The organism is Pseudomonas taiwanensis DSM 21245 (genome assembly GCF_000425785.1).
GTDB lineage: Bacteria > Pseudomonadota > Gammaproteobacteria > Pseudomonadales > Pseudomonadaceae > Aquipseudomonas > Aquipseudomonas taiwanensis.
Map to the genome: position 1 here is coordinate 1 of NZ_KE384453.1, position 55,438 is coordinate 55,438.

50 protein-coding genes and 2 tRNA genes are annotated in these 55,438 nt (G+C 62.3%); 33 read left to right on the forward strand and 19 right to left on the reverse strand.

Annotated features, from left to right (window positions below):
* Positions 1 to 2,226: type I secretion C-terminal target domain-containing protein (locus H620_RS26150; RefSeq protein ID WP_155950819.1), on the forward strand; the 2,226-nt coding region annotated here is incomplete at its 5' end.
* A gap of 194 nt (positions 2,227 to 2,420) precedes the next feature.
* Here H620_RS26150 and H620_RS0124655 read toward each other — a convergent pair.
* Together H620_RS0124655 and H620_RS0124660 are read right to left on the reverse strand one after the other, a co-directional pair.
* Positions 2,421 to 2,786 carry a YbaN family protein gene (locus tag H620_RS0124655; protein ID WP_023381634.1) on the reverse strand — a complete coding sequence of 122 codons (366 nt, stop codon included), beginning with the start codon at positions 2,784 to 2,786 and terminating at the stop codon, positions 2,421 to 2,423.
* Positions 2,787 to 2,793: 7 nt separating this feature from the next.
* Positions 2,794 to 3,381, reverse strand: a complete 588-nt coding sequence (locus H620_RS0124660; RefSeq protein WP_023381633.1) for a YecA/YgfB family protein — start codon at positions 3,379 to 3,381, stop codon at positions 2,794 to 2,796.
* Between the two features lie 246 nt (positions 3,382 to 3,627).
* On the opposite strand from H620_RS0124660, the gene recQ reads away from it, so the two are divergent.
* Together recQ and H620_RS0124670 are read left to right on the forward strand one after the other, a co-directional pair.
* Entirely contained in the window at positions 3,628 to 5,772 is a 2,145-nt protein-coding gene (recQ, locus tag H620_RS0124665; protein ID WP_027908213.1) for a DNA helicase RecQ, read from the forward strand.
* Positions 5,773 to 5,910: 138 nt separating this feature from the next.
* Positions 5,911 to 6,348, forward strand: a complete 438-nt coding sequence (locus tag H620_RS0124670; protein ID WP_023381631.1) for a MarR family transcriptional regulator — start codon at positions 5,911 to 5,913, stop codon at positions 6,346 to 6,348.
* Positions 6,349 to 6,409: 61 nt separating this feature from the next.
* Here the strand turns inward: H620_RS0124670 and H620_RS0124675 are convergent, their stop codons facing one another.
* A complete protein-coding gene (locus H620_RS0124675) occupies positions 6,410 to 8,596 on the reverse strand; it encodes a patatin-like phospholipase family protein (protein WP_023381630.1) in 2,187 nt (728 codons plus the stop codon).
* A gap of 67 nt (positions 8,597 to 8,663) precedes the next feature.
* Between H620_RS0124675 and H620_RS0124680 the strand changes: the two genes are divergently transcribed.
* Entirely contained in the window at positions 8,664 to 8,945 is a 282-nt protein-coding gene (locus tag H620_RS0124680; RefSeq protein WP_023381629.1) for an Rdx family protein, read from the forward strand.
* Here H620_RS0124680 and H620_RS0124685 read toward each other — a convergent pair whose 3' ends face one another.
* Together H620_RS0124685 and H620_RS0124690 are read right to left on the reverse strand one after the other, a co-directional pair.
* Positions 8,946 to 9,836, reverse strand: a complete 891-nt coding sequence (locus H620_RS0124685; protein ID WP_023381628.1) for a DMT family transporter — start codon at positions 9,834 to 9,836, stop codon at positions 8,946 to 8,948.
* A gap of 143 nt (positions 9,837 to 9,979) precedes the next feature.
* Positions 9,980 to 10,747 (reverse strand): helix-turn-helix transcriptional regulator, encoded by a 768-nt coding sequence (locus tag H620_RS0124690; protein ID WP_027908214.1) that lies wholly within the window; start codon positions 10,745 to 10,747, stop codon positions 9,980 to 9,982.
* 127 nt (positions 10,748 to 10,874) lie between these two features.
* Here H620_RS0124690 and H620_RS0124695 point away from each other — a divergent pair, with 127 nt between their 5' ends.
* Positions 10,875 to 11,681, forward strand: coding sequence for a UDP-2,3-diacylglucosamine diphosphatase (locus H620_RS0124695; protein ID WP_023381626.1), 807 nt, complete (start codon positions 10,875 to 10,877; stop codon positions 11,679 to 11,681).
* 60 nt (positions 11,682 to 11,741) lie between these two features.
* Here the strand turns inward: H620_RS0124695 and H620_RS0124700 are convergent, their stop codons facing one another.
* Positions 11,742 to 12,053 (reverse strand): Mpo1-like protein, encoded by a 312-nt coding sequence (locus tag H620_RS0124700; RefSeq protein WP_023381625.1) that lies wholly within the window; start codon positions 12,051 to 12,053, stop codon positions 11,742 to 11,744.
* A gap of 155 nt (positions 12,054 to 12,208) precedes the next feature.
* On the opposite strand from H620_RS0124700, the gene H620_RS0124705 reads away from it, so the two are divergent.
* Positions 12,209 to 13,270, forward strand: coding sequence for an AraC family transcriptional regulator (locus H620_RS0124705; RefSeq protein ID WP_023381624.1), 1,062 nt, complete (start codon positions 12,209 to 12,211; stop codon positions 13,268 to 13,270).
* On the opposite strand, the gene H620_RS0124710 is transcribed toward H620_RS0124705, so the two are convergent.
* Complete coding sequence (locus tag H620_RS0124710; protein WP_023381623.1) at positions 13,227 to 14,681, reverse strand: TrkH family potassium uptake protein; 1,455 nt, start codon at positions 14,679 to 14,681, stop codon at positions 13,227 to 13,229. The two genes, H620_RS0124705 and H620_RS0124710, sit on opposite strands and share 44 nt — an antisense overlap.
* A gap of 102 nt (positions 14,682 to 14,783) precedes the next feature.
* On the opposite strand from H620_RS0124710, the gene H620_RS0124715 reads away from it, so the two are divergent.
* Positions 14,784 to 15,341, forward strand: a complete 558-nt coding sequence (locus H620_RS0124715) for an NAD(P)H nitroreductase (RefSeq protein WP_023381622.1) — start codon at positions 14,784 to 14,786, stop codon at positions 15,339 to 15,341.
* An 85-nt stretch (positions 15,342 to 15,426) separates the two neighbouring features.
* Here the strand turns inward: H620_RS0124715 and H620_RS0124720 are convergent, their stop codons facing one another.
* The 6 genes from H620_RS0124720 to H620_RS0124745 all read right to left on the reverse strand — a co-directional run bounded on the left by H620_RS0124720 (position 15,427) and on the right by H620_RS0124745 (position 19,549).
* Positions 15,427 to 16,767 (reverse strand): sensor histidine kinase, encoded by a 1,341-nt coding sequence (locus tag H620_RS0124720; protein ID WP_027908215.1) that lies wholly within the window; start codon positions 16,765 to 16,767, stop codon positions 15,427 to 15,429.
* Between the two features lie 60 nt (positions 16,768 to 16,827).
* Positions 16,828 to 17,244 (reverse strand): Spy/CpxP family protein refolding chaperone, encoded by a 417-nt coding sequence (locus tag H620_RS0124725; protein WP_023381620.1) that lies wholly within the window; start codon positions 17,242 to 17,244, stop codon positions 16,828 to 16,830.
* Positions 17,245 to 17,406: 162 nt separating this feature from the next.
* Positions 17,407 to 18,084 (reverse strand): response regulator transcription factor, encoded by a 678-nt coding sequence (locus H620_RS0124730; protein ID WP_023381619.1) that lies wholly within the window; start codon positions 18,082 to 18,084, stop codon positions 17,407 to 17,409.
* Positions 18,085 to 18,091: 7 nt separating this feature from the next.
* The gene (locus H620_RS0124735; RefSeq protein WP_023381618.1) at positions 18,092 to 18,478 is read right to left on the reverse strand and encodes an SH3 domain-containing protein; all 387 of its coding nucleotides are present in this window, start codon (positions 18,476 to 18,478) and stop codon (positions 18,092 to 18,094) included.
* Between the two features lie 176 nt (positions 18,479 to 18,654).
* Entirely contained in the window at positions 18,655 to 18,954 is a 300-nt protein-coding gene (locus H620_RS0124740; RefSeq protein ID WP_023381617.1) for a YciI family protein, read from the reverse strand.
* Position 18,955: 1 nt separating this feature from the next.
* On the reverse strand, positions 18,956 to 19,549 hold the full coding sequence (locus tag H620_RS0124745; RefSeq protein ID WP_023381616.1) for a septation protein A: 594 nt from the start codon (positions 19,547 to 19,549) through the stop codon (positions 18,956 to 18,958).
* Between the two features lie 67 nt (positions 19,550 to 19,616).
* Here H620_RS0124745 and H620_RS0124750 point away from each other — a divergent pair, with 67 nt between their 5' ends.
* The 6 genes from H620_RS0124750 to H620_RS0124780 all read left to right on the forward strand — a co-directional run bounded on the left by H620_RS0124750 (position 19,617) and on the right by H620_RS0124780 (position 26,036).
* A complete protein-coding gene (locus tag H620_RS0124750; protein WP_023381615.1) occupies positions 19,617 to 20,477 on the forward strand; it encodes a PHP domain-containing protein in 861 nt (286 codons plus the stop codon).
* 13 nt (positions 20,478 to 20,490) lie between these two features.
* A complete protein-coding gene (locus tag H620_RS0124755) occupies positions 20,491 to 21,120 on the forward strand; it encodes an L-threonylcarbamoyladenylate synthase (RefSeq protein ID WP_023381614.1) in 630 nt (209 codons plus the stop codon).
* Between the two features lie 125 nt (positions 21,121 to 21,245).
* Positions 21,246 to 21,971, forward strand: a complete 726-nt coding sequence (locus H620_RS0124760) for a segregation and condensation protein A (protein ID WP_162144471.1) — start codon at positions 21,246 to 21,248, stop codon at positions 21,969 to 21,971.
* Positions 21,958 to 22,701: an SMC-Scp complex subunit ScpB gene (gene scpB / locus H620_RS0124765; RefSeq protein WP_023381612.1), complete on the forward strand. Its 744-nt coding sequence runs from the start codon at positions 21,958 to 21,960 to the stop codon at positions 22,699 to 22,701. Before H620_RS0124760 ends, scpB begins: the two co-directional genes overlap by 14 nt.
* A 213-nt stretch (positions 22,702 to 22,914) precedes the next feature.
* Positions 22,915 to 23,979, forward strand: a complete 1,065-nt coding sequence (gene rluB / locus H620_RS0124770; protein ID WP_027908217.1) for a 23S rRNA pseudouridine(2605) synthase RluB — start codon at positions 22,915 to 22,917, stop codon at positions 23,977 to 23,979.
* Positions 23,980 to 24,617: 638 nt separating this feature from the next.
* Positions 24,618 to 26,036, forward strand: a complete 1,419-nt coding sequence (locus H620_RS0124780) for an amino acid permease (protein WP_162144470.1) — start codon at positions 24,618 to 24,620, stop codon at positions 26,034 to 26,036.
* 121 nt (positions 26,037 to 26,157) lie between these two features.
* Here H620_RS0124780 and H620_RS0124785 read toward each other — a convergent pair whose 3' ends face one another.
* Positions 26,158 to 27,042: a LysR substrate-binding domain-containing protein gene (locus H620_RS0124785; protein WP_023381608.1), complete on the reverse strand. Its 885-nt coding sequence runs from the start codon at positions 27,040 to 27,042 to the stop codon at positions 26,158 to 26,160.
* A 152-nt stretch (positions 27,043 to 27,194) separates the two neighbouring features.
* Here H620_RS0124785 and ydiJ point away from each other — a divergent pair, with 152 nt between their 5' ends.
* The gene (ydiJ, locus tag H620_RS0124790) at positions 27,195 to 30,215 is read left to right on the forward strand and encodes a D-2-hydroxyglutarate dehydrogenase YdiJ (protein ID WP_027908219.1); all 3,021 of its coding nucleotides are present in this window, start codon (positions 27,195 to 27,197) and stop codon (positions 30,213 to 30,215) included.
* 107 nt (positions 30,216 to 30,322) lie between these two features.
* Here ydiJ and H620_RS0124795 read toward each other — a convergent pair whose 3' ends face one another.
* The 4 genes from H620_RS0124795 to phhA form a co-directional block, all read right to left on the reverse strand.
* Positions 30,323 to 31,522 (reverse strand): MFS transporter, encoded by a 1,200-nt coding sequence (locus tag H620_RS0124795; RefSeq protein WP_027908220.1) that lies wholly within the window; start codon positions 31,520 to 31,522, stop codon positions 30,323 to 30,325.
* A gap of 98 nt (positions 31,523 to 31,620) precedes the next feature.
* Positions 31,621 to 31,749 carry a hypothetical protein gene (locus H620_RS27620; RefSeq protein WP_023381605.1) on the reverse strand — a complete coding sequence of 43 codons (129 nt, stop codon included), beginning with the start codon at positions 31,747 to 31,749 and terminating at the stop codon, positions 31,621 to 31,623.
* 264 nt (positions 31,750 to 32,013) lie between these two features.
* A complete protein-coding gene (locus tag H620_RS0124805; RefSeq protein ID WP_003254532.1) occupies positions 32,014 to 32,370 on the reverse strand; it encodes a 4a-hydroxytetrahydrobiopterin dehydratase in 357 nt (118 codons plus the stop codon).
* A 39-nt stretch (positions 32,371 to 32,409) separates the two neighbouring features.
* Positions 32,410 to 33,198 carry a phenylalanine 4-monooxygenase gene (gene phhA / locus H620_RS0124810; protein WP_023381604.1) on the reverse strand — a complete coding sequence of 263 codons (789 nt, stop codon included), beginning with the start codon at positions 33,196 to 33,198 and terminating at the stop codon, positions 32,410 to 32,412.
* A gap of 254 nt (positions 33,199 to 33,452) precedes the next feature.
* Here phhA and H620_RS0124815 point away from each other — a divergent pair, with 254 nt between their 5' ends.
* Positions 33,453 to 35,012 (forward strand): sigma-54-dependent phenylalanine hydroxylase transcriptional regulator PhhR, encoded by a 1,560-nt coding sequence (locus H620_RS0124815; protein ID WP_027908221.1) that lies wholly within the window; start codon positions 33,453 to 33,455, stop codon positions 35,010 to 35,012.
* A 58-nt stretch (positions 35,013 to 35,070) separates the two neighbouring features.
* On the opposite strand, the gene H620_RS0124820 is transcribed toward H620_RS0124815, so the two are convergent.
* Positions 35,071 to 35,331, reverse strand: a complete 261-nt coding sequence (locus H620_RS0124820; RefSeq protein WP_023381602.1) for a DUF2790 domain-containing protein — start codon at positions 35,329 to 35,331, stop codon at positions 35,071 to 35,073.
* A gap of 417 nt (positions 35,332 to 35,748) precedes the next feature.
* Here H620_RS0124820 and acs point away from each other — a divergent pair, with 417 nt between their 5' ends.
* The 18 genes from acs to H620_RS0124910 all read left to right on the forward strand — a co-directional run bounded on the left by acs (position 35,749) and on the right by H620_RS0124910 (position 55,438).
* Positions 35,749 to 37,710, forward strand: a complete 1,962-nt coding sequence (acs, locus tag H620_RS0124825; protein WP_023381601.1) for an acetate--CoA ligase — start codon at positions 35,749 to 35,751, stop codon at positions 37,708 to 37,710.
* A gap of 535 nt (positions 37,711 to 38,245) precedes the next feature.
* Entirely contained in the window at positions 38,246 to 39,031 is a 786-nt protein-coding gene (locus tag H620_RS0124830) for an ABC transporter substrate-binding protein (RefSeq protein WP_023381599.1), read from the forward strand.
* Positions 39,032 to 39,119: 88 nt separating this feature from the next.
* Positions 39,120 to 39,809: an ABC transporter permease gene (locus tag H620_RS0124835; protein WP_023381598.1), complete on the forward strand. Its 690-nt coding sequence runs from the start codon at positions 39,120 to 39,122 to the stop codon at positions 39,807 to 39,809.
* Complete coding sequence (locus tag H620_RS0124840) at positions 39,806 to 40,504, forward strand: ABC transporter permease (RefSeq protein WP_023381597.1); 699 nt, start codon at positions 39,806 to 39,808, stop codon at positions 40,502 to 40,504. Before H620_RS0124835 ends, H620_RS0124840 begins: the two co-directional genes overlap by 4 nt.
* A 22-nt stretch (positions 40,505 to 40,526) precedes the next feature.
* Positions 40,527 to 41,291 (forward strand): ABC transporter ATP-binding protein, encoded by a 765-nt coding sequence (locus tag H620_RS0124845; RefSeq protein WP_023381596.1) that lies wholly within the window; start codon positions 40,527 to 40,529, stop codon positions 41,289 to 41,291.
* Between the two features lie 99 nt (positions 41,292 to 41,390).
* Positions 41,391 to 42,371 (forward strand): transcriptional regulator ArgR, encoded by a 981-nt coding sequence (gene argR / locus H620_RS0124850; protein ID WP_027908222.1) that lies wholly within the window; start codon positions 41,391 to 41,393, stop codon positions 42,369 to 42,371.
* Positions 42,372 to 42,859: 488 nt separating this feature from the next.
* Positions 42,860 to 44,080, forward strand: coding sequence for an acetylornithine transaminase (locus H620_RS0124855; protein WP_023381594.1), 1,221 nt, complete (start codon positions 42,860 to 42,862; stop codon positions 44,078 to 44,080).
* A gap of 144 nt (positions 44,081 to 44,224) precedes the next feature.
* Positions 44,225 to 45,244 (forward strand): arginine/ornithine succinyltransferase subunit alpha, encoded by a 1,020-nt coding sequence (aruF, locus tag H620_RS0124860; protein WP_023381593.1) that lies wholly within the window; start codon positions 44,225 to 44,227, stop codon positions 45,242 to 45,244.
* 55 nt (positions 45,245 to 45,299) lie between these two features.
* The gene (gene astA / locus H620_RS0124865; RefSeq protein WP_023381592.1) at positions 45,300 to 46,328 is read left to right on the forward strand and encodes an arginine N-succinyltransferase; all 1,029 of its coding nucleotides are present in this window, start codon (positions 45,300 to 45,302) and stop codon (positions 46,326 to 46,328) included.
* Complete coding sequence (gene astD / locus H620_RS0124870; protein ID WP_023381591.1) at positions 46,329 to 47,792, forward strand: succinylglutamate-semialdehyde dehydrogenase; 1,464 nt, start codon at positions 46,329 to 46,331, stop codon at positions 47,790 to 47,792.
* Between the two features lie 23 nt (positions 47,793 to 47,815).
* On the forward strand, positions 47,816 to 49,165 hold the full coding sequence (gene astB, locus H620_RS0124875; protein ID WP_023381590.1) for an N-succinylarginine dihydrolase: 1,350 nt from the start codon (positions 47,816 to 47,818) through the stop codon (positions 49,163 to 49,165).
* A gap of 14 nt (positions 49,166 to 49,179) precedes the next feature.
* Positions 49,180 to 49,467 carry a hypothetical protein gene (locus tag H620_RS0124880; protein ID WP_023381589.1) on the forward strand — a complete coding sequence of 96 codons (288 nt, stop codon included), beginning with the start codon at positions 49,180 to 49,182 and terminating at the stop codon, positions 49,465 to 49,467.
* Between the two features lie 10 nt (positions 49,468 to 49,477).
* On the forward strand, positions 49,478 to 50,485 hold the full coding sequence (gene astE / locus H620_RS0124885) for a succinylglutamate desuccinylase (protein WP_027908223.1): 1,008 nt from the start codon (positions 49,478 to 49,480) through the stop codon (positions 50,483 to 50,485).
* A gap of 336 nt (positions 50,486 to 50,821) precedes the next feature.
* Entirely contained in the window at positions 50,822 to 53,446 is a 2,625-nt protein-coding gene (gene alaS / locus H620_RS0124890) for an alanine--tRNA ligase (protein WP_027908224.1), read from the forward strand.
* Between the two features lie 85 nt (positions 53,447 to 53,531).
* Entirely contained in the window at positions 53,532 to 54,767 is a 1,236-nt protein-coding gene (locus tag H620_RS0124895; protein WP_023381586.1) for an aspartate kinase, read from the forward strand.
* Between the two features lie 167 nt (positions 54,768 to 54,934).
* Positions 54,935 to 55,123 (forward strand): carbon storage regulator CsrA, encoded by a 189-nt coding sequence (gene csrA, locus H620_RS0124900; RefSeq protein WP_003254503.1) that lies wholly within the window; start codon positions 54,935 to 54,937, stop codon positions 55,121 to 55,123.
* A gap of 72 nt (positions 55,124 to 55,195) precedes the next feature.
* Positions 55,196 to 55,286: transfer RNA gene (locus H620_RS0124905), tRNA-Ser, on the forward strand.
* A gap of 75 nt (positions 55,287 to 55,361) precedes the next feature.
* Positions 55,362 to 55,438 (forward strand) — tRNA-Arg (locus H620_RS0124910).

Here is a 55,438-nt window from a genome sequence, read left to right on the forward strand (position 1 = left end):
AGTGGTGGACTCGGTTCCAACATCAACGGCCAGTACGGTTACCTGACCCTGGATGCCAACGGCAATGGCGTTTACCACGCTTACCCCGACAGCGTGGCAGGCTCTGGAGCGACGGATACCTTCGTCTACACCATCCGCGATGCCGATGGCGATGAAAGCACTGCGACCATCACCATCAACGTGCAGGGCGTTTGCCTGGTGGCGTGCAAGGATGGCGACATTACGGTGTACGAAAATGCCTTGAACACCGGCAGCAATCCGGCGTCGACCGCCGAAACGGCGTCCGGCAGCCTGGTCGGGTCGGTCAGTGGTGGTGTCGGCCCATGGACCTACAGCCTCGTTGGCAACGCCACCGGCCAGTACGGCCATATCCAGGTCAACCCGGATGGCACCTATACCTACAACCTGACGTCCCCTGCCAATACGCCCGGTGCCGAGCAAACGGTCGAGCATTTCACCTACAAGGCCACCGATGCGCTGGGCAATAGCGTGACGAGCACCATCGTCATCACTGTCGTCGACGATGTACCGAAAGCCCACTGCGACACTGTCTCGGTGTACGAAGGTAGCTCGGTGACGGGGAACGTGCTGTGGAATGATGTAGTCGGTGCCGATACCTTGGGCGACGGCAAGTATGTGGTTGGCGTGCGTGCAGGCCACGATACCTCCACCTCGGCCAGTGGTGGAGTGGGGACCAACGTCAATGGCCAATATGGCTACTTGACCCTCGATGCCGATGGCAATGGCGTCTACCACGCCTATTCCAACAGCGTCTCAAAAGCCGGCGCTACTGACACCTTTGTCTACACCATCCGCGACGCCGACGGTGATGAAAGCACCACGACCATCACCATCAACGTACAGGACAAGAACGGGCAGGTGTGCGGGGATGAAGGCGTCCAAACGCTTGGCAATGGCTCGGGTCAAGACAAGAATGGCAACAACAGCCTGGTGTTCGAAAGCCAGGTCAAGGCTTTGGATCGCAGTGCGTTCATCACTACGCCTGGCGTCATGACCGCTGCACTGGTGGTGCTTGGCTACCTGGGCCCGGTTGGCAATGCTAACGCCGAAGATGTGTTTACCGTCAGCTTGCGCAAGGGCGAAACCTTGAAGCTGGACCATGACCGCCCGGACGGCAACTTGACCATGGAATGGAAGGATGCCGGCGGCAGCTACCAGCCTGTTGCCGACGGCGGCAGCTTTACTGCCAGCCATGACGGGGTTTACAGCATCCACCTGGTCAACCCATCCAACGCGTCTGGCAACAGCAAGGCGGCCGAAAATTACAAGCTGAGCCTGGTGGTCGACTATGCCAATGCTGAAAACGGGGCCCAGCACAGCGGATACACGATGAGCGAGCACCACGGCAGTGGTGCCAGCGGTACGCTCGACCTCACCTACCAGGGCAACGCGACGCACAATGGGTCGTCAGCCAACGATGTGTTGTTGGCCGGGGAGGGCAACAACACCCTGAACGGCAACAACGGGCACGATGTGCTGGTGGGCGGGGCAGGCAATGACAGTCTGTACGGAGGTAATGGCGATGACCTGTTGATCGGCGGCGCGGGCAATGACGTGCTCGATGGCGGCAATGGTATCGACACCGCCAGCTATGCCAGCGCTACCGGACCGATCACTGTGAACCTGAGCATGGATGGTGCCCAGAACACAGGTGGGGCTGGGGTCGATACCCTGGCGCGTATCGAGAACCTGATTGGCTCGGACTATGGCGATACGCTGATCGGCAGCAGCGGTGACAATGTGCTGGATGGAGGTTTGGGCAACGATATGCTCAACGGGGGCAGTGGCCAAGACACCCTCATCGGCGGCCCAGGCAACGACACGGTGACGGGCGGCATTGGCAACGACACCTTCGTCTGGCACAAGGGCGACGCAGGCCACGATACGGTCACCGACTTCACGCCGGGCAGTGACCATCTCGACCTGTCGCAGTTGTTGCAGGGCGAGCATGCTACTGCGGCGTCACTGGATGACTACTTGCACTTCAAGGTCAGTGGTACGGGCACGAATGTGGTTTCAACCATCGAAGTCAGCAGTGTGGCGGGGGCGCCACCCACCCAGACCATCGATTTGGCGGGGGTGGATCTGGCCCAGCATTATGGCGTGACAGCGGGGGCGGGCGGCGTGATTTCGGCGGGGCCGGACACAGCGACAATCATCAATGGCATGCTCAATGATCATTCGCTGAAGGTGGATACCGTGTGAAATGACTGGCGTGGTCGGATTGCTGGGGCCGTTTGGGTCCCACAGACAACAGTGCGGTGCTTGGCGGGCGCATTCGCTGTCGGTACGTGCGCGGCGGTAATGACGGGATGGTGGGCTTGGCTGTTTCTCGTGGGAGCGGCCTTGCGTCGCGAAAGGGAGCGCGCAGCGGTCCTCGGGAGCCAGCCACGCAGTCCTCAACCAGGCCGGCGCAGGGTCTTCTGTTTGAGGATGTACACGCTGACCAACACCGCGCTGGTCAGCATGAAAGCGCGTGCCCAGAACAGCGGTACCAGGTAACAGGACAGGCTGATGCTCGCCCACATCAAGCCGATCGCATAGACCTTGCCCTTGAGCGGAATGCCTTCGCCGCTCAGGTAATCTCGAATCCACGGCCCCAGCGTAGGATGGTTGATCAGCCAGTCGTGAAAGCGCGGCGAACTACGGGCGAAGCAGGCTGCTGCCAGCAGGAGGAACGGGGTGGTGGGCAGCACCGGGAGGAAGATCCCCAACACCCCGAGCGCAACGCTGAGCCAGCCAATGGCCAGCAGCAGGTAGCGCATGACCGACTCAGTGGTGGCGTGGCTTGAGCAGTGCCGGCTTCTCGTCAGGTGCGTGCAGCAGCAGGAACAATGCACTCAGCGCCTCGGGAATCTGCACGATCATGTCGTCCTGCAGGTTGGCGTTACTGGCAATGTCGCTGAACTCGGGCTGCTCGTCGAACAGGCCAGAGCCGACCATGATCGGCAGCAGCATCTCGCTGACTTCTTCTTCGGCGTTTTCGAACCAGGCTTCCTCGCGCAGGAAGACGCCTTCCATGAACCCGATGCACCAGCCACGCAGGTCGGAGTCATCCGGCTCATCGGTCAGGTCCAGGTCGCACGGCAGGTCGAACTCTTCGTCGCTGGCCAACTGGCGGGCGATGTGGGCCTTGAGTGCCACCAGGGTCGCCTCGATCTCGGTGCGCTGGGCATCGCTGGCGTAATGGGGCTCTTCGGCGAACAGCGCGTCGATCCATTCGCGCTCGGGCACTTCTTCCGAGCAGATCGACAGCGCGGTCAGGTAGCCATGGGCGGCGACGTAGTCCAGCGCTTCTTCGTGCAGCTCATCGGCGTCGAGGAAGGCTTGCAGGCGGGTCAGTTGCTCGGCGAAGGACATTACAGGGCTACCTTGGGGAATAAACGATAGTGAATTCTAGCACCTTGCAGCGGCGACGGTGCAAAGGGAACGTCTGTCACCAGGGCACCCTGTGCCACGATGCACTGCGGTATACTCCGCGATTTTTCATCCAGGGGCGGGTTTTCCCGGTCATCTGGCAAAAGCCGCTTACGCATTTGCTGTGTGCGCAGCGGGTTTTTCGTCCAGCCTGTGTCCAGGATGGTACGGCGATTGGTGGAGTTGCACATGCTCGAACAGGCTCAGCGCGTTCTCAAGGATATCTTCGGCTACGACAGTTTCCGCGGGCGTCAGGCCGCGATCATCGAATGCGTGGCCAAAGGTGGCGATGCCTTGGTGCTGATGCCCACCGGTGGCGGCAAGTCGCTGTGTTTCCAGGTGCCCGGATTGCTGCGCACGGGCTTGACTGTGGTGGTGTCGCCCCTGATCGCGCTGATGGACGATCAGGTCGCTACTCTCGATGAGCTGGGCGTTGCGGCCGCCGCGCTGAATTCGACCTTGAGCCCCGAGCAGCAGCGCGACCTGGCCGGGCGTTTGCGCCGCGGCGAAGTGAAGATGCTCTACCTGGCGCCTGAACGTCTGGTACAGCCGCGCATGCTGGAGTTCCTGCGAGGCCGGGACATCGCCCTGTTCGCCATCGACGAGGCCCATTGCGTTTCGCAGTGGGGCCATGACTTCCGCCCTGAATACCTGCAACTGGGCCAGTTGGCCGAATTGTTCCCGCATGTACCGCGCATTGCGCTGACGGCCACCGCCGACATGCGCACCCGGGAGGAAATCGTCCAGCGCCTGCACCTGCAGGGGGCTGAACGTTTCCTGTCGAGTTTCGACCGGCCGAACATCTTCTACCGTATCGTCCCTAAGGAGGCGCCGCGCAAGCAGCTGATGGCATTCCTGGGCGAGCGTCGTGGCAACGCTGGCATCGTCTACTGCCTGTCGCGCAAGAAGGTCGACGAAACCGCTGCCTTCCTGTGTGAGCAGGGCTTCCCGGCGCTGCCGTATCACGCCGGCCTGGCTGCCGAGACACGGGCAGCCAACCAGCACCGCTTCCTCAACGAGGAAGGGTTGATCATGGTCGCCACCATTGCTTTCGGCATGGGCATCGATAAGCCCAACGTGCGTTTCGTGGCTCACCTGGACCTGCCAAAGTCGCTTGAAGCCTACTACCAGGAAACCGGCCGCGCCGGCCGTGACGGGTTGCCGTCCGACGCCTGGATGGCGTACGGCCTGCAGGACATGGTGATGCTCAAGCAGATGCTGCAGAACTCCGAGGGCGACGAACGCCACAAGCGCATCGAGCAGCACAAGCTCGACGCGATGCTGGCCCTGTGTGAAGAAACCCGCTGCCGGCGTCAGGCCCTGCTGGCTTATTTCGATGAAATCCTCGAGCAGCCATGTGGCCATTGCGACAACTGCGTCGACCAGGTTCAGACCTGGGATGCCACGGAACCGGCGCGCCAGGCGCTGTCGACGGTATTTCGCACAGGTCAGCGCTACGGTGTCGGTCATCTGGTGGATGTCTTGCTGGGCAAGGACACCGAAAAGGTGCGCAACTTCGGCCACGAGAAACTTTCGGTGTTCGGGGTAGGCAAGGCGCTGGCCGAGGCCGAGTGGCGTTCGCTGTTCCGTCAACTGGTCGCACGCGGGTTGGTGGACATCGACCTAGAGGGTTATGGCGGTTTGCGTCTGTCCGACAGCTGCAGGCCCCTGCTGCGCGGCGAAGTGACCTTGCAGTTGCGCCGCGACCTCAAGCCCCAGACGGTGGCCAAGACGTCCTCCAGCGCTGGCAGCCCTGCCAGCCAACTGGTGCGCGCCGAGGAGCGCGAGCTGTGGGAAGCGCTGCGCACGTTGCGGCGCAAGCTGGCCGAGGAGCACAGCGTGCCACCTTATGTCATCTTTCCCGACTCGACGCTGCTGGAGATGCTGCGCAGCCAGCCTGCCAGCCTCAGCGACATGGCCCAGGTCAGCGGCGTCGGTGCGCGTAAACTGGAGCGCTACGGCCAGGCCTTCCTCGAGGTGCTCAATGGCGCGGGCGGCACGGCTGAGGCGCCGAAGGTGGTGCTCGACTTGCGCCACGAACTGGTCAGCCTGGCCCGTGCCGGCATGACACCTGCGCAAATCGCCGGCCAGCTCAACTGCAGCGAGAAGAACGTCTATAGCCTCCTGGCCGAAGCGCTGGGTCGTCAGGAACTGAGCCTGGAGCAGGCCCTGGATCTTCCCGAAGACCTGCTCATGGAAGTTCAGGACGCCTTTCTCGACGGTGAGGGCGAGTTGCCTCCGGTGTCTGCGATTGCGCCAATGTTCGGGGCGCGGGTGCCGGAGGGGGTGCTCTATTGCGTCCGGGCGGCGCTGGCGGCGGAGTTCGAACTCTGATCGCAGGCATTTCGCCCAACGGCTGACCTTTGTCATGCTTTTTGACGATAATCGGACGTTTCCGCGCGGCGCAGCCTTGCTTGATGGCAGCGAGCATGGTTAGCTGGCTAATAATTAGTTCTAGTCAATGAGTTGCTTATGCCCCTGACCGACAACCAACACCGTTTTGGCATGCAGCTGGCCCAGATGTCCCGGGGTTGGCGTGCTGAACTGGACCGCCGCCTGGCCGGGCTCAACTTGTCCCAGGCTCGGTGGCTGGTGTTGCTGCATCTGGCGCGTTTCGACGAAGCTCCCACCCAGCGTGAGCTGGCCCAGAGTGTCGGGGTCGAAGGGCCGACCTTGGCGCGTCTGCTCGATAGTCTGGAAAGCCAGGGGCTGGTGCGCCGTCAGGCGGTGATGGAGGACCGGCGTGCGAAGAAGATTCTGCTGTGCCCACCGGCCAAACCGCTGATCGACCAGATCGAAACCATCGCCAATGCCTTGCGCCAGGAGCTGTTCACCGGGGTGGAGGAAGCGGACCTGGAAGTGTGCATGCGCGTGCATGCGAAGATTCTGGCGAACCTCGAAAAGTCCTGACCCCTAGGTAAATGCAGGCGCCGGCTTGCTGGCGATTGGGCTGCAGCGCGGCCCTGGCGCGTCAGAAGGTATGCCCCAGGTTCAGATACACCGCCTTCTGATGCGCATCGTTCGCCCCGTAACTCAAATTCAGCGGCCCCAGCGGCGTCTCCAGCCCCAGGAAGATGCTCGCCGCATTGATGTAGCCACTGTCGAATTCATTGTCGTTGTTCCAGGCTCGGCCACGCTCCAGCGAGCCGCCGATGTACAGCGGGAAATCCAACGGCACATAGGCCCTGGGCGTCAGGCGACGGTAGTAGACCATGCGCAGGAGGCTGATGTTCTGCCCTGACACCGAGTCCTGCCGAAAGCCCGAGAGCTGTCGCGCACCACCGATGACGAAACTCGAGGTGACCACTTCGGCGTCATCCAGCGTGCGCCCGTAGCGGCCGCCCAGCACCCAGGTATTCGGCCCGCTGCTCATGGCTTTGTCCAAGTTGAACTGCCATTGCCTGTAGTCCTGGTCCGAATCCAGCGAGGCATCATACTTGCGCAAGGTCAGGCCAATATCTTCGCCGTGGTGAGGGAAGTACACATTGTCGAGTGTGTCGAACGAGTACTTCAGTTCATAGAAGCCCTCGTTGAAGCTGACCTTGGGCAGGTCCTGGTCGCCGACGCGCACGTCAGCTTCGCCCCAGGCCTTGCCCACGCCCAGGCGCACTTCGCCATTGGTGCTGATCTGACGGCCGACATTCAGGCCGAAACCATAACGTTCGAGGCGGTATTCAGCGATGGGGTCGTTGTCCAGCGTCGCCTCGATGTTCTGCGAGCCGAAGTCCAGGTACGGCGCCACGAAGTAACGTGAACCCACGTCCAGCGGTTGGTAGAACTCACTGTAAAGCTCCTGCAGGTCGCCGATCTGTGCGCGGGTCAGCCATTCGGCACCCAGGCTGTTGATACCGTTGACCCGATAGCTGGCGCCCAGGTTGAAGGCACTGTCGCCACGCAGGTCATCCGACAGGTTAAGGCCCAGGCGCAGGTAGTCGGTGCCGCTACGTTTCCCGCGGGCGTTGATCACCAGGGTATTATCGTCGCCCTTGTGCACCACGCGGTACTGCACCCGGTCGAAGTAGTCCAGGCCATACAAGGTGCCCATGTCGGTTTGCAGACGGTCCAGCTCCAGAGGCGCGCCGATCGGCTGGCGGATGTAGGAACGAATGACCTCGTCGCTGACCTTGGCGTCGTTCTCTATCCGAATCCGGGTAATGACCGGCGTGCGCTGGCGGGGCGAGCGGGCCGCGGCCAGGCCTGCATCGCCGTCGGGCTGGCGTAGGCTGGCCAGGCGCGAATCGAGCAGGCGGGTGGCGCGGTAGCCCGCGTCGATCATGTCATGGGCGCGGCCGAAGTCGGTGACGCCATAGGCAGCCAGCGGCGGCTGGATCAGGATGTCGTCGCGGTGCAGGCTGGCCAGTTGCTCCTCGGAATTGCGCCGGGTCATCAGGGTGATCGACTGGTTGAGCACATCGACCACCGTGGCCAGCTGTTTGCGGTCACGTAGTGGAGTACCGATGTCCACGACGATGGCCAGGTCCACGCCCATGTCGCGGGCCACATCCACGGGGATGTTGTCGACCATGCCGCCGTCCACCAGCAGGCGTCCGTCCAGCTCGACAGGCGCGAACACCGCGGGTATCGACATGCTGGCACGGATCACCTGGGGCAGATGGCCACGGCGGAACACCACTTTCTCGCCGCTGGCGATGTCGGTGGCCACGGCGCGGAAAGGGATCGGCAGTTTGTCGAAGTCGCGGGTGTCGGCAGTGTGGGCCAGTTTGCTTTCCAGCAGCAGGGACAGGTTCTGGCCCTGGATCACGCCCAAGGGCAGGCCGATGCTACCGTCGTCGCGAAAGCTCAGTTTCTGTTTGACCAGAAAGTCGCGGTCGTCCTGTTTGCGGCGAAACGGCACGTCCTTGCGCGGTGGGGCGTCGGACAACGCCTGTTGCCAGTCGAGTGTGGTGGCCAGTTTCTCCAGCTCCTGAACGCTGTAGCCCGAGGCATACAAACCGCCGATCACCGCGCCCATGCTGGTGCCGGCAATGGCATCGATGCGTACACCCTGTTCCTCCAGGGCCTTGAGTACGCCAATGTGAGCCAGGCCACGGGCGGCGCCACCGGAGAGCACCAGGCCAACCTTGGGCCTGGCTTGCTCGGTGGCGAGGGCGGTAACGGAGGTGAGCATCAGCAAAAGGCAGAACAGCAGGCGGCGCATCGTGAGTCTCAAATACTGGCGTAAAGACCGCTAGTATAAGCGGCCCCTTACCTGGAGATGCCTCGCCATGGCCAACAGCAAACCGGAAATCGTTATCAACTATTGCACACAGTGCCAGTGGCTGCTGCGCGCCGCCTGGTTGGCCCAGGAGCTGCTCACTACGTTTTCCGACGACCTGGGGCGGGTGGCGTTGGAGCCGGGTACCGGTGGGGTGTTCCGGATCACCTGCGATGGCGTGCAGATCTGGGAGCGCAAGGCCGATGGTGGCTTCCCCGAGGCCAAGGTGCTCAAGCAGCGGGTCAGGGATCAGATCGACCCGCAGCGTGACCTGGGCCACAACGATCGTTGATCAAGTGCTTTCGGCCAGTGGCCGCTGCCTTGCCGGCTGTTGCGCAGCGAGGCGGCTGGACAGCACGATGGCGAAGATGATCAGTGCGCCGCCTAGCAACATGCGGGGTGTGGGTGTTTCGGCGAAGATCGCCCAGGCCACGGCGATGCCATAGACCGGCTCCATGCCGAACACCACGGCAGCGGTGCGCGCCTTGATCACTGCCAGGCTTGCGACGAACAGGCTGTGGGCGACGCCTGTGCAGAAGATGCCGAGCAGGGCGATCCATAGCCAGTCCATCGGTGCCACGGCAGCCAGGCCTGGCAGTGCCACCGGTAGCAGGCACAGGGTGACCACCAGGTTTTGCCACAAGGCCGCCTGGACCGCTGGCAAGCGCCCCGAGCCGGCCCGATTGGTCAGTGACAGCAGCGAGAACAGCAAGCCCGACAGCAAAGCCCAAAGCAGGCCCCCGGTGGCCTCGCTGGCAAGGTCGAACGATGGGGTGACCAGCACCAGTCCGATACTCACTAAAAGCACCAGTAGCGTTTCGTTGCGGCGGATACGTTCGTGAAACAGCAGGCCTTCGAGTATCACGGTGAACGCCGGGAAGCTGGCGAAGCCCAGTGTCGCGATGGCCACGCCCCCGACCTTGACCGCGATGAAGAAGCTTACCCAGTGGCCAGCCAGCAAAACGCCGCCGAGCAGCAGGCGGCGGATGTCCTGGCCTTTGAGCGAGTACCAGCCCTGGCGGGCAAGGCTGGCGAACAGGGCGAGGGCGAGCACGGCAAAGGCGGCGCGACCGAACACGATGATCGCCGGGCTGGCGCTGGCAGCGAGCTTGCCGAATACGCCAGTCAGACCGAAGAACAGCGCGCCAATGTGTAGGGCGCCGAGGGCGGTGCGGTGGTTCATGATGGTCCTTGAGCAATTGAAAAGTCAGCCCCGGCCCTATCGCTGGCGAGCGGGGTCCTACTGGTGACGTGCAGTCCTTGTAGGCATTGGAACAGGTTCAGTGTAAGACGCCAGACTCTCGCTAGTCTGTCGCGACCCTCGCGTCATTTGTCGCCAGGCTCTCGCCGCAAGGCCAGGGGCGTGCACCCGAACATCCGCAGCACGGCTGCCGAAAACGCGCTTTGCGAGCCGTAGCCAACCCGCGCCGCGATTTCGCCCACCGCGAGCGAACTCTGCTTGAGTAATTGCCGCGCCATGAGCAACCGGCGCTGGCGAATGTAGTCCATCGGTGTCATGCCGCATTCGGCGATGAAGCGTGCGTGCAGCCGGGCGCTGGACAGCCCGGCCAGGCGCGCCAAGTCGGCGACCTGCAGCGGATAGGCCGCGTGCTGCTCGATGTGCGCGTCGAAGGCCGCATAAGGTAGTCGGTGGCTGGGTGCGATGGCCGCTGCCGCCGTGGGGTTGAGGCTGGCCAACAGCAGCACCGCGCCCTGCCGGGCAATGAGCGGATCGTCTACCGGGCTGTTGGCCAGCCAGTCCACCAGTTGCTGCTGGCGGGCATCGAGGTTCCGCGCGCCGGGATTGTCCAGCAGGCGCCGGCTGGCATCGGCGTGTTCACCGAGCTGCTCGTGCAACCAATGATCCCCGGGTACATCCAGCACCAGGCAATGGCTGCCGGCATCGCTGCCGCAGGCATGGTGGGCACCGGCAGGTACCACCATCAGGCCTTGGCGGTCGATTCGCGCGCCATGCCCCTGGACCTCGAAATCAAGACGGCCGCGCAGGCCGAACACCAATTGTGGGTGCTCGTGGCTATGGGCGATCAGGTCGTGCCGGTAATGGCGCAGGGAAAGAATGCGGCCGACGGTCATGGGTGGTCCTCGCGGGGCAGGGTTTCATTGTGCCTGATTCACGTCGCACCATCACTCGTCATGCCGTTGCCACCAACCTGTCATCTGCGCCTGCCAGTCTCCAGCAAACAGCGCCGGAGCCAGCCCCATGACCCCTGTCGAACTCTCTCGCCCGTCGCGTAAACAGCGCGTTCGCACGTTGTGGATCTCCGATGTCCACCTGGGCACCCGGGACTGCCAGGCCGAGCACTTGTCGCAGTTTCTCAAGGGCTACCAGGCTGACAAGGTCTATCTGGTCGGCGACATCATCGATGGCTGGAAGCTTCGTGCAGGCATCTATTGGCCGCAAGCGCACACCAACGTCATTCGCCGGCTGCTGACCATGAGCAAGCGCGGTACCGAAGTGGTCTACGTGACCGGCAACCACGACGAATTTCTGCGCCGCTACTCCAAACTGTTGCTGGGCAATATCCAGCTGGTGGACGAGGCTGAGCACCTGACGGCGGATGGTCGGCGACTGCTGGTGATTCATGGCGATCAGTTCGATGTCATCACGCGTTACCACCGTTGGCTGGCCTTCCTGGGTGACCGCGCGTACGAAACCACCCTGGTGCTCAACCGCTGGCTCAATCACTGGCGGGCGCGATACGGCTATGGTTACTGGTCGCTGTCGGCGTACCTCAAGCACAAGGTCAAGGGGGCGGTGAACTTCATCAGCGATTTCGAGGATGCGATCGCCCACGAATGCACGCGGCGCGGTTTTCACGGGGTAGTGTGCGGGCATATCCACCATGCCGAGATCCGCAAGGTGGGAGAGGTGGAGTACCTCAACTGTGGGGACTGGGTCGAGTCGTGTACAGCGCTGATCGAGCACTGGGACGGCAGCATTACGCTGTATCGGCTGGCCGAGGCGCAGCAGAACGCCCGCATGGCGGTGTCGCGCGAGCCAGCGTGAGTGGCAGCCGATCGCCGACGAGCCGGCTCCAGCAGGTGCGTCGGGGTATGGCCTGGAGTTCTAGAAGGTGATCCGGCCTAGAAGGATGTCGCGGAACATCACGAAGTCGCCGATCAGGCTGTAGAAGGGGTGGCTGAAGGTCGCCGGCCGATTGTGCTCGAAGAAAAAATGCCCGACCCAGGCAAAGCCGTAGCCCGCCACGGGTACCGCCAACAACAGCAACCATTTGCCGCTGCCGATGGTATACGCCAGCAAGGCGATCACCAGGCTGGTGCCGACAAAGTGCAGGCGCCGGCAGGTGGGGTTGCTGTGCTCGCCCAGGTAGTAGGGGTAGAACTCGGCAAAACTGCGAAACTGCGCTGTGCTGGTCATGGCTATGCTTCCAGGATTAACACTTCTTGACAGGATACACGGCGTGGAGCCTGAATCGAGTCTAGAGTGATTGGCGGGGCCGGCCAGTGACAATAGGCGCCATTTGAGTATCCTTGGAGTTCACCGCACGAAGCGGTCAGCATAAGAAGCCTGTCATGAGTGAACGAACCACGTCAGCCAGCTGGGCATCAGGGATTGTGAAGGCACTTGAGCTGGAAGGGCTCGATTGTCAGGCCATGTTCAAGCAGCTCGGACTGGATTTTGCCGCCCTGGACGACCCTGACGCACGCTTTCCTCAAGATTCCATGACCCGACTCTGGCAGCTGGCCGTGGAGCTGTCCGGCAATGAAGCCATTGGCCTGAACATGGCGCGGGTCGTGCGCCCGGCTTCATTTCACGTGGTGGGCTATGCGCTGATGTCCAGTCGCACCCTGGCCGAGGGCTTCCAGCGACTGGTGCGTTACCAGCGAATCATCGCCGAGAGTTCCGACTTGAGCTTCGTCCTCGGGCCCGAGGGCTATTCACTGATTCTTACCGTACACGGTGACCACCTGCCTCCGACCCGGCACAGCGCCGAAGCGTCGCTGGCGTGCGCCCTGGCGCTGTGCAAGTGGCTCAGCGGGCGGCCAATCCAGCCGCGACGGGTATTGATCCAGGGGCCGCAGCCAAAAGATGTCGAGCCGTACAAGGTGGCGTTCCATTCACCGCTGGTGTTCGGCGCGCCCCATGATGCGCTGGTGTTCGAACGCGCCGACATGGAAGCGCCCCTGCCGACAGCCAATGAAGCGATGGCGGTGCTGCATGATCGCTTCGCCGGCGAATACCTCGCGCGCTTCTCGGAGAGCCGGGTGACGCACCGTGTGCGCCAGGTGCTATGCCGCATCCTGCCGCAGGGGGAACCCAAGCGTGAAACCCTTGCCCAGGCCCTGCACCTGTCGCAGCGCACCTTGCAGCGGCGGCTGCAGGAGGAGGGCACCAGTTTCCAGACCTTGCTTGACGACACTCGCCGCGAGCTGGCCGAACAGTACTTGGCACAGCCGGGCATGACGTTGTTGGAAACTGCCTATCTGCTGGGCTTTGCCGACCCCAGCAACTTTTACCGGGCATTTCGCCGTTGGTTCGACACCACGCCGAGCGAGTATCGCGCCCGGCTAGGAGCGGAAGGCGAACCTTTCAGTGACGCCAGAACGCCGGCATACACAACACCAGCACCGTAATGATTTCCAGGCGCCCCAGCAGCATGCCGCCGGCCAGGATCCACTTGGCTGCATCCGGCAGCGAGGCATAGTTGCCGGACGGGCCGATCACCTCGCCCAGGCCAGGCCCCACGCCGGATACGGTGCCCGCTGCACCGGTCAGTGCGGTCATCCAGTCCACTCCCAGCAGCGACAGCAACAGGGCCATGACGCAAATGGTGATGGCGAAGAAGAACGAGAACGTCAGGATCGAGCGCACGATTTCTTCGTCAAGGCGGTGGCCGTTGTACTTCTGCTTGATCACCGCACGCGGGTGGATCAACTGATTGAGGTTGGCCTTGAGCAGGATGTAGGCAACCTGGAAGCGGAAGATCTTGATGCCGCCGGCCGTCGAACCGGAGCAGCCGCCGACGAAGCCCAGGTAGAAGAACAGCATCAGCGAGAAATTACCCCACAGGCTGTAGTCGCCCAAGGCAAAGCCGGTGGTGGTAACCACCGAGGTCACGTTCAGCGCCACATGGCGCAGGGCATCCAGCCAGTGCAGGTTGGTGGTGGCCCAGTACCAGGTGCCCAGCACCAGCCAGGTGACTAGCAGCATTCCCAGCAGTCCTTGGACTTGCTGGTCGCGGATCAACGCTTTGCGGTTGCCGCGCAGGGTAGCGACGTAGAGGGTGAAGGGCAGACTGCCGAGGATCATCACCACCACCGCCACCCAGTGCACGGCCGGAATATCCCACTTGGCCAGGGACTGGTCAGAGGTCGAGAACCCGCCGGTGGAGATGGCCGACATGGCATGGTTGATCGCGTCGAACGGGCTCATGCCGGCCCACCAGAATGCCAGGCCGCCCAGCACCGAGAAGCCGACGTACACCATGACGATCGACTTGGCCACCATGTGCGAACGCGGCATTACCTTTTCGGAGCGGTCCGAAGACTCGGTCTGGAACAGGCGCATGCCCCCGATGCGCAGCAGCGGCAGGATCGCCACTGCCATGGCGATGAAGCCGATGCCGCCGAGCCAGTGCAGCATTGAGCGCCACATCAGGATGCCCGGCGACATCGTGTCCAGGCCGCTGAGGACCGTGGCGCCAGTGGCGGTGATGCCGGACATGCTTTCGAAGAAGGCGTCCGTGTAGCTGATGTGCTGGGTCAGCAGGAAGGGCAGGGCTGCAAATACGCACACCACCAGCCAACTGCTGACCGTCAGCAGGTACATGTCGCGCGGGCGCAGGTGCACATGCTCAGGGCGGCCTTGGATGACCATGGCCAGGCCGGCGATGAAGGTAATCAGGCTCGACCACAGGAATGACGGCAGGTCGCCTGTGCGATCGAAAATCACCAGGGTCGCCATGGGGACGACCATGCTGACCGCCAGGGTGATGAGGAAGATGCCGATGATGAAACCAATGATCCTTAAGGTCGGCAACGCCATGTGATCTGCTCTGACTCTGAACGGAAGGGCGCCATTCTACCTATGGGTCTGGTGATGTAAACGCTAGAATGGCCGCACATTTAACTGCCAGGAGGGTAGCCGATGGAGGCTCTCGACGCATTGCTCAACCGTGTTTCCGTGCCACGCCTGACTGATCCGGCGCCCAACGCCGCCCAACGCGAGGCACTGTTCCAGGCCGCGCTGCGCGCCCCGGACCACGGCCAGCTGCGCCCATGGCGCTTCCTGACCATCGAAGGTCAAGGCCGGGACAAGCTGGGCGAACTGTTCGCCGAAGCCTTGCAAATCAAAGGTGACGCCAGCCAGGCGGCCTTGGACAAGGCTCGCGCCATGCCGCTGCGCGCGCCGCTGCTGATCGTGGTCATCGCCAAGCTGCAGGACCATTTCAAGGTGCCCAAGTCCGAGCAGCGGCTGGCGGCCGGATGCGCGGCCCATGGCATCCTGATCGCCGCTCATGCCCAGGGAATCGGTGCGGTGTGGCGCACCGGTGACATGGCCTTCGATGCCCACGTGCACAAAGGGCTGGGGTTGGCCGAGAACGAAGAGTTGGTCGGCTACCTGTATGTCGGTACCCCGATGACCGAGCCGCGTACCGCGCCGGTGCTGGAAACGGCCGACTTCGTCAGTGCCTGGGGTGAGTGAAGTCGGCCTGGCTGGCCCTGTGCAGTGAGACTTCCGGCCTCTTCGCGGGGTTACCCACGACGAGGCCGGGACAACCAGCCCCGACTCAGTTGCCGTTCACCTCGGCCACCGGCAGCTCCAACCGGGCCACGAAGCCCCCCAGTGGATGATTGGCCAACACCAGCGTCCCCCCGTGGCGCTCCGCTGCCTTGCGCGCAATGGCCAGCCCCAGGCCATGCCCCGCTGCACTCTGTCCTGGCGCCCTGAAGAATGGCTCACCCAGCTGTGCCAGATGCTCCTGTGCCACCCCAGGCCCGTGGTCGCGCACAGTCAGCACGATACGGTCCTGCTCACGCTCGGCATGAATCTCGATCGGTTGCCCCACTGGATTGAAACGCAAGGCATTGCGCAGCAGGTTGTCCAGCGCTCGTTCGATCAGCGTCGGCCAGCCTTGCAGTGTCAGGCCTGGCTGGGCTTCGAGCTTGACCTCCTGCTCCGGTGCGCTGAGCTGGGCATCCTTGCGCACGCTGCCAAGCAATGCATTCAGGTCGACCGGCTCGGCATGCGCCTGCTCGGCATCGACGCGGGCCAGGGCAAGGATCTCGCTGATCAGGTCTTCCAGACGGTCGCATTCGCGGGTCAGACGTGGCCACAACGTTTCGCGTTGCTCGGGTTCGGCACGTTCGGCCAGGGCCAGGGCAATGCGCAGGCGTGCCAGAGGCGAGCGCAGTTCGTGGGACACATCGCGCAGCAACTGGCGCTGGCTGCCGATCAGGCTTTGCAGGCGGGCGCCCATCTTGTTGAAGTCGTTGGCCAGCACACCGAATTCGTCGCGGCGGGCCGCCAGCCGCGCCAGGCTGTTCTGCTGATAGCTGGTCTGCCCCAGGTCATGCACCGCACCGCGCAATCGGCTCAATGGGCGGGTGATGGACAGGGTCACCAGCAGGCTGAACAAGGTCAGGACCACGAGGGCGATGCCCAGTGCGCTGAGCGGCCAGAGCAGGCTCTCGCGGTGCCAAGCGTCCAGCTCCGGGTGTGGAATTCGGTAGATCAGCAGATAGGTTTCGCCGCTCTGGGGGCTGGTGTACTCCTCGGTGAGCCGTCGCCAGGGCAGGCGGCGGTCGTCGTTGTGCTGGCGAGCCTCGAAGGCCGCCGCACGGCGGGGGAAAGTGCCGGGCACTACCGCCTCGCCGCTGTCATTGAGCACTTGTACGTCGATCTTGAAGCGCTGCTTGCGCCGCTCCAGAAAGCGCTGCGCCGATTCCATGCCTTCTTGCTCGTAGTGCTGGGCCCAGTGGCTGGCCAAGGTGTTCAGGCCTGGGTGGCGGCTGAGAATCCAGGCGTCTTGGTTGAGCATATGGCCCAGCAGGATCGACAGCCCGGCGACCAGTGTGATGGCCAGCCAGAAACTGGCCAGGATGCGCCAGAACAGTGAACGCAAGTGCACCTCCTACAAGCGGGAAAAGCCCGGCCCGCATGAGAGCGGGCCGGGCATCGGTGGGACAGCTTACTGGGCCTTGGCGTCTTTTTCAGCTTTCCAGGCCTGGAACTCCTGCCACTCAGCCTGCTTCGCGGCGCGCTCTTTCTTCAACTCGTCGAACTGCTTCTGCTGTTCTGGCTTGAGCAGGGCGCGGATCTGGCTATCGGTCTTGTCGTGGCTGGCCTTGATTTCATCCTTCATGGCTTTTTGATCGGCGGCTGGCAGCTTGTTCAGGTAGCGCTCGGTGATGTCGCGACGTTGCTTCATCTGCTCGCCCATCAGCTTGCCGATCTGCTGGCGTTGGTCGCGGCTCAGGTCCAGTTGGGCGAAAGGCGCGTCACCGCGATGATGCGGGCCGTCGTGGCGCGGGCCGCCTTCAGGCATGGCCATGGCTACGGTCGGCAGGGCGGCGGCGAACATCAGGGCGATAAGGGTCTTGCGCATGGTGTTTCTCCTTTCAGGGGCCGGTGGTTACCGGATGAGCCCAGTCTAGGGAGATCAAGGTCAAGCGCAGTCAGTGGAGGGTAAAGACTCGGTAAAGAGGGGCGGCCGTGCTTTGTGCGAGCGGGGCGTTGCAATTGGGGCCGCAAAGCGGCCCCGGCGTGCTTACAGACTGTAGTAGTAGCCCCGGCTGCGCAGCGCCACGATCCGCGGACGGCCGTCGGGGTGCGGGCCGATCTTCTTGCGTAGGTTGCTGACATGCATGTCCAGGCTGCGGTCATACAGGGTCAGCTTGCGACCCAAACCGATCTGCGCGAGGTCCTGCTTGTCCAGCGGTTCGCCGGGTTGGCGCAGCAGTGCTTCGAGGATGCGGCTTTCGGAGAGGGTCAGGGTCATTTCGCGTTCGTCGATGCTGACCACGCCACGCGCCGGGCTGAAGGTCAGGTCGCCAATTTCCACCTGGGTGGTGGTGGCCGTCGGGTGGCTGCGGCGCAGCACTGCCCGCAGGCGCGCCGTGAGTTCACGCGGGTCGCAGGGTTTGGCCAGGTAGTCGTCGGCACCCAGTTCGAGGCCGAGGATGCGGTCCAGCGGCTCGCCACGGGCCGAAAGCATCAACACCGGCAGTTCAGCGTGGTCGCTGCGCAATTGCTTGAGCAGTTCCAGGCCACTGCCATCGGGCAGCATCACGTCGAGCACCACCGCTGCCGGCGAATGCTCTGCCAGCGCCTGACGCGCGCTCTGGCCATCGTGGCAGGCGCGGACAGAGAACCCTTCCTGGGTCAGCCAGCTGCCGAGCAGCTCGCAGAGTTCCTGGTCATCATCAATCAGTAACAGCTCGCTCATGACTCACTCAATTCAACCATTGACGGCGTCTTCTATGTCCGCCACTGGCAAAGATACCGCAGACTGCCGACAAGAGTGCAACGGCTGAACCAATCAGAAACCATTGTTGCTGGTCGGTAAGCAGGCGGGGCTGGGGACTGGCCTGCAATTCCCGGATCGCCATCTTCAGCCGCTGGTTGTCCTGGCGCAGGCGCGCCAGCTGGGCGCTTTCCCGTTCGCTGTCGGCGTCCTGCAGTTGCTGGGCAAGGATGGCACGTTGCTTTTCGCTGTCGTCCAGGCGCTGCTGAAGCTCGGTAATGCGCGCACCGGCCTCCAGTGACAACGGTTGCTCGGCGTAGGCGAAGCAGGGGACTAACAACAGGCAAAACAGCAGGGCGATCTGACCTTGGCGCATGGGAACTCCTGATTCCTATCGATTCTGGAGGTTGTCGGCCGTTGGTCGGAATTGCTTAGCGTTCGCGCCAGCCCGTTCGCGGGTGAACTCGCTCTCATGGGCCACTTGCACGCTTCAGGGCCTGTGCAGTGCCTGTAGGAGCGGGTTCACCTGCGAAAAAGGCGACGCTGTTTAGATCAGGGCAACACTTGCTTGAACGGCTTGACGATGACCTTTTCGTACACGCCGGCGGCGATGTACGGGTCAGCGTCGGCCCAGGCCTGGGCATCGGCCAGGGAGTTGAACTCGGCGACGATCAGGCTGCCGCTGAAGCCAGCCTCACCTGGATCATTGCTGTCGATGGCCGGGTGCGGGCCGGCCAGTACCACGCGGCCTTCGGCCTTCAGTTGCTGCAGGCGCTCGATGTGCGCCGGGCGTGCGGCCAGGCGTTTTTCCAGGGAGTTCGCGACGTCGCTGGCGATGATGGCGTAGAGCATGTCATTCCTTGGTCTTGGAGGTGGAAGGTTCGTCGTGCAGGTGGCGGGACAGGTAGACACCCTGTGCCACCAGGAAAATCACGGTCATGCCGAGGCTGCCGAACACCTTGAAGTCGACCCAGAAGTCCTGGAAGGTGAAGGCGACGAACAGGTTGGCGGCACCACAGAACAGGAAAAAACCGATCCAAGCGATGTTCAGGCGGTTCCAGATGGCATCGGGCAGGCTCAGGGCATGGCCCATGATGCGCTTGATCAGAACCCGGTCACCGATGAAATGGCTGCCGGCGAAGCCCAGGGCGAACAGCCAGTTGACCACGGGTGCCTTCCACTTGAGGAATGTCTCGCTGTGGAAGGTGAGGGTCAGGCCGCCGAACACCAGGCAGGCGATCAAGGTCAGCCACTGACCTTTTTCGAGCTTGCGCTGGCGCAGGAACAGGGCGCCGTACACCACCAGCGAACTGAGGATCAGCATCGCCGTGGCGCTGTAGATACCGCCGAATTCGAAGTTGTGACCGGCCACTTCCATGGGGCGCGGGTCGAGCTTGTAGACGATGAAGAACAGCAGCAGCGGGATGAAATCGATGAATTGTTTCACAATGGCAGCCAGAATCGGGATGTGACGGCATAATAACAAACATCGATTCCAGCGAAAGCGCTCCTCCATGAATGTTGATCTGCACTGTCACAGCACGGCCTCCGATGGCGCCCTGTCGCCGTCGACCCTGGTCGCCCGGGCCTTCGATCACGGGGTGCAAGCACTGGCGCTGACCGACCACGACACCATCGAAGGCCTGCCAGAGGCCCGGCAGGCCTGCCATGCACGAGGGATGCGCTGGATCAGCGGGGTGGAGCTTTCCTGCACCTGGGGTGGTGCGACCATCCATGTACTGGGCTATGACTTCCCGCTCGATGCGCCGCCGCTGCTGGCGGCCATCGAAGCTTTGCACCGGGGGCGCTGGCTGCGCGCCGAGGAAATCGACAAGCGGTTGGCGGCCAAGGGCATGCCCGGCGCACTCGACGGTGCGCGGGCGGTGCAGCAAGAACTGGGTGACAGCGGCAACGCTCCCGCGCGTCCGCACTTTGCCGAGTTCCTGGTGCGTGCGGGCCACGTCAAGGACCGCGGCGAAGCGTTTCGCAAGTGGCTTGGCGCCGGCAAGCTGGGCGACGTCAAGCTGCATTGGCCGACGCTTGAGGAAACCGTCGCGACCCTGCGCCAGTCCAATGCCTGGGTGAGCCTGGCTCATCCCATGCATTACGATCTGACCCGCAGCAAGCGCAGAAGGCTGATAGCAGACTATATTCAGGCAGGCGGGCAGGCACTTGAGGTGGTCAATGGGATGATGCCGGCCGAGCAAGTGGGCACGATGTCCATCCTTACCCGAGAGTTCGGCTTGCTGGCGAGCGCCGGCAGTGATTTCCACGGCCCTGGCACCTGGGGCGAGATCGGTGCCTACCGGCCATTGCCCGAGGACCTGCCACCTCTGTGGCGCCGATTCAGCCATGAACAGCCTTTGGCGGTATGAACAGGACGACTACGTGAGCCAATTTTTCCAGATTCATCCGGAGAATCCGCAGCCGCGGCTGATCCGCCAGGCGGTTGAGATCATCCGCAAGGGTGGCGTGGTGGTCTATCCGACCGACTCGGCCTATGCCCTGGGTTGCCAGATTGGCGACAAGAGCGCGGTGGAGCGGGTGCGACGCCTGCGTGGCCTGGACAAGAGCCATAACTTCACCCTGATGTGCTGCGATATGTCCCAGCTCGGTCTTTACGCCAAGGTCGACACCGGTACTTTCCGCCTGCTCAAGGCCCATGTGCCCGGCCCCTACACGTTCATACTCAATGGCACCCGCGAGGTGCCACGTCTGCTGCTGCACGAAAAGCGTCGCACCATCGGCCTGCGGGTACCGGATCACGCGATCACCCTGGCCCTGCTTGCCGAGCTGGGCGAGCCACTGATGAGCGTGAGCCTGATCCTGCCAGGTGACACCGAGCCGATGACCGACCCGTACGAGATTCGCCAGCGACTGGAGCACCATGTCGACCTGGTCATCGATGGCGGTTTTGGCGACCTCAAGGCTTCCACCATCATCGATCTGTCCGGCGAGTCGCCTGAGCTGATTCGCGAAGGCTGTGGCGACCCAGCGCCGTTCATGGTCCACGCGTGAGCCAAGTAGACGCACCGCAGGCACAGGTCAGCGAAGTCGCGTTGCCCCAGCAATTGCAGCTGGCGCTGGTCTATGGTGAAGCACTTACAGAGATGCCGGTGGACCTCTATATCCCGCCGGATGCGCTGGAAGTCATCCTCGAAGCCTTTGAAGGCCCGCTGGACTTGCTCCTGTACCTGATCCGCAAGCAGAACATCGACATCCTCGACATCCCGGTAGCCGAGATCACCCGTCAGTACATGGGTTATGTCGAACTGATGAAGAGCGTGCGCCTCGAGCTGGCCGCCGAGTACCTGGTGATGGCCGCAGTGCTGGCCGAGATCAAGTCGCGCATGCTGTTGCCGCGCTCGTCGGAGGTCGAGGAAGAAGAGGGCGACCCGCGCGCCGAACTGATTCGCCGTCTTCAGGAGTACGAGCGCTTCAAGGCCGCTGCCGAAGGCATCGACGAGCTGCCGCGGGTTGGCCGCGATATCGTCGTGCCGCGCCTGGACGCCCCCCAGGCCAAGGTGCGCAAGCTGTTGCCCCAGGTCAGCCTGGAGGAGCTTCTGGTGTCCATGGCCGAGGTCATGCGCCGCAACGACCTGTTCGAAAGTCACCAGATCACCCGCGAGGCCCTGTCTACCCGCGAACGCATGAGCGAGGTGCTGGAGCGCCTCAAGGACGGTGGCTTCGTGCCATTTGTCGAATTGTTCGGCGCCGAGGAGGGCAAGCTGGGTGTGGTGGTGACGTTCATGGCGATTCTGGAGCTGGTCAAGGAATCGCTGATCGAACTGGTGCAGAATGAGCCTTTCGCCCCGATCCATGTCCGAATGCGGGCCGAAACTGTCGAAGAATCCGATGAATCTGAATGACCCACGCGACTTGGCGTCGCTGATCGAGGCGTTTTTGCTGGCCTCGGGCAAGCCACAATCCCTGGAACGCTTGTATGAACTGTTCGAAGAGGCCGAGCGCCCCGAACCCAAGGTGTTCAAGAAGGCCCTGGAGGTGCTGGGCAAGTCCTGCGCTGGCCGTGCATTCGAACTCATGGAGGTGGCCAGCGGCTACCGCCTGCAGATTCGCGAGGACTTCGCGCCCTGGGTAGGGCGGCTGTGGGAAGAGCGCCCGCAACGTTATTCCCGTGCGTTGCTGGAAACCTTGGCATTGATCGCTTACCGCCAGCCCATCACCCGTGGCGAGATCGAGGATGTGCGGGGTGTGGCGGTGAACAGCAATATCATCAAGACCTTGATGGAGCGGGAGTGGATACGCGTGGTCGGCTACCGTGAGGTGCCCGGTCGACCAGCGATGTTCGCCACCACCAAGGGATTTCTCGATCACTTCAATCTCAAGAGCCTCGAAGAGCTGCCGGCGTTGGCGGAGTTGCGCGAGATGGAGCCTGCACCCTTTCTGGACCCCGACGATGCGCCAGTGCCAGCGCATTTGCAGGCGTTGGCCGATGCCAGCCTGGGTGAGGAAGCGGTTGTCGAGCCGAAGGAAGAGACCAGTTTCCGCAGCTTGTTGGTGGAACTCGATGCCATGGAGGAGGGGTTGAAGACTGACTTCGAGGATTTGCGTGAGGAAGAGGGCAAGCTCGAACCCTGAAGTCGTCTGCGCTGACGCCACCGCTGGCAAGCCTCGGGTCCCGTGTCGTTGCCGACTTGCCGGCAATCAGGCAGCTTCGGTCAGCGCATAAGCCATTGGGCAGAAAACCCACTGCGCTACAGTGCGCTCGCGTCCGGAACCGCGTATGATACGCGCCCTTTTGGCACGTTCGTCGCCAAACCCTGATTCATTCCTACACCGGGAGGTGCCCAGATGAGTGAGCAAGACCTGCAAGACAGCCAACCCACCCCTCCATCCGGCGAAAAGCTGCAGAAAGTGCTGGCGCGCATTGGCGTCGGCTCGCGCCGTGACGTCGAGGCCTGGATCAGCCAGGGCCGTATCAAAGTCAACGGCGTCGAAGCCACCCTCGGCCTGCGCGTCGACCTGCACGATGCGATCACGGTCGATGGCAAGCTGATCAAGCGCGAAGAGGCCGCCGAGGCCACTCGACGGGTGATCATGTACAACAAGCCCGATGGCGAGATCTGCACCCGTGACGACCCCGAAGGTCGTCCGACCGTGTTCGATCGCCTCCCGCGCCCGAAAGAAGGCCGCTGGATCAACATCGGCCGTCTGGACATCAACACCACTGGCCTGTTGCTGTTCACCACCGACGGTGAGCTGGCCAATCGCCTGATGCACCCCTCCTACGAGATGGACCGCGAGTACGCAGTGCGTGTGCGTGGCGAGGTGGACGACGAGATGATCGAACGCCTCAAGGCCGGCGTGATGCTCGAGGATGGCCCGGCCAAGTTCACCGACATCCAGAAAGCCCCCGGTGGTGAAGGCTTCAACCACTGGTATCACTGCGTGGTAATGGAAGGGCGTAACCGTGAGGTACGTCGCCTGTGGGAATCCCAGGGCATGGTGGTCAGCCGACTGAAGCGCGTACGTTTCGGCCCGGTGTTCCTCAATTCCGACCTGCCGATGGGCCGCTGGCGCGAAATGACCCAGGGCGAAATCGACATCCTGGCCGCTGAAGTGGGCCTGCAGCCGGTAGCGCTGCCAGCCATGAACCTCAAGGCCAAGGACAAGATGGAGCGCATGCAGCGCAAGTCGACCCGTCCACTGGGCCGCAACGAGCGCGTACGCAACCTTCGCCCGGCGCACGAGGGCAGCGCTGCCGAGCGTCTTGCGCGTCAGCCACGTGAAGAAGCCCCGCGCAAAGGCAGTCGCGGCAGCACTGTCGCCGAGCGCCCGAGCGAGATGCGCAAGCGTCCTGCAAGGCCGGAAGGCGACAAGCCAACCGGGCGCGGTCGTGGCAAGCCGCGTGGTTGATCTGCACTGCTGATCAAAGAGCCAGCCTTCGGGCTGGCTTTTTCATGTCTGCACGATGCGGCCGCGCCATGCAACGCTCAGCCAAGATCTTGAACGAAAAGAAATTTTCCGACGACTGGCAAGTTTTCAAACCGCCTTGTAAAGAAAATTGTACGAAATCATCCGATTTCCCTGACCGCCACCTTTTTCTGTAAACAGAACTTGCCGACAAGCACCTCTTCGAACCTGCCCTGTCCCCGCCGGCCTATTGCCCAAACCCCCGCCCCACGCTGATATAGCGAGCATTGCCGCGTGCAAGAAGCCCCTCCGCAGAGCTGGGCATACAGAACAACAAATGGAGGCGCCATGTACGCCGATCACCTCGCCTTTGAAGGCCTACACCACAGGACCGGTGCGTTTTTTCCCCAGGAAACGACGCAACGCGTTGACGCCTGCGCGTTCGCGGGGGTATACAGTGCGCCGCGTTTTACCTGTGACCCTTATGCGTACCGCGCACTCTTGGCCACGCCCGGCTGATCCGCCCCGGCGGAGCCTGTGTCCAAGAAACCCAAGGTAACCACCTTGCCCCATTCCGCTGCGCCACGAGCGCGGTGGGTCCGATTCCGTCACAGATAAAAACAATGCAGGTGACTTCGTTCATGAGTGGACAAAACATGCATTCAGGCGAGCTCAAGCGGGGCCTGAAGAACCGCCATATCCAATTGATCGCCCTCGGCGGCGCGATTGGTACCGGTCTGTTCCTCGGCTCGGCAGGCGTGATGAAATCCGCCGGCCCGTCGATGATCCTTGGCTACGCCATCTGCGGCTTCATCGCCTTCATGATCATGCGCCAGCTCGGCGAAATGATCGTCGAAGAGCCGGTGGCCGGTTCGTTCAGCCACTTTGCCCATAAATATTGGGGGGGCTTCGCCGGTTTTCTGTCGGGATGGAACTGCTGGGTGCTGTACATCCTGGTCGGCATGTCGGAGCTCACCGCGGTTGGCAAGTACATTCACTACTGGTGGCCGGAGATCCCGACTTGGGTCACGGCAGCGGGCTTCTTCCTGCTGATCAACTTCATCAACCTGATGAACGTCAAGGTATTCGGTGAGGCCGAGTTCTGGTTCGCAATCATCAAGGTCGCGGCGATCGTCGGCATGATCGGCCTGGGTGCCTATCTGTTGACCAGCGGCAGCGGCGGCCCCGAGGCCTCGGTGACCAACCTGTGGGCGCATGGCGGCTTCTTCCCGCATGGCGTCAGCGGCCTGGTGATGGCCTTGGCATTCATCATGTTCTCCTTCGGTGGCCTGGAAATGCTCGGTTTCACCGCGGCCGAGGCCGACAAGCCGAAAACCGTCATCCCCAAGGCGATCAACCAGGTCATCTACCGCATCCTGATCTTCTACATCGGTGCGCTGGTGGTCCTGCTGTCGCTGACCCCTTGGGACAATCTGGTCGCCAGCATCGACGCCTCTGGGGGCAGCTACGGCAGCAGCCCGTTCGTCCAGGTGTTCTCGTTGCTGGGCAGCGATGTGGCTGCGCACCTGCTGAACTTCGTGGTACTGACTGCAGCGCTGTCGGTCTACAACAGCGGTACCTACTGCAACGCCCGCATGCTGCTGGGTATGGCTGAGCAGGGCGATGCACCTGCGGCGCTGGCAAAGGTCGACAAGCGCGGTGTGCCGGTTCGTTCGATTCTGGTTTCGGCGGCGGTGACCTTGATCGCCGTGCTGCTGAACTACCTCATTCCGCAGAATGCGCTGGAGCTGTTGATGTCGCTGGTGGTCGCGACCCTGGTGATCAACTGGGCGATGATCAGCTACTCGCACTTGAAGTTCCGCCAGCATCTGGATCGCACTGGCCAAAGGCCGCTGTTCAAGGCGTTGTGGTACCCCTATGGCAACTACATCTGCCTGGCTTTCGTGGTGCTGATCCTGGGCGTCATGCTGCAGATTCCTGGGATCCAGGTGTCGGTGTACGCGATTCCGGTGTGGCTGGTGGTGATGTATGTGTTCTACGTAGCTAAGGGCAAGCGTGGGGCGCAGGCCGTCGGCGAGGCTGGGACCATTACCAAGTAACCGCCTGATGGCATGAATGAAAACCCGACATCCGGTCACCGGTGTCGGGTTTTTTGTTGTCCGTCACTGCTTGTCAAGGGCGGTTTGCCGACGTTGAGGGTCGCTGCAGGCAACCAGCCCATCAGATCTGCTCCAGCAACCACCCGCGAAACGCCCGCAACGACGGCAGCGCCTCATTTCTCGGCGGGTAGATCAGGTAGTAGCTGCGTTGACTGGCAAAGGCGGTCCCTGGGCTGAAGAGCTCACCCTTGGCCAGTTCCTCCTCCACCAGGATTCTCGGCACCAGGCCGATGCCGATTCCGGCCCGTACCGCTTGGATCAAGTGTGAGGTCAGCTCGAAGCTGGGCCCCAGGCGCATGGCCCGGTGGGGTAGGCCATGGTGCGAGAACCATTCGCCCCAGGCGTGCGGGTTGTTGGCCACGTTAAGCAGCACTTCTTCACTGATCCGCGCCGGCTCCCAGCCTTGGGCGTCGTTGCCGGCTTCGGACGGCAGGATCACCACCAGCTCTTCGGCATGCAAGCGATGGCAGATCAGGCCCGGCAAGTCGTGGCTGGCCACGCCAATGGCCGCGTCGATCTCGCTGGTGTCGAAGTTGATCGCTTCGATGCGTGAATGTATATGCACCAGCATGCCTGGGTGCGCGCTGTAGAACGCATGCAGGCGAGGTAGCAGCCATTTCGAGCCGAAGGTGGGAAGGGTTGCCAGGCGCAGGGTGCCGACGCCGGACTGGTATGCCAGGGCCTGCAAGGTCGCGTTGCGGATGCGCCCCAACGCCTCGCTCAGTTCGCGCTGGTACAGGCGGCCAACGTCGGTCAGCTGCACCTGTCTGCCCTCGCGCCGGAACAGCGTCAGGCCAAGCTGCTGCTCCAAGGCCTGCACTTGCCGGCTGACCGCGCTCTGCGTCAGGGACAGCTCGGCGGCGGCACGGGTGTAGCTTTCATGCCGGGCGGCAGCTTCGAAGGCCAGGAGTAGCGACATCGAAGGGGTCAGGTGGCGGTAATTCATTCATAAAAGTCATCGATAGCGGCAGGATTATCCGTTTGCCCCTGGGGCGAAAGTACAGGAACATGGGCCTATTCGTCATCCGTGCATACAGCGAACCATGCCGGAAAGACAGGATTTCCGTGAATTAGCCCATATCAAGAGGCCATCCTTCGATGATCGCCCAGCTGCCCACCCGCGCGCCGGCCGCCAACTACCCCGAATTTCTCGAAGCCCTGCGCAGCAGCGGCTTCCGTGGCCAGATCAGTGCCGACTACGGCACGCGCACCGTGCTGGCCACCGACAACTCGATCTACCAGCGCCTGCCCCAGGCGGCGGTGTTCCCGATGGACGCCGACGACGTGGCGCGGGTCGCTACACTGATGGGCGAGCCACGCTTCCAGCAGGTCAAGCTGACCCCGCGGGGCGGTGGTACCGGCACCAACGGTCAGTCGCTGACCGACGGCATCGTCGTCGACCTGTCGCGTCACATGAACAAGATTCTGGAAATCAACGTCCAGGAGCGTTGGGTGCGGGTTCAGGCGGGGGTGGTCAAGGACCAGCTCAATGCTGCGCTCAAGCCCCACGGTCTGTTCTTCGCCCCTGAACTGTCCACCTCCAATCGTGCCACTGTCGGCGGCATGATCAATACCGACGCCAGCGGCCAGGGCAGTTGCACCTACGGCAAGACCCGCGACCACGTCCTGGAGTTGCACAGCGTGCTGCTTGGCGGTGAGCGCCTGCACAGCCTGCCGATCGATGATGCGGCGCTGGAGCAAGCCTGCGCCGCACCTGGCCGGGTCGGCGAGGTGTACCGCATGGCTCGCGAAATCCAGGAAACCCAGGCCGAGCTGATCGAAAGTACCTTCCCCAAGCTCAACCGCTGCCTGACCGGCTACGACCTGGCGCACCTTCGCGACGAACAGGGCCGCTTCAACCTCAACAGCGTGCTGTGCGGTGCCGAAGGCTCGCTGGGCTACGTGGTCGAGGCCAAGCTCAACGTGTTGCCGATTCCCAAGTATGCGGTGCTGGTGAACGTTCGCTACACCAGCTTCATGGATGCCCTGCGCGATGCCAATGCGCTGATGGCGCTCAAGCCATTGTCGATCGAGACGGTGGATTCCAAGGTGCTGATGCTGGCGATGAAAGACATCGTCTGGCACAGCGTGGCTGAATATTTCCCCGCCGACCCCGAGCGCCCGACCCTGGGCATCAACCTGGTGGAGTTCTGCGGCGACGAGCCAACCGAGGTCAGCGCCCGGGTGCAGGCGTTCATCGAGCACCTTCAGAATGACACCAGCGTCGAACGCCTGGGCCACACCTTGGCTGAGGGGGGCGACGCGGTCACGCGGGTCTACACCATGCGCAAGCGCTCGGTGGGCCTGCTGGGCAACGTCGAGGGCGAAGTGCGCCCGCAGCCCTTCGTGGAAGACACCGCGGTACCGCCAGAGCAGCTTGCCGACTACATCGCTGACTTCCGTGCCCTGCTCGATGGCTATGGCCTGTCCTACGGCATGTTCGGCCATGTCGACGCCGGGGTGCTGCACGTGCGTCCGGCGCTGGACATGAAAGATCCAGCCCAGGCGGCGCTGGTCAAGCCGATTTCCGACGCCGTGGCGGCGCTGACCAAACGCTATGGTGGCCTGCTGTGGGGCGAACACGGCAAAGGCCTGCGCTCGGAATACGTGCCGGAGTACTTTGGTGAACTCTACCCGGCGCTGCAGCGCCTCAAAGGCGCCTTCGACCCGCATAACCAGCTCAACCCAGGCAAGATCTGCACCCCGCCGGACAGCGCCGAAGGCCTGACACCGGTCGATGGTGTGACCTTGCGCGGCGATCTCGACCGTACCATCAGCGAGCGCGTGTGGCAGGACTTCCCCAGCGCCGTGCACTGCAACGGCAACGGCGCCTGCTACAACTACGACCCCAACGACGCCATGTGCCCCTCGTGGAAGGCCACCCGCGAGCGCCAGCACTCGCCCAAGGGCCGTGCCTCGCTGATGCGTGAGTGGCTGCGCCTGCAAGGCGAAGCCGATGTCGACGTGCTGGCGGTGGCGCGCAACAAGGTGTCCTGGCTCAAGGGCCTGCCGGCACGCCTGCGCAACAATCGCGCCCGTCAGCAGGGGCAGGCGGACTTTTCCCACGAGGTGTACGACGCCATGGCCGGTTGCCTGGCGTGCAAGTCGTGCGCGGGTCAGTGCCCGATCAAGGTCAATGTTCCAGACTTCCGCTCGCGCTTCCTTGAGCTGTACCACGGTCGCTACCAGCGTCCGCTGCGTGACTACCTGATCGGCTCGCTGGAATTCACCATCCCGTACCTGGCTCATGCGCCAGGGATTTACAACGCGGTGATGGGCTCGAAATGGGTCAGCAAGCTGCTGGCCGATAAGGTTGGGATGGTCGACAGCCCGCTGATCAGCCGCTTCAACTTCCAGTCGACCCTGACTCGCTGCCGGGTGGGTGTGGCCAGCGTACCGGCCCTGCGTGAGCTCACCCCGGCCCAACGCGAGCGCAGCATCGTGCTGGTGCAGGACGCCTTCACCCGGTACTTCGAGACACCGCTGCTGGCATCGTTCATCGAGCTGGCCCACCGCCTGGGCCATCGGGTATTTCTGGCGCCTTACAGTGCCAATGGCAAGCCGCTGCATGTGCAAGGCTTCCTGGGCGCCTTCGCCAAGGCTGCGATCCGCAACGCTACCCAGCTCAAGGCGCTGGCCGACTGTGGCGTGCCGCTGGTGGGCTTGGACCCGGCGATGACCCTGGTCTACCGCCAGGAATACCAGAAGGTGCCGGGCCTGGACGCGTGCCCGAAAGTGCTGTTACCCCAGGAGTGGTTGATGGAGGTGTTGCCGGAGCAGGCTGTGGTCGCGCCAGGCACCTTCCGGCTGATGGCCCACTGCACCGAGAAGACCAATGTGCCGGCCAGCACCAAGCAGTGGGAGCAGGTGTTCGCCCGTCTGGGCCTGAAGTTGGTGACCGAGGCCACCGGGTGCTGCGGCATGTCCGGCACCTATGGGCATGAGGCGCGCAATCAGCAGACCTCGCGGACCATCTTCGAGCAGTCCTGGGCGACCAAGCTGGACAAGGAAGGTGAGGCGCTGGCGACCGGTTATTCGTGCCGCAGCCAGGTCAAGCGCATGACCGAGCGGCAGATGCGCCACCCGCTGGAGGTGGTGTTGCAGTACGCGCAGCGCTGATCCGCGGGCGCAGACGGGGCGCCCTCTTCGTGGATGAACTCACAACCATGGGCTGATGCGGCCCTTATCTGTGGGGTCGGCTTTGGCGCGAAGAGGGCGTTGGCGATTCAGGATGATCGCGGCATTTTGCGGGCTCGCCGCGCCTGTTGGTAAAGGTACAGGCTCAACGCAAGTCCGCAGCAGGACGCCGCCGCCGCGAACAGAAACATCGAAGCGAATCCGAACCCCGACGCCACAGCACCGACCAAGGGGCCGGTGATCCCCAGCGACAGGTCGATGAACAGCGAGTAGGCCCCCACCGCTGCGCCACGGTTGGCCGCCGAGACCTGATTGACCGCTTCCACGCCCAGCGCTGGAAACACCAGCGAGAACCCGAAGCCACTGAGGGCGGCGCCCGCCAGGGCCATTTCCGCGCTTGGCGCCAGCCACAGCATGAGCAGGCCCACGGTCTCCACCGAAAGACAGGCAATGGCCACCCGAAAACCACCAAGCCGGTTGATCATGTTGCCGAACAATAGCCGTGCGCAGATGAAGCTCGCGCCGAACAGGCTCAGGGTCAGTGCTGCGTTGGGCCATTGGCGGCTGGCGTAGTACAGGGTAATGAAGGTGGCGATGGTGCCGAAGCCGATCGAGCCCAGCGCCAGTCCGGAACCATGGGGGAAGACCTTGCCCAATACCCGCATGAACGGCAGGCGAACGCCACTGACGACAGGTGCGGCGCGCTTCGGCCAGGCCAGCAGCAAGCCGATGATGCCCAGCAATAGGATGCTCGCTCCCATGCTCCACAGGCCCAGGCTCTTGACCATCAGCACGCCCAGCGGTGCGCCGACGGCCAGAGCACCATAGCTGGCGATGCCATTCCAGGAGATGACCTTGGCGGTATGTTCGGCGCCGACCCGGCCAATGCCCCAGCCGATGGAGCCGGAGCCCACCAGGCTTTCAGCGCTGCCTAGTACCAGGCGGCCGACGAACAGGCAGGCAAGGCTCAGCCACGGCAGGTCATTGAGGAAGGCGCAAGCCAGCATGAACACGCCGCTCAGGCCGCAGCCGAACAGGCCGTACATGACGGCCTTCTTGCTGCCGAGGTTATCGATGATGCGCCCGGCGGTGGGGCGGCTGAGCAGGGTGGCCAGGTACTGGACGCTGATCACCAGGCCGGCGACCACGGCGCTGAAGCCCAGGTCGTTATGCACATAGCCGGGCAGCACGGCCAGGGGGATGCCGATGTTCAGGTAGCCGATGAAAGTGAAGAGAACGATGGAGACGACTTGCTGGGTGACCGCAAGAGGTCGCGGTGAATCTGGCATGGGGGCCTTCGTGGCAGAGGTTCTGGACGGTGTGAAAACGCGATGACAAGGGTAGACCGCGGGTCAGCCGTTTTCACACTGTCGGAGGGCGTGCGCGGTTATTCCTGGTCGGCGCTGGATTTATCGTCGCCATCCTGCTCGACGCCAGGCGTCGGTTCGGTGTGGGCGGCAACGGATTGCTCTTCGGGGTTCAGGCTTGGGAAGGGAAGATTCGGGATTTCATGCATCTCGTCGTTCCTCGCAAGAGTGAGTGAAAAGACTGCGCCAGGCGCGTGAGTGGCTTCGAAAAGCTGGGGCAGGATACAGCACTCGGGATGACAGTTTGAACTTTTTGCCGGTCAATTGTCGGTTTTGCGGGCGGATATCGGGCGTTGAATCCAGGGCGCAGGCAGAGGCGCTGCGCCCCGCCGACAGGGTGGGCGTGCACTGCGTGGGTGTGGCCTTGCGTCGCGAAAGGGGGCAAGCGCCCCCCGCTTTTGGACGGCGTGCGGTTACTTGCGGCCTTCAGCCGTCTCGGCAACTTTGTCGGTGCGTGCGCACATGATGAAGTCGTTGCGATGCAGGCCTTTGATCGAGTGGCTCCACCAGGTCACGGTGACTTTGCCCCACTCGGTCAGCAGGCCTGGGTGGTGGCCTTCGGCTTCGGCGATTTCGCCGACAGCGTTGGTGAAGGCCAGCGCGTGCTTGAAGTTCTTGAACAGGAACACACGCTCCAGCTCCATGTGGCCGTCACGCACTTCGATGTTCCAGTCCGGGATCTCGCGAATCAGCTCCGCCAGTTCTTCGTCGGTCACTTTCGGCGCGTCGGCTCGGCAGGCTTCGCAATGGGCTTGGTTCAAGGCATTCATGGGTTGTTTTCCGGTTTGAGTTGTTATCGGCAAGGTCGCTCAGGCAGCGACCTTGGGTGGAAACTTCGGCGCATGCAGGCCCAGCTGCATGGCCTGGTGAACCATGCCCATGATGTCTTCATGGGCCAGGTCGAACAGGCGCTTGAGGTTGGGCAGCACGAAGTAGATCGGTTGCAGAATGTCGATACGATAAGGGGTGCGCATCGCTTCGATCGGGTCGAAGGCCTGGTGTTCTGGCTCGTCCGAGAGACTGTAGACGGTTTCTTTCGGCGAGGAGAGGATGCCGCCACCATAGATCTTGCGACCTTGCGGGGTTTCCATGAGGCCGAACTCGATGGTCATCCAGTACAGACGGGCCAGGTAGACGCGCTGTTCCTTGGTCGCGGCCAGGCCGAGCTTGCCATAGGTATGGGTGAATTCGGCGAACCAGGGGTTGGTCAGCAGTGGGCAGTGGCCGAAGATTTCGTGGAAGATGTCCGGTTCCTGCAGGTAGTCGAGCTCTTCCGGGGTGCGGATGAACGTCGCTACCGGGAAGCGCTTGCTGGCGAGCAGTTCGAAGAAGGTCTGGAAGGGGATCAGTGCGGGCACGCGGGCGACTTGCCAGCCGGTGGTGGCTCCCAGCACTTTGTTGATCTCGCCCAGTTGTGGAATGCGGTCATGCGGCAATTGCAACTGATCGATGCCGTCCAGGTATTCCTGGCACGCACGGCCCTCGATGACCTTCATCTGGCGAGTGATCAGTGTGTTCCACACCGCATGCTCTTGCTGCGGGTAGTCGATAAAACCGTGCGCATCGGGCTCGCGTGCCACGTACTGCGTCTGTTTCATGTGGCTCTCCTGGTAGGGCTTTTCTTGTTATGTCCACGACATACCCTAGGAATATCCCTTCAACCGCCCGATTGCACGGTGTGTCCTGGCTGCGACTAGCGCTTTTCGTCTCGTTGTTGTAACGATAATTTTACAAAATCAGCGCTTTGCCTGAAAATCCGCAGCGTCAGGCTGGAGAATTCGATGAATTTGTCAGCTTATCTTTACGACTTTTCCGCGCGCAGGTGAAAAACTTCGGCGCTTCGAGAGCTTTCATGCGTATCAAAGTCCATTGCCAAAACCGCATCGGCATCCTTCGGGACATTCTCAACCTGCTGGTGGAATACGGCATCAACGTGCTGCGCGGGGAGGTGGGGGGTGACCATGGCAACGCCATTTACCTGCACTGTCCCAACCTGATCAACCTGCAGTTCCAGGCGCTGAGGCCAAAGTTCGAGTCCATCGCCGGGGTGTTCGGGGTCAAGCGCGTGGGGCTGATGCCCAGCGAGCGCCGGCACATGGAGCTCAACGCGTTGCTCGGCGCATTGGATTTTCCGGTGCTGTCGATCGACATGGGTGGCAGCATCGTCGCCGCGAACCGCACCGCTGCACAGCTGCTGGGGGTGCGGGTCGATGAGGTGCCTGGCATGCCATTGACACGCTACGTCGAGGATTTCGACCTGCCGGAGCTGGTGCGAGCCAACAAATCGCGTATCAACGGCATGCGCGTCAAGGTCAAGGGCGATGTATTCCTGGCTGACATCGCGCCCTTGCAGTCCGAGCACGATGACAGCGAGGCGCTTGCCGGTGCGGTGCTGACCCTGCATCGCGCCGACCGTATCGGCGAGCGCATCTACAACGTGCGCAAGCAGGAGTTGCGTGGCTTCGACAGCATCTTCCAGAGTTCACGCTTGATGGCTGCGGTGGTGCGTGAGGCGCGGCGCATGGCGCCGCTCGATGCGCCCCTGTTGATCGAGGGAGAGACCGGAACCGGCAAGGAGTTGCTGGCCCGTGCCTGCCATCTGGCCAGCCCGCGTGGCCAAGCGCCGTTGATGGCACTCAATTGTGCCGGCTTGCCGGAGTCCATGGCGGAGACCGAATTGTTCGGCTACGGGCCCGGCGCTTTCGAGGGCGCGCGGGCCGAGGGCAAGCTTGGGCTGCTGGAGCTGACGGCGGGCGGCACGCTGTTCCTCGACGGGGTAGGGGAAATGAGCCCGCGTCTTCAAGTGAAACTGCTGCGTTTTCTGCAGGACGGGTGTTTCCGTCGTGTTGGCAGCGATGAAGAGGTGTACCTGGATGTCCGGGTCATCTGTGCAACCCAGGTGGATTTGTCTGAATTGTGCGCGCGCGGCGAGTTCCGCCAGGACCTCTACCACCGCCTCAACGTGCTGTCGTTGCATATTCCGCCGCTGCGTGAGTGCATGGACGGGCTGGAGGGCTTGGTGCAGCATTTTCTCGACCAGGCCAGCCGGCAGATTGGCTGTGCGATGCCGCGTCTGGCGCCAGCGGCGATGGATAAGCTCGGCCACTATCATTGGCCAGGCAACGTGCGGCAATTGGAGAACGTGCTGTTCCAGGCCGTGTCGTTATGCGAGGGCGGGGTGGTGAAAAGCGAACATATTCGTTTGCCGGACTATGGCGTGCGCCAACCGTTGGGTGAGTTTTCCCTGGACGGGGACCTTTCGCAGATTGTCGGGCGCTTTGAAAAAGCCGTACTGGAAAGTTTGATGGCCGAATACCCAAGCAGTCGGGCATTGGGAAAACGACTGGGGGTTTCGCACACGACGATTGCCAATAAGTTGCGTGATTATTCGCTCAACAAGTCGGGTGAATAGTCAAGAACGCGAAAGGGCCCCAGTGGGGCCCCATTCCAGCTCGCAACGCCAGAGAAACTTAGCCGTTAGAGCAACCGTTACCCATCACACGGTATTCGAGAACGTGCTTCTGGCCCTTGGAGTCCTCGTAGGTCATGCGGGCAGGTACTACTTCGCAGACATTAGGCACTTCGCTCATGGAGATCACGCGGGCGATGTCGAGGTGCTGCGAGTAACTGTATTGTTCAACCGGAATCTGCTCGGCCTCTTTTGCAACTTCGCCCGCCATCGCTGCGCTGCAAACAACACTGCCAAGTACCAATGCCAGTAACGCTTTCATTTTCATTTTACCTTTCTAAGGTCGTGAGGGGGTGCGCGGCGCTTTTGGCGCCGCGAGTACAGCTAAGTTTCAACTATCAGTTAGAGGGAGATTAACAGTTGCCTTCGTGGGGGCTGTTACCAGTAGTTAATCGCCTTGCCGTTGTTGGCGAGGTGAAGTTTATGCCCAGGTAGTGGGGTGAAACAGAGCGTGTTTTGATAAAGTTTTTTTGCCTTTTGACAGAATCTGTAACAATCCCTGGGCAACCTCCTTGGTTTTTTCCTCTGGCAGGGCCGCCGGGCGCGGGCTAGAGCGTTTGTGAAAAAACCTTCAGGGAAAATCGGGCCCCGCTACTACCAACGTCGAATGGCTTTTGCCGCTCTGGTACAGTTACAAACGAATCCATACAACAACAACTATTACACCGAGGTAACACAGATGAGTGCGGCTCCACTGTATCCCGTTCGTCCCGAGGTTGCGGCCACTACCCTGACCGACGAGGCCACCTACAAGGCCATGTACCAGCAATCGGTGATCAACCCGGACGGCTTCTGGCGTGAGCAGGCCCAGCGAATCGACTGGATCAAGCCTTTCACCAAGGTCAAGCAGACCTCTTTCGACGACCACCACGTCGATATCAAATGGTTCGCCGACGGCACTCTGAACGTTTCCTCCAACTGCCTGGATCGCCACCTCGAAACGCGCGGCGACCAGGTGGCGATCATCTGGGAGGGCGACGACCCTTCCGAACACCGCAACATCACTTATCGCGAACTTCACGAGCAGGTGTGCAAGTTCGCCAACGCTCTGCGCGGCCAGGACGTGCACCGTGGTGACGTGGTGACCATCTACATGCCGATGATTCCAGAGGCGGTGGTGGCCATGCTGGCGTGCGCCCGTATCGGCGCCATTCACTCGGTGGTGTTCGGCGGCTTCTCGCCGGAAGCGCTGGCCGGGCGCATCATCGACTGCCGCTCGAAGGTGGTGATCACCGCCGACGAAGGTGTGCGCGGTGGCCGTCGCACGCCGCTCAAGGCCAACGTCGACCTGGCCCTGACCAACCCCGAAACCAATAGCGTGCAAAAGATCATCGTATGCAAGCGCACCGGTGGCGACATCGCCTGGCACCAGCACCGCGATATCTGGTACGAAGACCTGATGAAAGTGGCCTCCAGCCACTGCGCGCCGAAGGAAATGGGGGCCGAGGAGCCGCTGTTCATCCTCTATACCTCGGGTTCCACCGGCAAGCCCAAGGGTGTGCTGCACACCACCGGCGGCTACCTGGTGTATGCCGCACTGACCCATGAGCGCGTGTTCGACTACCGCCCGGGCGAAGTCTACTGGTGCACCGCGGACGTCGGTTGGGTCACTGGTCACAGCTATATCGTCTATGGCCCTCTGGCGAACGGTGCCACCACCCTGTTGTTCGAAGGCGTGCCGAACTACCCCGATATCACCCGCGTGTCGAAGATCGTCGACAAGCACAAGGTCAACATTCTCTACACTGCGCCTACCGCCATCCGCGCGATGATGGCCGAAGGGCAGGCCGCGGTGGAGGGCGCCGATGGTTCCAGCCTGCGCCTGCTCGGTTCGGTGGGTGAGCCGATCAACCCGGAAGCCTGGAACTGGTACTACAAGACCGTTGGCAAAGAGCGCTGCCCGATCGTCGATACCTGGTGGCAGACCGAAACCGGCGGCATCCTTATCAGTCCGCTGCCAGGGGCTACCGGCCTCAAGCCCGGTTCGGCGACCCGTCCGTTCTTCGGGGTGGTGCCCGCGTTGGTGGATAACCTGGGCAACCTGATCGAGGGCGCCGCCGAGGGCAACCTGGTGATCCTCGACTCCTGGCCGGGCCAGTCGCGCTCGCTGTTTGGCGATCACGATCGCTTCGTCGACACCTACTTCAAGACTTTCCGAGGCATGTACTTCACCGGCGACGGTGCGCGTCGCGATGAAGATGGCTACTACTGGATCACGGGGCGCGTGGATGATGTGCTCAACGTGTCCGGGCACCGCATGGGTACCGCCGAGATCGAAAGTGCGATGGTTGCCCACTCCAAGGTCGCCGAGGCGGCGGTGGTGGGGGTGCCGCATGACATCAAGGGGCAGGGCATCTATGTCTATGTCACCCTCAATGCGGGCATCGAGCCCAGCGAGCAACTGCGTCTGGAGCTCAAGAACTGGGTGCGCAAGGAGATCGGTCCAATCGCTTCGCCGGATGTCATCCAGTGGGCGCCAGGGCTGCCGAAGACCCGTTCGGGCAAGATCATGCGCCGTATCCTGCGCAAGATCGCTACCGGCGAGTACGACGCGCTGGGTGATATCTCGACACTGGCCGATCCAGGGGTGGTGCAGCACCTGATCGACACCCACAAGTCGATGAGCCTGGCTTCAGCGTAAATCGTGCAAAGGCCGGCTCGCCGGCGATGGGGCCGCTCTGCGGTCCTTGTGAACAATAAAAACCCCGTCCGGGCAACCGGCGGGGTTTTTGCTTTACTCACATCCTGTTACCCGACTTTCATCGGTAACCCTCTTTGTCACCGATTTCGCACAAGGTCGGGGCAAGAAGAAACAGGTTCGTGCGGTTTTGGTGCATTTGCGTAGGCATTTTTTGCAAGTCGGCACGCTGCACTTGCCGTACTACAAGGCTTTGCCAATAATAGGCCCGGTAATTGCTAGGTCAATAGGTTCTATTCCTTGCGCTTTTGCATATTTTGCAATGGCTGTCAACATCGCTCGATGCCGTTTCAAGCGCTTCTGTAAGTAGTTGTCGCTTTGAAGAAATATCGGCTTTCGGGCTGTCGTTAAAATGCCACTCACTCGCTCGTGGTCTGCGACCTTGGTCGAAACCTGCGCGGCTCGCGTTGTACCCATTCGCATATCGGGCAGCTGTTACCTCCTGCCTCGTATTGCCCCGTACCGATGGAGTTACCTGATGAAGAAGCTTGCACTGCTTGGCGCCCTGGCGCTGTCCGTGTTTTCCCTGGTGTCGCAGGCCGATGAAAAACCGCTGAAAATCGGTATCGAGGCCGCCTACCCACCCTTCGCCTTCAAGCAACCCGACGGTAGCATCGCCGGTTTCGACTACGACATCGGTAACGCCCTGTGCGAGGAAATGAAAGCCAAGTGCACCTGGGTCGAGCAGGAGTTCGACGGCCTGATCCCAGCGCTGAAAGTGCGCAAGATCGACGCCATCCTGTCGTCCATGTCGATCACCGAAGACCGCAAGAAGTCGGTGGACTTCACCAAGCGCTACTACCTGACCCCAGCTCGCCTGGTGATGAAGGAAGGCACCACCGTCAGCGACAGCCTGGATGAGCTCAAAGGCAAGAAAATCGGTGTGCAGCGTGGCTCGATCCACGACCGCTTCGCCAAGGAAGTCCTGGCTCCGAAGGGCGCCACCGTCGTGCCTTACGGTACCCAGAACGAAATCTACCTGGATGTCGCCGCTGGCCGCCTGGATGGCACCGTCGCCGACGCCACCTTGCTGGAAGACGGCTTCCTGAAGACCGATGCTGGCAAGGGCTTCGCCTTCGTCGGCCCATCGTTTACCGATGTGAAGTACTTTGGTGATGGCGTCGGCATCGCCGTGCGCAAGGGCGACAAGGCCAACGCCGATCGGATCAACGCCGCCATCGACGCTATCCGGGCCAATGGCAAATACAAACAAATTGAAGCCAAGTACTTCAACTTCGACATCTACGGTCCAGACTCGAAGTAAGACGTCGGGTTTCACCTGTGCAATGGTGCAAACAGCAGAGGCTCTGAGGTTTGCACCATTTTTATTTCTCTAGGTCGAGGACCTCATCATGTTGAAAGGCTACGGGGCAGTCATCCTCGACGGGGCGTGGCTGACGCTGCAGCTCGCCCTGTCGTCGATGGCCCTGGCCATCGTGCTCGGTCTGATCGGTGTGGCGCTGCGCTTGTCGCCGGTGCGCTGGTTGGCCTGGCTGGGTGACATGTACGCCACGGTGATCCGTGGTATTCCGGATCTGGTGCTGATCCTGCTGATCTTCTATGGCGGTCAGGACATCATCAACCGCGTGGCACCGCTGCTTGGCTACGACGATTACATCGATCTGAACCCGCTGGTCGCCGGTATCGGCACGCTGGGCTTCATTTTCGGGGCGTACCTCTCGGAAACTTTCCGTGGCGCCTTCCTCGGTATTCCCAAGGGCCAGGCCGAAGCCGGCGTGGCCTATGGCATGAGCAATCGCCAGGTCTTCTTCCGCATCCTGGTGCCGCAGATGATCCGGCTGGCGATTCCCGGTTTCACCAACAACTGGTTGGTGTTGACCAAGGCGACGGCGCTGATTTCGGTGGTCGGCCTACAAGACATGATGTTCAAGGCCAAGCAGGCTGCCGATGCCACCCGTGAACCTTTCACCTTCTTCCTGGCGGTGGCGGCGTTGTACCTGGTGATCACCAGTGTCTCGCTGCTGGCCCTGCGGTATCTCGAGAAACGCTACTCGGTAGGCGTCAAGGTGGCTGAACTATGATCTTCGACTACAACGTGGTCTGGGAGGCGATGCCGCTGTACTTCGGTGGATTGCTGACCACCCTGAAACTGCTGGCGCTGTCGCTGTTGTTCGGCCTGCTGGCGGCCATCCCGCTGGGCTTGATGCGGGTCTCCAAGCAGCCGTTGGTGAATGTCGTGGCCTGGCTGTACACCTATGTGATCCGCGGCACGCCGATGCTGGTGCAGCTGTTCCTGATCTACTACGGCCTGGCGCAGTTCGAGGCGGTGCGGGAGAGTATCTTCTGGCCATGGCTGTCGAGCGCGACGTTCTGTGCGTGCCTGGCCTTTGCCATCAACACCAGCGCCTATACCGCCGAGATCATCGCCGGTAGCCTCAAGGCCACGCCCCATGGCGAGATCGAGGCTGCCAAGGCGGTGGGCATGTCGCGCATGAAGATGTATCGACGCATCCTGCTGCCCTCGGCCCTGCGCCGTGCGCTGCCGCAGTACAGCAACGAGGTGATCATGATGCTGCAGACCACCAGTCTTGCCTCCATCGTGACCCTGATCGACATCACCGGTGCCGCGCGCACGGTCAATGCCCAGTACTACCTGCCTTTCGAGGCCTACATCACGGCGGGCGTGTTCTACCTGTGCCTGACCTTCATCCTGGTGCGCCTGTTCAAGATGGCCGAACGCCGCTGGCTCGGCTACCTGGCGCCGCGCAAGCACTGATCGCTCTGTGAGAACCGAAAGCATGTACAAATTAGAAGTCCAAGACCTGCACAAGCGCTACGGCAGCCATGAAGTGCTCAAGGGTGTGTCCCTGGCGGCCAAGGCAGGCGATGTGATCAGCATCATCGGCTCCAGTGGCTCGGGTAAGTCGACCTTCCTGCGCTGCATCAACCTGCTCGAGCAGCCCCATGCCGGCAAGATCCTGCTCAACAACGAAGAGCTGAAGATGGTCGCTGGCAAGGATGGCGCGCTGAAGGCTGCCGATCCGCGCCAACTGCAGCGCATGCGTTCGCGGTTGTCGATGGTGTTCCAGCATTTCAACCTGTGGTCGCACATGACTGCGCTGGAGAACGTCATCGAGGCGCCGGTGCATGTGCTTGGGGTGAGCAAGAAAGAAGCCCTTGAAAAAGCCGAGCACTACCTGGCCAAGGTGGGTGTTGCCCATCGCAAGGATGCCTTCCCAGGCCATATGTCCGGTGGTGAGCAGCAGCGCGTGGCGATTGCCCGTGCCTTGGCAATGGAGCCCGAGGTGATGCTGTTCGACGAGCCGACATCGGCGTTGGACCCAGAGCTGGTGGGCGACGTGCTCAAGGTGATGCAGGCCTTGGCCCAGGAAGGCCGCACCATGGTGGTGGTGACTCACGAAATGGGCTTCGCCCGCGAGGTGTCCAACCAGCTGGTGTTCCTGCACAAGGGGCTGGTGGAGGAGACAGGTTGCCCGCGTGAAGTGCTGGCCAACCCGAAATCGGAGCGCCTGCAGCAGTTTCTCTCCGGCAGCCTGAAGTAAAGGCTGCACCTTTGCACCAGAATAGGGCATGCTGCGCGGCAAGCGCAGCCTGACCCGGCGCCACAGACTCGAAGAACCTCAGGTTTCGGACCGTACCCTATGACCACCCAGCGAATCGGTTTTCTCATCTGGCCCAGCACCAAGCCCCTGACTTTGGCGCTGGCCGAGGACGTGTTGCAGGTGGCGCAGCGGGTGCATCCGGATGTGGTGTATGAGACGGTCTTCCTGCAGGCGGAGCCGGCCCCGGAGGGCGCCTGGCGCCTTCCTGGCGAGCCTTGGAGCGGTCGACTCGAAGGTTGCCACAAGCTGTTCCTGCTGGCGGACGAGCCGCCGCAGGCCGTGGGCTCTGCCTTGTCGTCCGCGCTCAAGCAGCTGGCGCGCAGCGGTTGCATGATGGGCGGATTGTCCGCCGGGGTGTATCCGATGGCCCAGCTTGGGCTGCTCGATGGTTACCGTGCGGCGGTGCACTGGCGTTGGCAGGATGATTTCGCCGAGCGTTTTCCCAAGGTGATCGCCACCAGCCATCTGTTCGATTGGGATCGCGATCGCCTTACAGCCTGCGGTGGCATGGCGGTGACCGACCTGCTGCTGGCGGTGCTGGCGCGTGACCATGGTGCGGAGCTCGCCGGGGCTGTGTCCGAAGAGCTGGTCGTCGAGCGCATCCGCGAGGGTGGTGAGCGCCAGCGTATTCCGTTGCAGAATCGCCTGGGCTCCAGTCATCCCAAGCTGACTCAGGCGGTGGTGTTGATGGAGGCCAATATCGAGGAGCCGCTGACCACCGACGAGATCGCCCAGCATGTGTGCGTTTCGCGCCGGCAGTTGGAGCGGATCTTCAAGCAGTATCTCAACCGGGTACCTAGCCAGTATTACCTGGAGCTGCGCCTGAACAAGGCGCGGCAGATGCTGATGCAGACCAGCAAGTCGATCATCCAGATCGGCCTGTCCTGCGGGTTCTCGTCGGGCCCGCATTTCTCCAGCGCCTATCGAAATTTCTTTGGTGCCACTCCGCGCGAAGACCGCAATCAGCGGCGTAGCAGCAGCCCGTTCGAGCTGAGTTCGGCGCCTGCCGAAAAAGGCTGAATTTTTCTGGGGTGGGGCGCATGCCTTGGGTTTGAGGGGGCGTGAATCGAGCGTCGCCCGCGCGGCGCATCGCGAGCAAGGCTCGCTCCTACGCTTGTTTCGGGCCCATCATGCCTGTGGGATTTGCGCGCAACCGCTTGGGTGCACGGCGCGATATTGGATTGTACAAACAAGGCGGTCGCGCGCGTCTGGCACAGACATAATTGGCCGGAAACAAGTGTAGGAGCGAGCCTTGCTCGCGATGCGCCGCGCGGGCGGCGCTCGATTTCGGCCGCACTGCAAAAACCAACCCCGTTCACCCAGCCCATCTCTACCGTTACACTGCGCGATTGCGACAGTGTTTGTCGCATTGCCGAAAACCTTGCTGAAACAAGGTTTAGCGCTGTAACAAGTTGTCGCTTGGCCGCAAGGACAGGCGCGGATCAGTCCTTACAATCCCCCCCATCGCTCGCCACTTCCAGGCCAGCGTTCCTCTTCAGGAGACTCAGATGTCCGTTGAGCAAGCCCCGGTGCAACGTGCCGATTTCGACCAGGTCATGGTTCCCAACTATTCTCCGGCGGCCTTCATTCCTGTGCGAGGCGAGGGTTCCCGAGTCTGGGATCAATCGGGCCGCGAGTTGATCGACTTCGCCGGCGGTATCGCCGTCAACGCCCTGGGGCATTGCCACCCGGCGCTGGTCAAGGCGCTGACCGAGCAAGCCAACACCCTCTGGCACGTTTCCAACGTCTTCACCAATGAGCCGGCGCTGCGCCTGGCCCACAAGCTGGTGGACGCGACCTTCGCCGAGCGTGCTTTCTTCTGCAACTCCGGCGCCGAGTCCAACGAGGCTGCCTTCAAGCTGGCCCGTCGTGTCGCCCATGACCGCTTCGGCCCGGAGAAGCACGAAATCATCGCCACCGTGAACAGCTTCCACGGTCGCACCCTGTTCACTGTCAGCGTCGGTGGCCAGCCCAAGTACTCCGACGGTTTCGGCCCGAAGATCACCGGCATCAGCCATGTGCCGTACAACGATCTGGAAGCGCTCAAGGCGCAGATCTCCGACAAGACCTGTGCGGTGGTGATCGAGCCGATCCAGGGCGAGAGCGGCGTGGTTCCGGCCGACAAGGCCTACCTCGAAGGCGCGCGCAAACTGTGCGATGAGCACAACGCCTTGCTGATCTTCGACGAAGTGCAGACGGGCGTTGGCCGCACCGGCTCGCTGTACGCCTATCAGCACTACGGCGTGACGCCGGATATCCTGACCAGCGCCAAGAGCCTGGGCGGCGGTTTCCCGATCGGCGCCATGCTGACCACCAGCGAACTCGCCAAGCACCTGGCCGTCGGCACCCATGGCACCACGTATGGCGGCAACCCGCTGGCTTGTGCAGTGGCCTGCGCCGTGCTCGATGTGGTCAACACGCCGCAAACCCTGAATGGCGTCAAGGCCAAGCACGAACGCTTCAAGTCCCGCCTGGAGCAGATCGGCCAGCAATACGGCCTGTTCTCCAAGGTGCGTGGTGTCGGCCTGTTGATTGGCTGCGTACTGACCGAGGCCTGGAAAGGCAAGGCCAAGGACGTGCTCAACGCCGCCGAGAAAGAAGGCGTGATGGTGCTGCAAGCTGGCCCGGATGTGGTGCGCTTCGCCCCGAGCCTGGTGGTTGAAGATGCCGACATCGATGAAGGCCTGAACCGCTTCGAGCGCGCCGTGGCGCAACTGACCAAGGGCTGATCGGCCGACGGTCGCTTCGCTGGCCCCGCTGTTCGGCCAGCGATACCTGAATTCCAGAGCGGGTGTGCGCTTGCAAGCGCGATTGCGCACCTGCCGTTTTTTCGCGCCGTCGTGAACGGCCCGTTTTCCCAAAGGAGTGACACCATGCTGGTGATGCGCCCCGCGCAAATGGCTGATCTCAACGAAGTGCAGCGCATGGCTGCCGACAGCCCCATTGGTGTCACTTCGCTGCCGGATGATACCGCCCGCCTGGGCGACAAGATCGCTGCGTCCGAGACGTCGTTTGCCGCTGAAGTCAGCTTCAATGGCGAAGAGAGCTACTTCTTCGTGCTTGAGGACAGCGCCACCGGCAAGTTGGCCGGTTGCTCCGCGATCGTCGCGTCGGCCGGGTACTCCGAGCCGTTCTACAGCTTCCGCAACGAAACCTTCGTGCATGCCTCTCGCGAACTGAAGATCCACAACAAGATCCATGTACTGTCGTTGTGCCATGACCTGACTGGCAACAGCCTGCTGACTAGCTTCTATGTCTTGCCAGAGCTGGTTAACAGTGCCTGGGCAGAACTTAACTCGCGAGGACGGTTGTTGTTCATGGCGTCGCACCCCGAGCGTTTCGCCGATTCGGTGGTCACCGAGATCGTCGGCTACAGCGACGAACAGGGCGAGTCGCCGTTCTGGGACGCCATCGGCCGCAACTTCTTCGACCTCAACTACGCCGAGGCCGAGCGCCTTTGCGGCCTGAAGAGCCGGACCTTCCTCGCCGAACTGATGCCGCACTACCCGATCTACGTGCCCCTGCTGCCCGATGAGGCCCAGGAGGCCATGGGGCAGGTACACCCGCGTGCGCAGATCACCTTCGACATCCTCATGCGTGAAGGCTTCGAGACCGAGCACTACATCGACATCTTCGATGGCGGGCCGACCTTGCATGCACGCACCTCCGGCATCCGTTCCATCGCCCAGAGCCGTGTAGTGCCGGTCAAGCTCGACGATGCGCCGATCAAGGGCGGGCGTCCGTACCTGGTGTGCAACGGCCTGTTGCAGGACTACCGTGCGGTGTTGCTGGAGCTGGACTGGGTGCCGGGCAAGCCGGTCAGCCTGACTGCCGAAGCGGCCGACGCCTTGGGTGTTGGTGAGGGCGCCAGCGTGCGTCTGGTTGCCGTTTGAGGCCTTCGCTTTAAAGAGTTTCGCGGTGGCGCAGGCTGCTGCACAAGGAGATAGCATGATCGTTCGTCCTGTACGCAGCAGCGATTTACCCGCGCTGATCGAGTTGGCTCGCAGTACCGGCACCACTGGCCTGACCACCCTGCCGGCCAATGAAGAGCGCCTTGGGCATCGTGTAGGCTGGGCCGAAAAAAGCTTCCGCGGCGAAGCCGAGCGCGGTGATACCGATTACCTGTTCGTACTGGAGAACGACGAAGGCCTGGTGGTAGGCATCAGTGCCATCGCCGGAGCCGTGGGGTTGCGTGAGCCCTGGTACAACTACCGGGTCGGCCTGACGGTCAGCGCCTCCCAGGAACTGAACATCTACCGGGAGATTCCCACGCTGTTCCTGGCCAACGACCTGACCGGCAACTCCGAGTTGTGTTCGTTGTTCCTGCGGGGGGACTACCGTTCCGGCCTCAATGGTCGCCTGCTGTCGCGGGCACGCATGCTGTTCATCGCGGAGTTCCCGGAACTGTTCGGCAACAAGATCATCGCCGAAATGCGCGGTATGTCCGACGAACACGGTCGTTCGCCGTTCTGGGAAAGCCTCGGACGCCACTTCTTCAAGATGGAGTTCAGCCAGGCGGACTACCTGACGGGTGTCGGCAACAAGTCGTTCATCGCTGAGCTGATGCCCAAGTTCCCGCTGTATACCTGCTTCCTGTCCGAGGCGGCGCGCGCCGTGATCGGCCGCGTGCACACCGACACCGAGCCGGCGCTGGCCATGCTCAAGCAGGAAGGTTTCAACTACCAGGGTTATGTCGACATCTTCGACGCAGGTCCCGCCATCGAATGCGAAACCTCGAAGATTCGCGCCGTGCGCGAAAGTCAGACGCTGGTGCTGGCCGTCGGTACGCCGGGTGACGATGCCACCCCCTACATCATTCACAACCGCAAGCGCGAAGACTGCCGTATCACGGCAGCGCCAGCGCGCTTGGCGGCGGGCACCCTGGTGGTCGACCCGCTGACCGCCAAGCGCCTGCGCATGGGTGCCGGTGACAACGTTCGTGCCGTGCCGCTATCGGCAAGCCGGGAGGCCAAGTAAATGACCACGCATTACATCGCCGGCCAGTGGCAGGCTGGCCAGGGTGAAGCCCTGCAATCGCTGAACCCGGTCACCCAGGCCGTGATCTGGCAAGGGCGGGGCGCAGACGCCAGTCAGGTGGGCGCCGCCGTGCAGGCCGCTCGCCAGGCATTCCCAGCCTGGGCCCAGCTGAGCCTCGAAGCGCGTATCGATGTGCTGGAGAAGTTCGCCGAGCAGCTCAAGCAGCACGCCGAGGCGCTGGCCCACTGCATCGGTGAGGAAACCGGCAAACCGCTGTGGGAGTCGGCCACCGAAGTCACCAGCATGATCAACAAAGTCGCGATCTCGGTGCAGAGCTACCGCGAGCGTACGGGCGAGAAAAGCGGCCCTTTGGCGGACGCCACTGCCGTGCTGCGACACAAGCCCCATGGCGTGGTCGCTGTGTTCGGCCCTTACAACTTCCCGGGCCACCTGCCTAACGGGCATATCGTCCCGGCACTGCTGGCAGGTAACTGCGTGGTGTTCAAGCCCAGCGAGCTGACGCCCAAGGTCGCTGAACTGACCGTCAACTGCTGGATTGCCGCTGGTCTGCCAGCCGGTGTGTTGAACCTGGTGCAAGGGGCGCGGGAGACGGGCGTGGCGCTGGCGGCCAACCCAGGTATCGATGGTCTGTTCTTCACCGGTTCCAGTCGCACCGGCAACCTCTTGCACCAGCAATTCGCCGGGCGTCCGGACAAGATCCTGGCCCTGGAAATGGGGGGCAACAACCCGTTGGTGGTGGACGAGGTCAAGGACCTCGACGCCGCGGTGTACACCATCATCCAGTCGGCGTTCATCTCGGCTGGCCAGCGCTGCACGTGCGCCCGGCGTCTACTGGTGCCGCAAGGGGCCTGGGGCGATAGGCTGCTTGCCCGGTTGGTCGAGGTGTGCAAGGGCATCAGTGTCGGCGCCTTCGACCAGCAGCCGGCGCCGTTCATGGGGTCGGTGATTTCTCTGCAGGCCGCTCGCGCGCTGCTTGCGGCTCAGGCCGAATTGCTTGGCAAAGGTGCCACCAGCCTGCTGGAAATGACCCAGCCACGCGCCGAGGCCGCGCTGCTGACGCCGGGCATCGTCGATGTCACGACCGTGGCTGAGCGTCCGGACGAAGAATTCTTCGGCCCGCTGCTGCAGGTAATCCGCTACGCCGATTTCGATGCTGCCATCGATGAGGCCAACAACACCCAGTACGGCCTTGCCGCCGGATTGTTGTCCGACTCCCATGCCCGTTACCAGTATTTCTGGCTGCGTAGCCGGGCCGGTATCGTCAACTGGAACAAGCAGCTGACCGGGGCCGCCAGCAGCGCGCCGTTCGGAGGGGTGGGTGCCAGTGGCAACCACCGCGCCAGTGCCTATTACGCAGCCGACTACTGCGCTTACCCCGTGGCTTCGCTGGAGACCGCCAGCCTTGCCTTGCCGGCGACATTGACGCCGGGCGTCACTCTATAACAACAGGTCACGGAGCCTAGCCGATGAAATCCTATGAAGTGAATTTTGATGGCCTGGTGGGGCCAACCCACAACTATGGCGGCCTGTCTTACGGCAACGTGGCTTCGCAGAGCAACAGCCAGCAGACGTCCAACCCGCGTGAGGCGGCGCGTCAGGGCCTGGCCAAGATGAAGGCCCTGGCCGACATGGGCTTCAAGCAAGGCGTGCTGGCGCCGCAGGAGCGTCCGGATGTGGCCGCGCTGCGCCGTCTGGGCTTCTCTGGCAGTGATGCCGAGGTCATCCAGCGTGCAGCCAAAGAAGCCATGCCGCTGTTGGTGGCCAGTTGCTCGGCGTCGAGCATGTGGGTGGCCAACGCTGCCACCGTGAGTCCCAGTGCCGACACGGCCGATGGCCGCGTGCACTTCACGGCTGCCAACCTCAACTGCAAATACCATCGCAGCATCGAGCACCCGACCACCAGTCGCGTACTCGCGGCGATGTTCGCTGATGACAAGCACTTCGCCCACCACGCGGCGCTGCCTGCGGTCGCGCAGTTCGGTGACGAAGGCGCGGCCAACCACACGCGCTTCTGCCGCAACTATGGTGAGGCCGGTGTCGAGTTCTTCGTCTATGGTCGCAGCGCGTTCGACAGCCGCTACCCGGCGCCGCAGAAGTACCCCGCGCGCCAGACCCTGGAAGCCTCGCAGGCCGTGGCCCGCCTGCATGGCCTGAGTGACGATGGTGTGGTCTACGCTCAACAGAACCCAGCGGTGATCGACCAGGGCGTGTTCCACAACGATGTGATTTCGGTGGGCAATGGCGAGGTGCTGTTCTATCACGAGGATGCGTTCCTGGAGACGGGCGCGGTGCTTGGCCAACTGCAGGCTAAACTGGCCAACAAGGGCGGTAACTTCCAGGGCATCTGCGTACCTCGGGCACAGGTGACGGTCGAGGACGCAGTGCGCTCCTACCTGTTCAACAGCCAGTTGCTCAGCCGTGACGATGGTTCGATGCTGCTGGTGGTGCCCGAAGAGTGCCGTAACAACGAGCGCGTCTGGGCGTACCTGAACCAGTTGACCAGCCAGGGCGGCCCGGTGAAGGAGGTCAAGGTGTTCGACCTCAAGCAGAGCATGCAGAACGGCGGTGGGCCAGCTTGCCTGCGTCTGCGCGTGGCATTGAAGGAATCGGAGCTGGCGGCGGTCAATCCAGGCGTTATCATGACCGCCCCGCTGTACGACACGCTGGTACAGTGGGTCGACAAGCACTACCGCGACCGCCTCGGCGAAGCGGACCTTGCCGACCCGCAACTGCTGGTCGAATGCCGTACCGCGCTGGATGAGTTGACCCAGATCCTTAAGTTGGGCTCGGTCTATCCGTTCCAACGCCAACCTTGAAGAGAGAATTTGCAATGACCGACGCCCTGCGCCTGATCCTGGAAGACGACGACGGCACCCAGCTGGAAACCTCCTGCACCCGTTTTGCCGTGGTCTGGCAAGGCAAGGAAGTGTGGATCCAGCAGGACGGCCGCGGCCAGTTGCTGATCGGTGTGGACGTCGAGGAAGACGACACCGAGTACGCCAACCTCTTGCTGCGCCCGATGGCCACCAACCTGGTCAGCCTGCAGCTTGAAATGGAGCCGGCCGAAATCGGTGACGACGACCACGTGCACGGTCCGGATTGCGGCCACCACCACTAAGGAAGCGCCTATGCTCGCCCTCGGTAAATTGCTTGACCTGACCCTGGCCGATCACGAACCGGCCGAGAAGACGCAAGTAACGGTCGGGGGCGTGCGTTTGCGTTGGCTGGGGGAGGGCGCGCTCGAGGTGCGTCCGCCCGAGGCGCAGGACAAGCAACTTGACTTGCTGCTGTCGGCCGGGATTCATGGCAACGAGACCGCGCCGATCGAGTTGCTGGAAAAACTGCTGCACGGCATCGCCAGTGGCAAGATCAAGCCGCAGGTGCGCATTCTCTTCCTGTTCGGCAACCCGGAAGCGATCCGCCGGGGCGAGCGCTTCGTCGAGCAGGATATCAATCGCCTGTTCAACGGCCGTCACGAGCTTTCCAGCGGCGATGAAGCGCTGCGTGCGGCAGAGCTCGAGCAGTTTGCCCGGGTGTTCTTCAGCCTGCCGGGGCGTGCCCGCCTGCACTACGACCTGCATACTGCGATCCGCGGTTCGAAGATCGAGCAGTTCGCGCTTTATCCGTTCAAGGAGGGGCGCAAGCATTCACGCCGTGAGCTGGCCCGGCTGGCGGCCGCAGGCATGGAGGCGGTGCTGCTGCAAAGCAAGTCGTCGATCACCTTCAGTGCCTTTACCTACGAGCAGCTGGAGGCGGAAGCCTTCACGCTGGAACTGGGCAAGGCCCGTCCGTTTGGCCAGAACGAGCAGGTCAATCTGAGTCGCCTGGAAGCTCGCCTGGTCCAAATCATCGAAGGCACCGAGCCCGAGACCCAGGACGCCCTCGATGGCTTGAAACTGTTCAGCGTGTCCCGCGAGATCATCAAGCACAGTGATAGCTTCCACCTGCACCTGCCGACGGACATCGAGAACTTCTCCGAGCTAAGCAAGGGCTACCTGCTGGCCGAAGACCTGGCCGAGACGCGCTGGGTGGTCGAGGAGGAGGGGGCGCGGATCATCTTCCCTAATCCGAAGGTCAAGAATGGCCTGCGGGCGGGAATCCTGATCGTGCCGGACTCGGGCCAGCATCTGGTTTGAGGCCGGCGCCACCTGCTCTCATTCCCTGTGCGAGCAGGTTTGCCCGTGGGGCAGGCGGCACGGCTAGCCGATCCCACGGGTCATGAAACACTTTTAATTCACCGCCTGTTCCATTTTCCCTCCCTGTAAGCGGTAATTGGCTTGCCAGTAGCGAAACGCAGGATTTAGCATCCGGCCATGTCGTTTCCAATGCATTAGCCCGAAAAACCGTCCAAACGACGGTTTCTATCGTATAAACACACTGCATCGAGACTGCAGGACCGATATAATGCGGCCCTTTGCCGTCGTTTCGTCGACGCGTTTGCCCCAAGGGCCGCCGTTTCCGTGGAAGAACCTATGAAAAGCGCAGAAATCCGTGAAGCCTTCCTTCGCTTCTTCGAAGAGCAGGGACACACCCGAGTTGCCTCCAGCTCCCTGATTCCGGGCAATGACCCGACCCTGCTGTTTACCAACGCCGGTATGAACCAGTTCAAGGACTGCTTCCTCGGCCAGGAAAAGCGCGCCTACACCCGTGCGGTCAGCAGCCAGAAGTGCGTGCGCGCCGGCGGCAAGCACAACGACCTGGAAAACGTCGGTTACACCGCGCGTCACCACACCTTCTTCGAGATGCTGGGCAACTTCAGCTTCGGCGACTACTTCAAGCGCGATGCCATCACCTTCGCCTGGACCTTCCTGACCTCCGACAAGTGGCTGAACCTGCCGAAGGAAAAGCTCTGGGTCACTGTCTACGCCAGCGACGACGAAGCCTACGACATCTGGACCAAGGAAGTCGGCGTGCCGGCCGAGCGCATGGTTCGCATCGGTGACAACAAAGGCGCCCCCTACGCTTCCGACAACTTCTGGACCATGGGCGACACTGGCCCGTGCGGCCCGTGCACCGAAATCTTCTACGACCACGGCCCGGACATCTGGGGTGGCCCACCCGGTTCCCCGGAGGAAGACGGCGACCGTTACATCGAGATCTGGAACAACGTCTTCATGCAGTTCAACCGCACCGCCGATGGCGTACTGCACCCGCTGCCAGCACCGTCGGTCGACACCGGCATGGGCCTGGAGCGTATCAGTGCGGTCATGCAGCACGTGCACTCGAACTACGAGATCGACCTGTTCCAGAACCTGCTGGCGGCCGCGGCCAAGGCCATCGGTTGCAGCAACGATGCGCAGGCGTCGCTTAAGGTGGTCGCCGACCACATCCGTTCCTGCGGCTTCCTGATTGCCGACGGCGTGCTGCCATCCAACGAAGGCCGTGGCTACGTGCTACGCCGCATCATTCGTCGCGCTTGCCGCCACGGTAACAAGCTGGGCGCCAAGGGCAGCTTCTTCTATCAGATCGTCGCCGCACTGGTGGCCGAGATGGGCGAGGCGTTCCCCGAGCTCAAGACCCAGCAGGCGCACATCGAGCGCGTGCTCAAGGCTGAAGAAGAACAGTTCGCCAAGACCCTGGAGCAAGGGTTGCGCATCCTCGAGCAGGATCTGGCCCAACTCAAGGGTAACGTGGTTCCGGGCGACGTGGTGTTCAAGCTGTACGACACCTATGGCTTCCCCATGGACCTGACCGGCGACATCGCACGTGAGCGCGAGCTGACCATCGACGAAGCTGGCTTCGAGCGCGAAATGGAGGCCCAGCGTGAGCGTGCCCGCTCCGCCAGCGCCTTCGGCATGGACTACAACAGCTTGGTCAAGGTCGACACCGCCACCGAGTTCCTTGGCTACGAGGCCACCGAAGGGCAGGGCAAGGTCATCGCACTGTACAAGGACGGCCAGGCCGTCGAGCAGTTGGCCGAAGGTGAGCAGGGCGTGGTGATTCTGGACCGTACCCCGTTCTACGCCGAATCCGGTGGCCAGGTCGGTGACACCGGCTACCTGCAGGCCGGTGGCGTGCGCTTCGACGTGCGTGATACTACCAAGACCGGTGGTGCGTTCCTGCACCATGGCGTGGTTGCCAGCGGTAATCTGAGCGTCGGCGCTGCTGTGGCGGCCAAGGTCGATGCCGATGTGCAGCACGCAACCTCGCTGAACCACTCGGCTACCCACCTGCTGCACGAAGCGCTGCGCCAGGTGTTGGGCGATCATGTGCAGCAGAAAGGCTCGCTGGTCGACAGCCAGCGCCTGCGTTTTGACTTCAGCCACTTCGAAGCGGTGAAGCCGGAGCAGATCAAGGCCCTGGAAGACATCGTCAACCGCGAAGTGCGCAAGAACACCGCGGTGGAAACCGAGCTGACCGATATCGAAACCGCCAAGCGCAAGGGCGCCATGGCCCTGTTCGGCGAGAAGTACGGCGATACCGTGCGCGTGCTGAGCATGGGTGGCGATTTCTCGGTCGAGCTGTGCGGCGGTATCCACGCCAAGCGCACCGGCGATATCAGTTTGTTCAAGATCATCAGCGAAGGCGGCGTGGCCTCGGGCGTGCGCCGCATCGAAGCGGTCACCGGCGAAGCAGCGCTGGCTTACCTGAACGCTGCCGAAGAGCAGGTAAAGGAAGCCGCGCAACTGGTCAAAGGTAACCGCGACAACCTGATCGACAAGCTGTCGGCTGTGCTCGAGCGCAACCGTCAGCTGGAAAAGCAGCTGGAGCAGCTGCAGGCCAAGGCCGCCAGCGCCGCCGGGGACGATCTCTCCAACGCGGCTGTTGAGGTCAAGGGCGCCAAGGTGCTCGCCGCCCGCCTGGACGGGCAGGATGGCAAGGCCTTGCTGACCCTGGTCGATCAGTTGAAGAACAAGCTCGGCCACGCAGTGATCCTGCTGGGCAGCGAGCATGAGGGCAAGGTCGTGCTGGTGGCCGGCGTGACCAAGGACCTCTCCAGCCAACTCAAGGCTGGCGACCTGATGAAACAAGCCGCTGCGGCAGTGGGTGGCAAGGGCGGTGGCCGTCCGGACATGGCACAGGGTGGCGGCGTCGACGTCGCGGCACTGGACCAGGCCCTGGCGCTGGCCGTGCCATTCGCAGAGCAGGGACTTTGAGATGCGGGGGCGGCTGGTCTAGTCGGCCGCCCCTGCATGTTGGATGGTTTTTTTGGGGCCCTGTATGGGCTGAGGCACCATTGAAATGGCGTTGATCGTACAGAAATTTGGCGGCACCTCTGTCGGTTCCATCGAGCGGATCGAGCAGGTAGCCGAAAAGGTCAAGAAACACCGTGAGGCGGGCGATGACCTGGTGGTTGTGCTCTCGGCCATGAGTGGTGAAACCAATCGCCTGATCGACCTGGCCAAGCAGATCACCGATCAGCCGGTTCCGCGTGAGCTGGACGTGATCGTGTCGACCGGCGAGCAGGTCACCATTGCCTTGCTGACCATGGCCTTGATCAAGCGTGGTGTGCCAGCGGTGTCCTACACCGGCAACCAGGTGCGTATCCTCACCGACAGTGCGCACAACAAGGCGCGCATCCTGCAGATCGACGACCAGAAGATTCGCGCCGACCTCAAGGAAGGGCGTGTAGTGGTGGTCGCGGGCTTCCAGGGCGTCGACGAGCACGGCAACATCACCACCCTCGGCCGTGGTGGCTCCGACACCACCGGCGTAGCCCTGGCGGCTGCCCTGAAGGCTGACGAGTGCCAGATCTACACCGATGTCGATGGTGTCTACACCACCGACCCGCGCGTCGTGCCGCAGGCCCAGCGCCTGGAGAAGATCACCTTCGAAGAGATGCTGGAAATGGCCAGCCTCGGTTCCAAGGTGCTGCAGATTCGTTCGGTGGAGTTCGCCGGCAAGTACAACGTTCCGCTGCGCGTGCTGCACAGCTTCAAGGAGGGTCCAGGTACCCTCATTACCATTGATGAAGAGGAATCCATGGAACAGCCGATCATTTCCGGTATCGCCTTCAACCGTGATGAGGCCAAGCTGACCATCCGCGGCGTGCCGGATACCCCGGGCGTTGCCTTCAAGATCCTCGGCCCGATCAGCGCTTCGAACATCGAAGTCGACATGATCGTGCAGAACGTCTCGCACGATAACACCACCGACTTCACCTTCACCGTACACCGCAATGAGTACGAGAAGGCCCATAGCGTGCTGGAAAACACCGCTCGCGAAATCGGTGCCCGTGAAGTGATCGGCGACACCAAGATCGCCAAGGTCTCGATCGTCGGCGTTGGCATGCGCTCGCACGCAGGCGTCGCCAGCCGCATGTTCGAAGCCCTGGCAAAAGAGAGCATCAACATCCAGATGATCTCCACTTCCGAAATCAAGGTTTCGGTGGTGATCGAAGAGAAGTACCTGGAGCTGGCCGTTCGCGCGCTGCACACCGCGTTCGAGCTCGACGCTCCTGCCCGACAGGGCGAGTAAGGCGCTGCCTGGAGGGGCGCGGCTTGCCGCGCCCTTCGCGTTTCTGAGCGTTGAGCAGCCCCTGTTCTGCCTGCGCAGCGCTCAACCAAAGGCCGTGTCGCATGTCCTCGAACCGGCCTTGATACCAATGACTGTTATCCCTGAATGTTTTGCGTAAGGAGAAAGCTATGTTGATTCTGACTCGTCGGTGCGCCGAGAGCCTGATCATTGGAGACGGCGAGATCACCGTGACGGTGCTCGGCGTCAAAGGAAACCAGGTGCGTATCGGCGTCAGCGCCCCTAAAGAAGTGGCCGTTCACCGCGAAGAAATCTACCTGCGGATCAAGAAAGAGAAGGACGAGGAGCCAAGCCTTTAATTTTTTTGAAGTTTTTTCAAAAAAAAGGGTTGCAAACGAGGAAGAGCCTGTTTAATATTCGCCTCGTGTTGCGGTGAGGTGGCCGAGTGGCCGAAGGCGCTCCCCTGCTAAGGGAGTATACCTCATAAGGGTATCGGGGGTTCGAATCCCCCCTTCACCGCCATTATTCGCTTAGGGCGCTGTAGCTGATCAGGCTTCAGCCAGATCGTTCAGCGACCTAGCATGCGCAGCAAGACACGGACTCATAGCTCAGCTGGATAGAGTACTCGGCTACGAACCGAGCGGTCGGAGGTTCGAATCCTCCTGAGTCCGCCA

What these genes read in the sequence shown, in the direction of transcription:
- H620_RS0124680 (WP_023381629.1), top strand. Translation starts at nt 8,664, where the DNA reads ATGGCCAACAGCAAACCGGAAATCGTTATCAACTATTGCACACAGTGC.
- H620_RS0124840 (WP_023381597.1), top strand. Translation starts at nt 39,806, where the DNA reads ATGATCTTCGACTACAACGTGGTCTGGGAGGCGATGCCGCTGTACTTC.
- H620_RS0124820 (WP_023381602.1), bottom strand. Translation starts at nt 35,331, where the DNA reads ATGAAAGCGTTACTGGCATTGGTACTTGGCAGTGTTGTTTGCAGCGCA.
- H620_RS0124815 (WP_027908221.1), top strand. Translation starts at nt 33,453, where the DNA reads ATGCGTATCAAAGTCCATTGCCAAAACCGCATCGGCATCCTTCGGGAC.
- H620_RS0124780 (WP_162144470.1), top strand. Translation starts at nt 24,618, where the DNA reads ATGAGTGGACAAAACATGCATTCAGGCGAGCTCAAGCGGGGCCTGAAG.
- H620_RS0124895 (WP_023381586.1), top strand. Translation starts at nt 53,532, where the DNA reads ATGGCGTTGATCGTACAGAAATTTGGCGGCACCTCTGTCGGTTCCATC.
- H620_RS0124690 (WP_027908214.1), bottom strand. Translation starts at nt 10,747, where the DNA reads ATGACCGTCGGCCGCATTCTTTCCCTGCGCCATTACCGGCACGACCTG.
- ydiJ (WP_027908219.1), top strand. Translation starts at nt 27,195, where the DNA reads ATGATCGCCCAGCTGCCCACCCGCGCGCCGGCCGCCAACTACCCCGAA.
- H620_RS0124715 (WP_023381622.1), top strand. Translation starts at nt 14,784, where the DNA reads ATGGAGGCTCTCGACGCATTGCTCAACCGTGTTTCCGTGCCACGCCTG.
- phhA (WP_023381604.1), bottom strand. Translation starts at nt 33,198, where the DNA reads ATGAAACAGACGCAGTACGTGGCACGCGAGCCCGATGCGCACGGTTTT.
- argR (WP_027908222.1), top strand. Translation starts at nt 41,391, where the DNA reads ATGACCACCCAGCGAATCGGTTTTCTCATCTGGCCCAGCACCAAGCCC.
- astD (WP_023381591.1), top strand. Translation starts at nt 46,329, where the DNA reads ATGACCACGCATTACATCGCCGGCCAGTGGCAGGCTGGCCAGGGTGAA.
- astB (WP_023381590.1), top strand. Translation starts at nt 47,816, where the DNA reads ATGAAATCCTATGAAGTGAATTTTGATGGCCTGGTGGGGCCAACCCAC.
- aruF (WP_023381593.1), top strand. Translation starts at nt 44,225, where the DNA reads ATGCTGGTGATGCGCCCCGCGCAAATGGCTGATCTCAACGAAGTGCAG.
- H620_RS0124660 (WP_023381633.1), bottom strand. Translation starts at nt 3,381, where the DNA reads ATGTCCTTCGCCGAGCAACTGACCCGCCTGCAAGCCTTCCTCGACGCC.
- H620_RS0124750 (WP_023381615.1), top strand. Translation starts at nt 19,617, where the DNA reads ATGAATGTTGATCTGCACTGTCACAGCACGGCCTCCGATGGCGCCCTG.
- rluB (WP_027908217.1), top strand. Translation starts at nt 22,915, where the DNA reads ATGAGTGAGCAAGACCTGCAAGACAGCCAACCCACCCCTCCATCCGGC.
- H620_RS0124805 (WP_003254532.1), bottom strand. Translation starts at nt 32,370, where the DNA reads ATGAATGCCTTGAACCAAGCCCATTGCGAAGCCTGCCGAGCCGACGCG.
- H620_RS0124695 (WP_023381626.1), top strand. Translation starts at nt 10,875, where the DNA reads ATGACCCCTGTCGAACTCTCTCGCCCGTCGCGTAAACAGCGCGTTCGC.
- H620_RS0124845 (WP_023381596.1), top strand. Translation starts at nt 40,527, where the DNA reads ATGTACAAATTAGAAGTCCAAGACCTGCACAAGCGCTACGGCAGCCAT.
- H620_RS0124675 (WP_023381630.1), bottom strand. Translation starts at nt 8,596, where the DNA reads ATGCGCCGCCTGCTGTTCTGCCTTTTGCTGATGCTCACCTCCGTTACC.
- H620_RS0124685 (WP_023381628.1), bottom strand. Translation starts at nt 9,836, where the DNA reads ATGAACCACCGCACCGCCCTCGGCGCCCTACACATTGGCGCGCTGTTC.
- H620_RS0124735 (WP_023381618.1), bottom strand. Translation starts at nt 18,478, where the DNA reads ATGCGCCAAGGTCAGATCGCCCTGCTGTTTTGCCTGTTGTTAGTCCCC.
- H620_RS0124700 (WP_023381625.1), bottom strand. Translation starts at nt 12,053, where the DNA reads ATGACCAGCACAGCGCAGTTTCGCAGTTTTGCCGAGTTCTACCCCTAC.
- H620_RS0124785 (WP_023381608.1), bottom strand. Translation starts at nt 27,042, where the DNA reads ATGAATTACCGCCACCTGACCCCTTCGATGTCGCTACTCCTGGCCTTC.
- H620_RS0124830 (WP_023381599.1), top strand. Translation starts at nt 38,246, where the DNA reads ATGAAGAAGCTTGCACTGCTTGGCGCCCTGGCGCTGTCCGTGTTTTCC.
- astA (WP_023381592.1), top strand. Translation starts at nt 45,300, where the DNA reads ATGATCGTTCGTCCTGTACGCAGCAGCGATTTACCCGCGCTGATCGAG.
- H620_RS0124795 (WP_027908220.1), bottom strand. Translation starts at nt 31,522, where the DNA reads ATGCCAGATTCACCGCGACCTCTTGCGGTCACCCAGCAAGTCGTCTCC.
- H620_RS0124655 (WP_023381634.1), bottom strand. Translation starts at nt 2,786, where the DNA reads ATGCGCTACCTGCTGCTGGCCATTGGCTGGCTCAGCGTTGCGCTCGGG.
- scpB (WP_023381612.1), top strand. Translation starts at nt 21,958, where the DNA reads ATGAATCTGAATGACCCACGCGACTTGGCGTCGCTGATCGAGGCGTTT.
- H620_RS0124725 (WP_023381620.1), bottom strand. Translation starts at nt 17,244, where the DNA reads ATGCGCAAGACCCTTATCGCCCTGATGTTCGCCGCCGCCCTGCCGACC.
- H620_RS27620 (WP_023381605.1), bottom strand. Translation starts at nt 31,749, where the DNA reads ATGCATGAAATCCCGAATCTTCCCTTCCCAAGCCTGAACCCCGAAGAG.
- alaS (WP_027908224.1), top strand. Translation starts at nt 50,822, where the DNA reads ATGAAAAGCGCAGAAATCCGTGAAGCCTTCCTTCGCTTCTTCGAAGAG.
- H620_RS0124670 (WP_023381631.1), top strand. Translation starts at nt 5,911, where the DNA reads ATGCCCCTGACCGACAACCAACACCGTTTTGGCATGCAGCTGGCCCAG.
- csrA (WP_003254503.1), top strand. Translation starts at nt 54,935, where the DNA reads ATGTTGATTCTGACTCGTCGGTGCGCCGAGAGCCTGATCATTGGAGAC.
- astE (WP_027908223.1), top strand. Translation starts at nt 49,478, where the DNA reads ATGCTCGCCCTCGGTAAATTGCTTGACCTGACCCTGGCCGATCACGAA.
- H620_RS0124710 (WP_023381623.1), bottom strand. Translation starts at nt 14,681, where the DNA reads ATGGCGTTGCCGACCTTAAGGATCATTGGTTTCATCATCGGCATCTTC.
- H620_RS0124855 (WP_023381594.1), top strand. Translation starts at nt 42,860, where the DNA reads ATGTCCGTTGAGCAAGCCCCGGTGCAACGTGCCGATTTCGACCAGGTC.
- H620_RS0124730 (WP_023381619.1), bottom strand. Translation starts at nt 18,084, where the DNA reads ATGAGCGAGCTGTTACTGATTGATGATGACCAGGAACTCTGCGAGCTG.
- H620_RS0124835 (WP_023381598.1), top strand. Translation starts at nt 39,120, where the DNA reads ATGTTGAAAGGCTACGGGGCAGTCATCCTCGACGGGGCGTGGCTGACG.
- H620_RS0124740 (WP_023381617.1), bottom strand. Translation starts at nt 18,954, where the DNA reads ATGCTCTACGCCATCATCGCCAGCGACGTCGCGAACTCCCTGGAAAAA.
- acs (WP_023381601.1), top strand. Translation starts at nt 35,749, where the DNA reads ATGAGTGCGGCTCCACTGTATCCCGTTCGTCCCGAGGTTGCGGCCACT.
- recQ (WP_027908213.1), top strand. Translation starts at nt 3,628, where the DNA reads ATGCTCGAACAGGCTCAGCGCGTTCTCAAGGATATCTTCGGCTACGAC.
- H620_RS0124705 (WP_023381624.1), top strand. Translation starts at nt 12,209, where the DNA reads ATGAGTGAACGAACCACGTCAGCCAGCTGGGCATCAGGGATTGTGAAG.
- H620_RS0124880 (WP_023381589.1), top strand. Translation starts at nt 49,180, where the DNA reads ATGACCGACGCCCTGCGCCTGATCCTGGAAGACGACGACGGCACCCAG.